Genomic DNA, 53,537 nt, shown 5'->3' with positions numbered 1-53,537 from the left:
TGACTTTTGTCCGAACAGGCCGATGAGATTGGTGACGAAGTCCGGCAGGCCGCGTGCATGGCCCGTGTCGACGTCGACCACGGCGCTCATGCCGCCGCGCAGCGGTGGTTTGCCGTCGATGTCAGCGATGGTGACGCGCATCGGGATGCGCTGCACGACCTTGACCCAGTTGCCGGTGGTGTTCTGCGCCGGCAGCAGCGAGAAGCTCGACGACGAGGCGGGACTGATCGAGGCAACTTTGCCGTGCCAGACGGCACCGGGATAGGTGTCGACGCTGATCGTCGCCGTCTGCCCGGGACGCACATAGGTCAGCTCGGTTTCCTTCGGTTCCGCCGCGATCCACAGATCGGTCGACGAGACCAGGCTGAACGCCGGCTGCGAAGCCGGCAGGTACTTGCCGACCTGCAGCGCGTCGACATTGGTGACGATGCCGTCGAACGGTGCCTTGACAACGGAATCGGCGAGGTTGCGCTGCGCGTCGTCGACGCCCGACTGGGCCTGGAGGTAGAAGGGGTTCTTCTCCACCGGCTGGTTGGCGTCGCCGCCAAGCTGGGCGAGCGTGGCCTGCGCCTGCGCCTTGGCGACGGACACTTTCTGGCGCGCGGCGACGAGATCGTGCTGGGCGCTGTCGAAAGACGCCTTCGAGGCGGTGGAGGTCTTGAGCAGATCCTGCTGCCGCTGAAAGGCGGCTTCGTAATAGGGAATGTCGGCCTGCGCCTGCTCGATCTGCGACAGCGACTGCTGGTAGCTCGCCTCCAGGGTCAGCACCTGGTTGCGGACGGTTCCGAGCTGGGCCTGGGCGGCGGCGAGAGCGGTCTCGAAGGAGGCCGGCCGCAGGCGAAACAGCACGTCGCCCTTCTTGACCGCCTGGTTCTCATGCACGTCGATCTCCTGCACCGTGCCGGAGACGTCGGTGGAGACGCCGAGCGACTGAGCCTGGATATAGGCATTGTCGGTCGTCATCAGCTGACCGCCGGTGACATAATAATAGCCGCCGAAGACAAGCGCGACGGGAAGCAGGGCAAAAAGGACGGGCCGCGCCAGGCTGCGCTTCGGTTTGACCGGAACAGGAGGGGCGACGGCGGCAGGGGCCTGCCGTGGCGGCGGCTCCTTGGCCGGAGCCTCCAGCGCCGCCGGCTCCAGGGCGACGGGCGCTTCCAGTTCGTCATTTTCGATGACGGCGCTGGCCCGCCGCTGTTCGCGCTCACTGTCGAGCTGGATAATCTGGTCGGTCCGACCCGCCGGTGTTTCGTCTCCGGCAGGCTTCTTGGGGGATGTCGATTCAGCCATGTACTTTCTCCCGGTCGACGGCTGGCTGGGTGCAAGCCGCGAGCAGATTGGATTTGATCAAGCTTAGCGTTTGCAGCAGATGCTGCTGTGTTTCGGACGAAAGGCCAGCGAAGGCCTCGTCTCGTGTTTTCTGGCCGTTGCCGCGCATGATCTCGAGCAGCGGACGGGCCCGCGGTGTCAGGTAAAGCAGCCATGCCCTGCGGTCGACGGGATCGGGCCGGCGCTCGATGAAGCCGCGCGCCTCCATCTTGTCGAGCAGCCGGGCGAGCGTGATCGGCACGATCTCGATGAGGTCGGCGAGCTTGTTCTGGTGGATGCCTTCATGCAGCGAAAGGAAGGCCAGCACCTGCCATTGGGCGCGGGTCAGCCCCGATGCGCGTGACCGCTGCTCGAACCGCTTGCGAAGCAGGCGCGCGACGTCGTGCAGCACGAAGCTGATATTGCGGGAAGAGGGCATGGGAGGAGGTCGGGGTCGGGTGGCAACTTTTCGTGAGCATGCTTATTATCATCATGCACATAATCCTGCTGGACGCCCCGCGCAAGACCGATTAAGCCCCGGGGAAGAAAAAACGCATGGGCCACGGCATGCAAAAGCCGCGTGGCGATGTGGATTTGCCGGCAAGGATTTTGGCGATGGATTGGATCAGGATCGCGGCTCTCACGGCTCTCGTTGGGTGCCCCGGCGCCGCTGCCGCGAAGGATGCGGTCAGCTGCGGCGGCGCCGCCATGCTGGGCGGCGCGCAGCTCAACTGCAGCCATGTCGAACCCAAGGCACCGCCACAGTTCTGCACGTTTAGTTGGGATCTTCACACGATGGCGGGAGATCAGAAGGTCGTCGAAGGCAGCTTCATGCTGCCGCCCGGAGCGTCGAACGTTCAGGTCTATCAGGGCAGTGGTTTCGACAGCGCGCTGTCCAACCCGATCGTGATCTGCCGCGGCAACAAATGAGCGTGGCAGGCAAGGAAGGCTCGCTCGTCAGCCGATTGGTGCTATAGGGCGGATCACGTTATTTTGACCAGGCGCGCGGATTGCGGATCCGCGTGGCTATCACTTCCTGGACGGACTTCGACATGGACGGACCCAACCCCGGCATCAAGCACCCGATCCCGATGCACACGCGCGTCGGCTTCCTGAAGCCTCTGGTGACAGAGCCGAACATCGAGATCGGCGACTTCACCTATTATGACGACCCGGACGGGCCGGACAAATTCGCCGAAAAATGCGTGCTGCATCACTATCCCTTCATCGGCGACAAGCTCATCATCGGCAAGTTCTGCGCTATCGCCGAGGGCGCGCGCTTCATCATGAACGGCGCCAATCACGCCATGTCCGGCTTCTCGACCTATCCGTTCAACATTTTCGGCCATGGCTGGGAAAAGGGTTTCGACCCCCAGACATGGTCGAAGGAACTGCGCGGCGACACGATGGTCGGCAACGATGTCTGGATCGGCATGGAGGCCGTGATCCTGCCCGGCGTGGAAATCGGCCATGGCGCCATCATCGCCGCCAAATCGGTGGTGACGCACGATGTGCCGCCCTATGCGATCGTTGCCGGCAACGCCGCGAAAGTGGTGAAGATGCGTTTCGACGACAGGACGATCCGACGGCTGCTGGCGGTGGCATGGTGGGACTGGCCGGTGGACAAGATCGGCCGCAATCTCGACGCCATCAGGAGCGCCGATATCTCTCTACTGGAGGCAGCAGCTTGAACGTTCCCAACAGCACCGCGATCCAAACCGACCTGTTCACGCGCGGATGGATCTTCATCCGCGGCGTGCCGGCCATGAAGTTCCTGCCGCCGGAAGGGCCGCCGGAGATAGCCTTTGCCGGCCGCTCCAATGTCGGCAAGTCGTCGCTGATCAACGCCCTGGTCAACCAGAAGGGGCTGGCGCGCACCTCCAACACGCCGGGGCGCACGCAGGAACTCAACTATTTCGTGCCGGACGGATTTTCAGGCGAGGGCACCGACCTGCCGCCGATGGCGCTGGTCGACATGCCGGGCTACGGCTACGCCACCGCGCCCAAGGAGAAAGTCGACGAGTGGACCAAGCTGGTCTTCGACTATCTCAAGGGCCGCGTCACGCTGAAGCGGGTCTATGTGCTGATCGATGCCCGCCACGGCATCAAGGCCAAGGACGACGAGGTGCTGTCGCTGCTCGACAAGGCGGCGGTATCCTACCAGATCGTGCTGACCAAGACCGACAAGATCAAGGCCGCCGGCGTGCCGCGGCTGATCGAGGAGACGCTGCAAAAGATCAAGAAGCGTCCGGCGGCGTTCCCGTTCGTGCTGGCGACATCATCGGAAAAGGGCGAAGGCCTGGAGGAATTGCAGGCCGCCATCGTGCTCGCGGCGAATGGCGGCTAGTCGTCGTGCGCGCATACGTTGACCGCGCCCTGGCAATCCGTCAACATCGCAGTGCCGTTCGAGGGCAACCGGATGCGTATCGTTTTTCGTTGTGATCCCGCGCTTGCCGAAATGCTCCCCCGGCCGGTTCCCGCGCGTGGCGTGCTGCCTGACTGGCTCCGCAAGATGCCTCCGAAAGCCTATTCGGAAATCCATGGGCGAGAGATCAGGACAGTAAAACAGTGTCCGCCCTTCGTTGATGCGATGACACATGGCTTCATGATCCTGCTGCCATGCGATGTGACAGTTGAGAACGGGGCCTTTGAATGGCGGTGGGACATCGCCGAGCCGTCAACGAAGGGCCACCCGCGTTCGCCGCTCAGCTTCCATGTCGCCGAACAGCTCTCCGGCGCACCGTTGTCGAATGGGCTGGCGGCGATAAAATTCAACAGTTTCTGGACGATCGAGTTGGAGGAAGGCTGGTCCCTCTTCGCCACCCATCCGGTCAACCGCGATGATCTTCCTTTCCGCCTGGTGACTGGTGTCGTCGATTCGGATCACTTCCAGGACGCCGGCATCAATTTCCCGGCGATTTGGACCGACCAGGGTTTCTCCGGCGTGCTGGCGAAGGGCACGCCGGTCGCGCAATGCTTTCCCGTGCCGCGCGCCGCGCCCGAACTCGTTTTCGAAAGCTTCGATGTCACACGCAAAGCCTCCTATGAAAAAACCGTCGCCGATGTTCTTGCCGAACCCGGCGTCTACCGTAAGCAGTTTCGCGTGAAACGCGCCCGCTAGAGCTCCGATCCGAGTGCCGCCGCTCCAAATGCGACCCGACCTAATTTTTGTTTTTACCAAGCAAGCCCTTCAACGTTTCGCGATCGATCCAAAGCTTGCCGTGCGGCGCTGACGTCAGGGCCATCGCGATGGTGCCAAAGGTTGTGGCGCGCTGCCCGTAGGCCGTTCGATAGGCCTCGATCGCGGCGTCCATATCGCCCGCTTCCTGAAGTGCTACCCCCAGATTGACCGCCGCCTCGGCGTCGTCGGGGCGTATCTCCAGCGCTTTGCGATAGGCGGCCGCTGCCCCCACATGATCATGCAGATCCTGCCTGACAAGGGCGAGGTCGAACCATGCCGATGCGGGCGCGCTTCCCTTTACGGCCCGCTCCAGCAAGGGTGCCGCATCGGCGGGCATTCCGTCCTCGAACAGCATGCGGCCCAGGCGTGCTGCCGCCTCCGCCGAAAAGGGATCGGCAAGTGTCAGCTGTCGCCATACCTCGAGCGCATGGGCCCGGTCGCCTGCCTCGTCGAGCGTGCGCCCCTGCTCGATGAGCACAGCGGCGCCAGGCGCCAATTCCGCCGCGCGCGCGAGATGGAACAGTGCTTGGTCAAAATCCCGTACCGCCCGCGCCAAGCGGCCGGCGAGCAATTGGGCGGATGCGTTGTCAGCCCGGATCGCCAGACTTGCCTGGATATGGGCGCGGGCTTCCGATATCTCTCCCTTGGCGAAAAGAACGGCAGCCATAAGGTGGTTGAGGGCAGGGTCGTCAGCCGCCTCGCGAAGAGCCTCCCCGCAAAGCAGCCGTGCCTGCTCGTGGCGACCGGCGTTGAAGTCCGCCACGATGCGTCGCATCTGATTCTGGAGCTTCGGAACGCCCATCCCGATCTGCCTTCACGCTCGCGAACGAGAACCATTCCGCCGAATGATCGGTTCTACCCAGATCCAGACGTTGACGCTCCGCGCCTTGAGGTCAAGCCGCCCTCCGCAAAAAATCGGCCACTGGACGGCCGTTTCGGAGATTCCTGTCAGGGCGAGTGTGAGCTGTTTTCTTCCTCTGCCAGCCTTTCGGTGCCGTAGGCCTTGAGGAACATGCCGACGCCCGACCGGACAATGTGATCGATCTCGTCCTGGGTCGGTGCCTTGGTGCGGTAGGCGAAGATGCACTGCCGGAAAAGACCGGCCAGGCACAGTTCGGTGAACTGATAGGCGGCGAGGTCGACATCGTCGATCTCGAGCAGGCCGCGCTCGACGGCGGCGTTGAGGAAGACCACCACCTTGTCATGGCCGCGCTTGGGCCCGCGTTCGTAAAAACGCGCGCCCATGTCGGGTATCCTGTCGGAGGCGCCGATGACCGTGCGCTGCGCCTGGATGACCCTGGCCGAGGTGATCTTCATCGACAGGACCTTGCCGAACTTGACCAGCGTCTGGCGCAAATCGTCGGCGCGGTCGAGCATGTCGTACATGTTCTTGAAGATGGTGCCGCGCTCTTCCTCGATCAGCGCCTCGAACAACTCTTCCTTGTTGGCGAAGTAGACATAGATGGTGCCCTTGGAGACACCGGCCTCGCGCGTGATGTCGTTCATCGAGGCGGCCTCGAAGCCCTTTTCGATGAAGACGCGGCGGGCACCGTCGATGATCTGGCTGCGCTTGACCGGATCCTGTCCGGCTGCCGGGCGGCCACGGCGCAGACCATCGAGCAGATCCTCGCACTGGTCGGCTTCGGCGTTGCGCACAGTCTCAACCATAAAAATCACACCCCGAAAATAATTCGAACCAACCGGTTCGATTGCCCCTTGATATGGTCCTCTTTACGCGCTATGTCAACGCCCAGATCGAACCGAACGGTTCAGTATTATAACTTTAGAGAGATGTCATGTCCTCGAATACGTCCGTCACCGCCGAAGTCCGCCCTTTCCCCAACGCCAAGGTTGCCCCGGCGACGGAAGCGCCCGATGTGCATGTCCAGCCAGTCGTCGCACCGCCGCCGGATACTGAAGCTCCGGCCAAGAAGAAGCGCTCGGTGCGCTCTTTCCTGCTGCCGATCATCGGCCTTGCCCTTTTGAGCGGCGGCGCCTGGTACGGCTATGATTACTGGACCACGGGCCGCTTCATGATCTCCACGGACGATGCTTATGTCCAGGCCGACATGGCGTTCGTCTCGCCAAAAATTTCCGGCTATGTCGATCAGCTCCTGGTCAGCGAGAACCAGCAGGTCAAGGCCGGCGATCCGCTGCTGACGATCGATGCCGGCGACTACAAGATCGCCGTTGCCCAGGCCGAGGCGCAGATCGCCACGCTGGCCAAGACGCTCGACCGCATCGACGCGCAGACCAAGGCCGCGCAGGCCTCCCTGCAGCAGGCGCAGGCGCAGAAGGTCGCCGACCAGGCCGCCGCCGACAATGCCGGCCGCGCCCAGCAGCGCGCCGCGCAACTGGTCAAGACGCATGTCGGCACGCAGGCACAGCTGGACGACGCCCAGACCGCGCTCGACCAGGCCAAGGCCGCTCTCGTCGGCGCCGACGCGCAGATCGCCGCTGCGCAGGCCAATATCGGCGTGCTCGAGGCACAGCGTGCCGAATCGGCGAGCACGCTTGCCTCCTTGCAGCTCGGCCGCGACAAGGCCGCGCGCGATCTCTCTTTCACCGTGCTCAAGGCGCCGTATGACGGCGTCGTCGGCAACCGCTCCGTCGAACAGGGCGATCTGGTCAGCCCCGGCCAGAAGCTCGCCGTGGTCGTGCCGATGGACAAGCTCTACATCGTCGCCAACTTCAAGGAGACGCAGCTTGCCCGGCTGGTTCCCGGCGAAAAGGTCAACATCTCGGTGGACGCCATCGACGGCCACCCCATCCAGGGAACCGTCTCCTCGCTGGCGCCGGCGTCGGGCGCGGTGTTCTCGCTGCTGCCGCCGGAAAACGCCACCGGCAACTTCACCAAGGTGGTGCAGCGCGTGCCGGTCCGCATCGACGTGCCGGCCGATGCGCTGAAAACCGGCAAGCTGCGCGCGGGCTTGAGCGTCGTCGTCGCCGTCGACAGCCGCACGGCGCCTGCCGCGACCAGTAACTAATCGCTTTTCGGAGGGCGGCTTGGTGGCTGATTGAAGCACCTGGCCGCCCGGCCTGCCTCAAGGAGGCTTAGGACATGGCAACCGCAACCATCACCGCAGGATCGCCACCGGCCATGCCGGCGGTTCCCGACACGATTTCGACGCGACGCGTCATTGCCTTCCTGGCGATGGTGTTCGGCATGTTCATGGCGATCCTGGACATCCAGATCGTCTCGGCCTCGCTGGCCGAAATCCAGGCCGGCCTCAGCGCCAGTTCCGACGAGATCCCGTGGGTGCAGACAGCCTATCTGATCGCCGAGGTGGTCATGATCCCGCTGTCGGGCTTCCTCAGCCGGATGCTGTCGACGCGCGTGCTGTTCACCGTCGCGGCCGCGGGCTTCACCGCGGCCAGCGCGCTGGCCGCGACCGCCACCAACATCGACCAGATGATCGTCTACCGCGCCGTGCAGGGCTTCATCGGCGGCGGCATGATCCCGAGCGTCTTCGCTGCCGCCTTCACCATCTTCCCGCCGTCGCGCCGCGCCATCGTCTCGCCGATGATCGGCTTGGTGGCGACGCTGGCGCCGACCATCGGCCCGACCGTCGGCGGCTATATCAGCCACGCCTTTTCATGGCACTGGCTGTTCCTGGTCAATGTCGTGCCCGGCATTCTGGTGGCGACCGTGGCCTGGTCGCTGATCGATTTCGACAAGCCCAATCTCAAGTTGTTCTCGAAGTTCGACTGGTGGGGCCTCGCCGGCATGGCCGCCTTCCTCGGCTGCATGGAGTACGTGCTGGAAGAGGGTCCGAACAACGACTGGCTGCAAGACCAGGCCGTGTTCATCTGCGCCATCATCATGACCATCGGCGCGGTGATCTTCTTCTGGCGTGTCTTCACCGCCGAGGAACCGATCGTCGACCTCAAGGCGTTCAGCAACATCAATTTCGCCTTCGGCTCGCTGTTTTCCTTCGTCATCGGCATCGGCCTCTATGGCCTGACCTATCTCTATCCGGTCTTCCTGGGGCGCATCCGCGGCTACGATTCGATGATGATCGGCGAAGCGCTGTTCGTCAGCGGCCTGGCCATGTTCTTCACCGCGCCCATCTCCGGCATCCTGTCGAGCAAGATGGATTTGCGGCTGATGATGATGATCGGCTTCTTCGGCTTCGCTACCGGCACATGGTGGATGACCCACCTGACCGCCGACTGGGATTTTTATGAGTTGCTCATCCCGCAGATCCTGCGCGGCTGTTCGATGATGCTGTGCATGGTGCCGATCAACAACATCGCGCTCGGCACCTTGCCGCCGGACCGGTTGAAGAATGCATCCGGCCTGTTCAACCTCACCCGCAATCTCGGTGGTGCGGTCGGCCTTGCCCTCATCAACACCGTGCTGATCGACCGCAATGCCTTCCACTACGCAAGGCTCGGCGAGCACGTGCAGTGGGGCAGCGCGGCGGCCCAGCAGAAGCTGCAGAACATGACGCTCAACTTCGAGCAGACATCAGGCCTGGACGCCACCAGTGCGGCGATCTCCAAATTGTCGGGCATGGTCCATCAACAGGCGGCGCTGCTGTCTTTCATGGACGTGTTCTACATGCTCACGGTGCTGTTCGCGACGCTTGGCCTGTTCACCATGCTGATCAGGAAGCCGGCCGCGCCCGGTGGTGGCGGAGGCGGCGGGCACTGAAACAAAAGAACCATACGCGGCAGCGGTTTCAGGAAGCTCCTCCAGTCCACGCCTGAAACGCTGACAGCGCAAAAAACTCCGGGCCGCAAAGCCCGGAGTTTTTTATTGCCCTTGCTAGAGCAATTCCAGGAAAAGTGTGTAGCGGTTTTCCGTCCGGAATTGCGTAAAAACAAATAGTTAGAGCAGTTCAGCGATTCTACCAATCGCTGAACTGCTCTAGCGTCAGGCGGTGGCGGGCTTGAAGGTCAGCGCGACGCCGTTGATGCAGTGGCGCAGGCCGGTCGGCGCCGGGCCATCGTCGAAGACGTGGCCGAGATGGCCGCCGCAGCGGCGGCAATGCACTTCGGTGCGGGTCATGCCCAGCGACCGGTCCTCGGTCTTGCCGATGCCATTCGCGATCTCTTGCCAGAAGCTCGGCCAGCCGGTGCCGGAATCGAATTTCGTCTCCGAGGGATAGACCGGCAGGTCGCAGCCGGCGCAGGCGAAGATGCCCTTGCGGTGTTCGTTGAGCAGCGGGCTGGTGCCTGGATACTCGGTGCCCTCCTTGCGCAGCACGTCGAAGGCGGCCGGCGACAGGATGGCCTTCCATTCGTCGTCGGTCTTGGTGATCTCGAATTTCTCGGCGGCCTGGGCGGCCTGCGGGCTGCCCATGCGAAGCACCGTCGCCGCGGCACCGACAACGCCGATCGCGGCGGCACCGCTCAAAAGAAAGTCGCGACGGTTCATGACCAGTTCCTCCTGTCGTCCGTTTTGCCAAACTATACCCGCCACGCAAAAGTCAAAAGCCGGTGACGGTTGCCCTCAAACGACACTCCGCGCCGTTCACGGCTGACCGTGGAACGGCGCGGAGCAGGCGTGCCGATTGCGGATCACGGGAGCGAGACGACGCGATCGACAGAGAGCTCTTGCCTGCTGTTTCGTCCGCGGCAAGCGCCTTGTTACATTTTCGGTCCCATCACATTTTCGGGAGCAGAACCTTGTCGATGACATGAATGACGCCGTTGGATTGTTCGACATCGGCGATCGTCACATTAGCGACATTGCCGTTCTCGTCGGTGACGGTGACCTTGCCGCCATCGGCCTTGAGCGACAGCTCGCAGCCGCCGACCGTCTTGACCTTATGCGTCCCGCCGTCGGCCTTGGCCATCGCGGCCACATCCGCCCCCATCGCCTTGGCGCCGATGACGTGGCAGGCCAGGATCTTGGTCAGCTTGTCCTTGTTCTCGGGCTTGAGCAGCGTGTCGACCGTGCCGGCCGGCAGTGCCGCGAAGGCTTCGTTGGTCGGCGCGAAGACGGTGAACGGGCCGACTCCCTGCAGCGTCTCGACCAGGCCGGCGGCCTTGACGGCGGCGACCAGCGTCGTGTGATCCTTGGAATTGACGGCGTTGTCGACGATGGTCTTGTTGGCAAACATGGCGGCGCCGCCGACCATCGGGTTTTCAGCATAAGCAGCCGTGGCAAGCGCGGAGACAGCGATCGTACCGGCGAGCAAAAGGGTGGCGAATCTACGCATGATATCTGGACTCCTCGGGTTTCTCTTCCCATTTTTGGGGACGCGAGGAGATACGGAACACAGATGCGTGAGTTTCAGACTATTTCCTGGTTTTAGATTTATTTGCATTGCGGAAAAATTTTCGAGCACGACGGTTTGCCGGCTTACGGGCCTATTAGACATATGTGATGGAAGATAGACTGGGTAATTTCTATCTTGTCACCATCCGGAGGGTCGATCAGATGCCCTTCAGATCGCCCGCGGCAACAACGGGGCCGGTCGGCTGGCCGGTCGGCGAGCCTCCGGCAGGCTCGAGGCTGACGGCCAGCACGGCGCCCTGCGCGAGTTTCTGCTGCGTGGCGGGCGAGACCCCAATGTGCGCCGTCGCACCGGCCGGGATGACGCCCATCGAGACCGGCGCGTTCTTGCCCTCGATCATCCACAGTTCGAAGTCCTTGCCGGAGGCGAGCGCGCCGGAAACATGCGAAAGGCTGACTTCATGCCGTTCGGAATCATAGACGGCGAGATATTTGACGTCGCTGCCGTCGGCGGCCAGCGAGGCGACTAGTCGCGCCTGCGGCTGTTCGGCCGGCCGATTGACATAGGGAACGGCGACATAGAGCGCCAGCGCGGCAACAGCCGCCACGGCGAGACCACGCCAGAAGGCGAGGCTGGACCACAGGCCGGCGCGCGGTTCGGCGGGCGCGGCGGCGGTGGATGAAAACAGCCGGCGGTCGATCGCCGGCTTCACCGAAGCCGGCGGTTCGATCTCCGGATAGCCCGCGCCCAACGGCGAGAGGTGAACTTCCCAACCATCGACGAGCCGCGCGAACTCTGTCTCGCTGTCGATGCGCCTGGATGCGATCTGCCGCTCTTCCGCCGGCAGAACACCAAGAACGTATTCGGCGGCGAACAGGTCGTCGCCTCCACGTTCCGGTCCATTGTCCTCTGCCAGCGTCATCTTTCCAGGCATTCCCTGAGTTTCATCAGGCTGCGGCGCAGCCAGGTACGCATCGTGTTCAACGGCACGCCGTGACGTTCCGCCAGTTCGGCATAGCTTTCGCCCTTGAGATAAGCGCCGCGGACGGCCGCCGCCCGGTCCTTTTCCAGTTCATCGAGACAGTGGTGGATGCGTTCGGTCTCATCGCCCGCCACCGCCATCGCTTCTGGTCCCGGCGCCGGATCGGCCACGTCGAGCGCGGTATCGATATCGACTGCAGGCTTGCGCCGCGCTCGGATGCGATCGATCGCATGGTTGCGCGCGATCGCCACCAGCCAGGAGATCGGGCTCAGATCGGAGACGGCAAAACGATCCGCCTTCGTCCATATCTTGACGAAGACTTCCTGCAACGCCTCTTCCGCGTCTCCCCGGTCGTTCAATACACGAAGGCACACGCCGAAAAGTTTCGCACTGGTCTGCCGGTACAGCAGGTCGAACGCAGCCCGATCCTTCATCGAAGTCCGAACGATCAGCTTGGTGATGTCCTGCGGCGTCATGCGGGTCCAAATTAGGCAATTGCGATGTATTTGCAACGCGGAAATATTCCGCGCGCCTAAAGTTCCGGCGTCCGCACACCTGCCTCGAGGCTGTGTCCCAGTTTGAATTCAAAGATTGGCAATCGCATTTGAGGCGATGACCCCGACATGCTACACTTTAGCGGAAAGCAAGGGAGATTTGGCATGAGATTGGTAGTCGCCAAACCTGAGGATGTCGCGACTGCCTTTGCCGATGCTTGGAATAGACATGACATGGACGACTTCGCGGCGCTGTTCGCCGACGACGCTAATTTTGTCAATGTCGTGGGCATGTGGTGGAAGAACCACACCGAGATCGAAAGGGCGCACCGCGCAACTCATGAAACCATGTTTCGCGACAGCCGGTTAGAAGGTGCCGTCTCGTCAGTTGTTGAATTATCTTCCGGCATTGCATCGGTGCATTATACATGGATCCTGACTGGTGCATCCGCTCCGGACGGCTCATCCGCTGGAACGCGAAAAGGCATTCTGCTTCTGGTTGTTGTGAAGGAAGAACCGTCGGGCTGGCGGATAAAGGTTGCCCAGAATACCGACATTGTTCCGGGGGCGGTTGCTCCCCCTCCAACTCCATGAGATAGGCGTCTTACAAAAACTCGCCGCTCAAATTCCAAACTGAGACATTATTGGCCTGGATTGCCAACGGAATCGCTGCTGACTAGCTTGGCGGCAACGGGGGAGCGCGCATGTCGGTCGAACGAATCCTTTGGGAAGAAGACGCGACCGGCCTCGCCGCTCTGGTGCGCAAGGGCGACGTGTCGGCGATCGAATTGACCGAAGCGGCAATCGCCCGCGCCGAGGCCACTCGCCCCGAAATCAATGCCACGGCCGAAACGCTCTATGACGCCGCGCGGGCGCGGGCGAAGAGCATCGACCGCTCCTTGCCGCTGGCCGGCGTCCCCTTTGCCATCAAGGATCTCGGCATCGCCGCCAAGGGCGTGCCCTCGCATGGCGGCAGCCGCATTCCCGCATGGGTGCCCGATTTCAATTCGGTGATGACCGACCGCTATCTCGCCGCCGGGCTGATCCCGATCGTCACCTCGACCTCGCCCGAGCACGGGCTGCGGCTGATGACGGAATCCAAAGCCTTCGGCATCACCCGCAATCCCTGGAATACCGGCCACACCACCGGCGGCTCATCGGGCGGTTCGGCAGCCCTGGTCGCCGCCGGCGTCGTGCCGGCGGCGCATGCGTCGGATGGCGGCGGCTCGATCCGCGTGCCTTCGGCCTGCAGCGGCCTTGTCGGTCTCAAGACCTCGCGCGGCCGTGTCCCGCTGTCGCCGCTGGTAAGTGAAAGCTGGTACGGCATGGTCGTCGATCACGCCGTCACCCGCTCGGTGCGCGACTGCGCGCTGCTGCTCGACCTCACCCATGGTCCAGATGCGCTGGCGCCTTATGCCGCGCGGCCGCCAAAGGGTCCGTTCGCGGCCGCTGCCGCGCGCGATCCCGGCAAGCTCAAGCTGGCCGTCTACCGCAAGTCGCCGCTCGGCCTGCCGATTTCGGCCGAGACGCTCAAGGCGCTCGACATTGCCGTGGCGCTCGCCCGTGAGGGCGGCAATACCGTCGAGGACATCGAGCTGCCCTTCATCGGCCGCGATTTCTTCGCCGATTTCTGCACGACGGTCGCCTCCGCCGTTGCCGGCTCGTTGCGGGGTGATGCGCTGCGCGTCGGCCGCTCCGTGACGGGCGACATCGAGCGCGCCACGCGGGTGCTCGGCCGGTTGGGCGAAATGGTCTCGGCCGGCGAGGTCTATGCCGGCCTGCAGCGGCTGCATGCCGCCTCGCGCCGCCTGATCGAGGACACTGCGCGCTATGATGCGGTGCTGATGCCCGTCATCGCGCACCCGCCGCTTGCCTGCGGCGCCATGGATCCCAAAGGCGCCGACGAGTTGATCGAAACCCTGGTCGACAAGCTGCATCTCACGGCGCTGCTCAGGATCAAACCACTGTTCGGCCAGTTGATGGACAAGAGCCTCTGGTTCACGCACTGGCCCGCAATCCACAATGTCAGCGGCCAGCCGTCGATTGCGCTACCGGTCCATGTCACGGACGCCGGCCTGCCGCTCGGCATCCAGGCCGCCGGCCGCCCGGGCGACGAGGAAACGCTTTTGTCGCTCGCCGCGCAGATGGAGAAGATCTCGGGCTGGCTGAAGCGGCGGGCGCCGCTGATGGTGCCGTCACAATGACGACACCGTGAACGGCTCGAATATGACAGCAATGCCATTTGCGGCTCGCGTCAATTCCCGCTAAGACGCCGCCGTCCTTACCTGATGCATGTCGCCCAAAAGTGCCCAGCGGTTTGGGGACAACGGCATGCATAAAACCAAAAGCCAGGGAACCACGCCGATGACGGACGTCGCCGCCACCGCCGAAATGCAGGCCGCACTCTTGTCGCGCGCGCTGCCCTATATGCAGCGCTACGAGCACAAGACGGTCGTGGTGAAATATGGCGGCCATGCCATGGGCGACATCGAGCTCGGCAAGGCCTTCGCCCGCGACATCGCGCTGTTGAAGCAGTCCGGCGTCAATCCGATCGTCGTCCATGGCGGCGGCCCGCAGATCGGCGCCATGCTGAACAAGATGGGGATCGAATCCAAGTTCGAGGGCGGCCTGCGCGTCACCGACCAGAAGACGGTCGAGATCGTCGAGATGGTGCTGGCCGGGTCGATCAACAAGGAGATCGTCGCACTGATCAACGCCGAGGGCGAATGGGCGATCGGCCTGTGCGGCAAGGACGGCAACATGGTGTTCGCCGAAAAGGCGCGCAAGACCATGATCGACCCCGATTCCAACATCGAGCGCGTGCTCGATCTCGGTTTCGTCGGCGAGCCGGTCGAGGTCGACCGCACGCTGCTCGACCTGCTGGCCCGCTCCGAAATGATCCCTGTTCTGGCGCCGGTGGCGCCCGGCCGCGACGGTCACACCTACAACATCAACGCCGACACTTTCGCCGGCGCCATCGCCGGCGCCTGCAAGGCCTCGCGCCTGCTGTTCCTCACCGACGTGCCGGGCGTGCTCGACAAGAACAAGAAGCTGATCGACGAGCTGACGGTCACCGAGGCGAAGGCGCTGATCAAGGACGGCACGGTCTCGGGCGGCATGATCCCCAAGGTCGAGACCTGCATCGAGGCGATCGAGCGCGGCGTCGAGGGCGTCGTCATCCTCAATGGCAAGACGCCGCATTCGGTGCTGCTCGAACTCTTCACCGAACACGGCGCCGGTACACTGATCGTGCCTTGACATTTTGCGCTTCGGAGCCCGGCATCCTCAGTCCGGCAGAGCGGCGACGGCCACGATCTCGATGACGAGATCGGATTGCGCGAGCGCGGCGACCCCGATCACTTCCGAGGGCGGCGGATTGTTGTAGCTGCAGTGCTTCGGGCAGTGCTCGGCGAAGAATTCGTCCATCACGTCCAGCCGGAAATTTGGGGAGCTCAGTGCGCCTCCGTCGGGAAACGGCCCTTTGACGTACTGGGTGATCTTGACGAGATATTCGAGCGAGCTGCCGAGCTCCTCCAGATCCGATTTGATGTTCGTCAGAATGGAACGCCATTGCGTCGCCGCGTCGCCGACGGCGCCCCCCTTGCCGCTCGACGGGTCATAATTCTCGGCCGTGCCTGTATTGCCGGCAAGGAAGACATACCCCTTGGCTCCGGTCACGACGGTGCCTTTCCCCCAAGGCATAGGCCGGCCACCTTTCATCTTCTTATGCGTGACAAGTTTCATCGCTTCCTCCTGCTGGTCACCATCGTCCGATCGCCAGAAATTAGCGCGAGGTCCGCTGGCGGCCAGGGCGAGACGGGTCAGGCCGGCGGCGGTGAGACGCCAAAGGCATGCTGCTCGGCGGCAGGCGCCGTTACTGGTCTCTTCGCCGGGCGCTGAAAGGTCATCGACTCTTCCTCCGCATCCTGCGGCGCGCCCCAGAATTCGGCGAGCGTCGGGCCGCCTTTCACCCGGTTGTCGGTCACCAGGAAACCCCACACCTCGCGGAACCAGACGCGGCGGCCCATTTTGGTGTACCAGCGCATCGAATGCCGCTGCTCGGGATCCGGGTGGAACAGGATGCGCGCCAGCGCCTTCGGCCGCGACTGCACGGCGAGTTCGATCAGCTTGACCGAGAAGAACAGCATCCATGGCTTGAGCCGCGTCATCTGCAGCACCTGGTGCTTGTAGTCCCACAGGCGGGCGTCCTTCTGGATGACCCTGCGATCCCGCGCGATGCGGAAGAACGGCGTCCACCGATGCGGCGTCACATAGAGCGCCTGGATCTGGTCCGGGTCATAGGCGATGAGCTGGCGGAAACCACGCCAGAGATCACGAAAACCTTCATCCTCGAAACCGGCCACCCAGGTCGCCATCGACAGGATGCCGTGCTTTCGCAGCAGCCGTATCGCCTCGCGGTCGGACGAGGTGCTGCCGCCCTTGCGGATCAGTCGCAGCGTCTGCTCGTCGGTGTTTTCCATGCCGAGCAGCCAGCGGATAACACCGGCCTTGCGGTAGAGGTGCAGCATGTCGGCGTCGCGCACGATATCGTCGGCGCGTGTCGAGCCGACGATCAGCACCGGCACGTTCTCGGCGATCATCGCATCCAGGAAAGCGCGCCAGGCCTTCTTCGAGACGGTCGGGTTCTCGTCGGCGAGGTTGATCAGCTCGACGCCGTGCTCGCGGTGCAGCCAGGCGATCTCCTGCGCGAATTTCTTGGGATCGCGATGCCGCCAACGGGTCCAGAAGCCGCGCTGGCCGCAATAATTGCACAGATGCGGGCAGCCGCGCGAAAACTGCATGACCACCGCGCGCTTGCCGCCCCAGTAACTGTATCTGCTGACGTCAATCAGTTCCCAGCCGACGCGGTAGGCGTCGAGGTCGGCGATGGTCATCGCCGCCTGGGTGGCGAAGGGCCGGCGCAGATCGTCGCGATAGGCGATGCCGGCGACGCTTGCCGGCGGCTGGCGCATTTCCACCGCCTCGACCAGCGCCACCACGGTCGCCTCGCCCTCGCCGCGCACGATGAAGTCGAAGACGTCGGTCTCAGTCAGGATGTCGCGCCAGTGATAGGTCGGGAAGACGCCACCATAGATGACGATCGTCGCAGGTTCGCGCGCCTTGATCATCGCGGCGATCAACAAGGCGGCCGGATGCGCCGAAGTGGACCCGGAATGACCGATCAGGACGAAGCCGGGACAGTCCTTCAGGGCTTCCGCAACGACCGAGGCGAGCGGCATCGGCCCGAACTCGGCATCGACGAGCCGCACGTCGTGGCCGGCGTCGACCAGCGGGCCGCCGATGGCCAGCAGGCCGAGTGGCGGCAGGTGATCGTCGGGCACGCGGCTGCCGATGGCGGTGTGCGGCGGATTGATCAGGACGATTTTCATAGCGGACCTCCAGGACGTTGGTCCGCATGCTGGCCGGCGATCGTGCCGCCCGGTTGGCCCGTTTCAGCAGTTTGCTCGCAGCTTTTCCGCAGAAAAGAGTGAGCGCTGTCAGCGCCTGAGATGCGCGAGCGGCACGTGGCCGGGTCCCTTGATGTTCTGCAGCACCAGCTGGGTGTGGACGTCGCGCACGCCCTCGAGCCGCATCAGCCGATGCATGACGAAGGCGTTGAGCTCGTCGACCGACGGCACCATGACATGCAGCAGAAAATCGTGGTCGCCGGTCATCGTCCAGCACGACGACACCTCGTCCATGCGCTGCACGGCGGCAATGAAGCTTTCGGGAGAGCCGTCGCTGTGGCTGACGAGGCGCACCTGGATGAACACCTCGACCATCAGGCCGACCGCGCGGCGGCTGATCACGGCGGCAAATCCCTTGATGATGCCGGCTTCCTGCAGCGCTTCGAAGCGCCGCGCGCAGGGCGTGGTGGAGAGGCCGATCTCCTGCGCCAGCTCCGAGACAGGTTTGCGCCCGTCGCGTTGCAGGACATCGAGCATCCTGATCTCGAAATCATCGAACTGAGGCATTTTCACTCTCCTTGTGTCGATTTTGAGTGAATGTTATCTCGAATATGCCGCTCGATCTACGATCAAAACCAATTTGCCTCGGTAAGTCGGGCTACACTTTCGGCACCGCAGCCATCGATGCTTTGCGAGGGAGAAGACATATGACGACGATGAGCGTTGCCGAATATGCCCGCGACTGCGCGGCGCAAGGATTGCGCGGCGACTATTCAGTCTGCCGCGCCGATTTCACCGTGGCACAGGGCTATGACTACAGCGCCGAGGAGCAGGCGGTGTGGCGCACGCTGTGCGACCGCCAGACCAGGCTGACGCGCAAGCTCGCCCACCATTCCTATCTCGACGGCGTGGAGAAGCTCGGCCTGCTCGACGCCATTCCCGATTTCGCCGACGTCAGCGCCAGGCTGCGCAAGCTGACCGGCTGGGAGATCGTCGCCGTGCCCGGCCTCATTCCGGCGGCCCCGTTCTTCGATCACCTCGCCAATCGCCGCTTCCCGGTCACCAACTGGCTGCGCACCAGGCAGGAACTCGATTACATCGTCGAGCCGGACATGTTCCATGACTTCTTCGGCCATGTGCCGGTGCTGTCGCAGCCGGTGTTCGCCGATTTCATGCAGATGTATGGCAGGAAGGCCGGCGACATCATCGCGCTCGGCGGCGACGAGATGATCACCCGGCTCTACTGGTACACGGCCGAGTATGGCCTGATGCGGGAAGCCGGCCAGCCGCTGAAAGCCTTCGGCGCCGGGCTGATGTCGTCGTTCACCGAATTGCAATTCGCGGTGGAGGGCAAGGACGCCCATCATGTGCCGTTCGACCTGGAAACGGTGATGCGCACCGGCTACGAGATCGACAAGTTCCAGCGCGCCTATTTCGTGCTGCCGTCCTTCGACGCCTTGCGCGACGCCTTCCAGAGCGCGGATTTCGAGGCGATCGTCGCACGCCGCAAGAGCCAGCCGGCGCTCGACCCGGCGACGGTCTAGTCCGTTTCGGTTTTGGGAATACGACATAAAAACAAAGACCTAAAGCGCGTCGCATGACTCCGTTTCGACGCGACGCGCTTCAGACGCTTTGATCCCGGCAGGCTATTGCAGGGCGGCGGGGTTCATCCACATGAACTCCCAGACGTTGCCGTCGGGGTCTTCGATGTGGCGGTTGAACATGAAGCCGAGATCCTGCGCTGGATTGGGATCAGCGCGTCCGCCTGCCGCCACGCCCTTCTCGATCATGGCGTTGACGTCGTCCTTGCTGTCGGCGGTGAGCGCGATCAGCATCTGGCTTTCACGCCTGGGGTCGCCGATCTGCCGCGCGGTGAACTGGCTGTAGTACTGAAGCGAAAGCAACATGACGCCAATGGAGTCCGAGAACATGATCGAGCTGGCCTGGTCGCTCGAGAACTGCGGATTGAGCGTGCCCCCGATCGCGAGATAAAAATTGGTGGCTGCCTGCAGATCGCGCACCGGCAGATTTATGAAGATCATCTTGGTCATCGGTCTAAAGCCTCGCCTTCGTTGACAGGTACTAGTCAGTCCAGTACCGTTTGACGACTATCACGAGAGAACGGTACCGTCTAGTACTGGTCAAAGGGGCGCCATGGAAATCAAGGGGGAGACCAGATCGGCACGCAAGGATCGTGAAATCATCCAGGCGGCCACGGCGGCGTTCATCGCCAAGGGCTATGATGGAACCAGCATGGAGGAAATCGCCACCAGGGCGGGAGCTTCCAAGCAGACCGTGTACAAGCATTTCACCGACAAGGAGACGCTTTTCGGTGAAGTCGTTCTGTCAACCGCTGGCCAGGTCAACGACATCATCGAGTCCGTGACGACACTGCTTTCCGAGGCGAAATTCATGGAGGGCGGCCTGCAGCAGCTTGCTCGGCGCTTGATAACGATGCTCATGGACGACGAGTTGTTGAAGCTGCGCCGCCTGATCATCGCCAACGCGGATCGAATGCCGCAGCTTGGCCGCGGCTGGTACGAAAAAGGCTTTGAGCGCATGCTTGCCTCGACGGCGTCCTGCTTTCAAAAGCTCACCGATCGGGGGCTGATGCAAACCAGTGATCCCCGTCTGGCGGCCAGCCATCTTTTTGGGATGATCCTTTGGATCCCCATGAATGAAGCCATGTTCACGGGGAGCAACCCGCGTTCCAAAGCCGAACTTGAACGGCACGCGGATGCCTCGGTCGAGGCGTTTCTTGTCGCCTATGGGGTCCAACCGAAATAGTCTCATTTGTTCACGGTCGGGAGCAACGATGCCCACCATGTGCCTTTCGACCTCGAGACGGTGATGCCCGCCGCCGGACATCCCGCCATCTCCTACAAGGCGTAGATGGTCCGGTTGAACTTCGTCTCCATCACCACATGGGAAGCGGTTTTGACGACGCCGCTGATTTCATTCACGGCATTCACCTCCCGGTTCAGCTTCTCGAGCGTCTCGGCGGCAAGGTGGATGATCAGGTCCCACTCGCCGGTGATGGCGTAGACCGCCTGGATCGAAGGCATCGCCTTGATCTTTCTGGAGACGTCCGGATAGCTCTTGTTGTTCAGGGCGGCGAGCGTGAAACAGTGGACGGCGTTCTGGGCCACCTCCTTGGTCAGCCGCACGCTATAGCCTTCGATAATGCCGCCGGCCTCCAGCTTCTGGATCCGCTCCTGCAGCGCTGTCCGCGATACGCCGAGCTGACGTGCCAGTGACGCGACCGGCTCACGCGCATTCTTCTGCATCAGCGCGAGCAGCTGACGATCCTTCTCGGTCAATTCCACAAACAAATCCTCTCGCTCGATCCGCGCTGTAACCGCCGCGATCCTATCGGCTGAACCGCCCCCGCGACAATCCGCAAGACCGGCCTTAGCGACCGGAACAAGGCGAACATATCCGGCACTTTGCCGTCTCAAGGCACGCAATGACTGCGCGATCGCCATTATCCCGCATTTCGCCGGGTGGAACCCTTCTTTTTGCGACCTGACTGTCTGGGGTCACAAACGCCGGTCCATCAGGGGGAACGAGCTTCAGCTGTGGTGGGCACAAACCGATCCGCGTTGAACCTGTGGCCGAAAGCGCTGAGGTCCGACGTTACGCATCCTATCAGTTTCAACCACAAGGGAGGGATAACTTTGAAAAAGCTGCTCGATTTAGCCGTTCTTGCCGCCGCGACATTCGCGATCACAACGGCGGCCATGGCCGGGGAAACCCTGGACCGCGTCACGTCGAAAAAGGCGATGGTCATCGCCACCAACGCGGCCTGGCCACCGCAGAGCTTTCTCAACGACAGCAACGAACTCGCCGGCTTCGACATCGATGTCTCGCGCGAGATCGGCAAGCGGCTCGGTGTCGAGGTCTCGTTCGAAACGCCCGACTGGGCGACGCTGACCGGCGGACGCTGGCAGGGACGCTACGACCTCGGCGTCGGATCGGTCACGCCGACCAAAGCCCGTTCCAAGGTGATCGACTTTGTCGGCATCTATTATTACAGCCCCTATGTCTACGTCCTGCACAAGGACAGCGGCGCGAAGTCGGTCGCCGATCTCAACGGCAAGATCATCGGCGTCGAGACGGCCACCACCTCGGAGGATTTCATCCGCCGCAAGCTCGAAATCGACGCACCCGGCCTGGCTCCCATCCAATACAAGCTGGAACCGGGCGAGGTCCGCACCTACGCGGATTCCATGCTTCCCTTCGATGACCTGCGGCTTGGCGACGGCGTGCGCCTGAATGCCGTGATCGCACCGGAGCAGACGGCGCAGAACGCCATCAAGAACGGCTATCCCGTGAAGATCCTCGAAGGCGAGTACGCCTTCCGCGAGCCGCTCGTCGTCATCGCCGAGAAGAAGGATCCGGAGTGGACCGCGAAGGTCGCGGGCATCATCACCGGGATGAAGACGGACGGCACGCTCGCCGCGCTGACCACGAAGTGGTACGGCAAGGACTACAGCGCCAAGTAAAGTCATTCCGCCGGCTGCCCCTCGGCAGCCGGCGGCATCACCCACCAAATACATGCCCCTCACCGCAAAGTCGTCGATGGCCTATCCGGATACCTACTACGCCCGCACCCTGACCGACCGGAAGACGAGGCCTCCGCTGCAAGGCGAGGCGCAATGTGACGTGGCCGTCGTCGGCGCCGGATTGGCCGGGCTGACGACGGCGCTGCAGCTGGCGCGCGCCGGACTGCATGTCGCCGTGCTGGAAGCCCAGCTCGTCGGTTTCGGCGCTTCGGGCCGCAATGGCGGTTTCGTCACGCCCGGCTTCGCCACCGGCGGCGACAATATCGCCGCACGTGTCGGCGGGGAGGCCGCGCGCGACCTGCACCGGCTGTCGATCGAAGGCGTCGAATTCGTGCGCGACACCATCGAGACGCTCGCAATATCGGCCGCCCAGCCGCGTGCCGGCCTGCTCAGCGTCTTGCGCTACGACGACGGCGATGCGCTGAAGGCCTATGCCGAACAGATGGCCCGCGACCACGGCTATGAACTTCAGTATCTCGAGAGAGAAGACGTCCGATCGGTGCTGAAGTCCGCTCGCTACCACCAGGGCCTGCGTGACCCGAACGCCTTTCACATCCATCCGCTCAACTATCTGCGTTGCCTTGCCGACGAGATCGAGCGGCTTGGCGGCGAGATTCATGAAAGCTCCGAAGTCGTGCAGTGCGACCTCTCGGGGCCGCAAAAGATGCTTCGCACCAGACAGGGCACGCTTCGGGCGCCCCGGATCGTGCTCGCGACCGGCGGCTATACCGGCCCGGTATTCGGCCAGCTCTACCGGGCGTTCCTGCCCATCGCGACCTATGTCATGGTTTCCGAGGCGGCCCCCCGCCTCATCGCGCAAGCGGTCGCCACGACGGACGCCGTCGGCGACAACAGGCGGGCCGGCGATTATTATCGCCTGGTCGAGAATGGCCGCCGCCTCCTGTGGGGCGGGCGCATCACCACGCGCGCCGCTTCCGCCGACGCGTTGGCGCGCGAATTGCGCCGCGAGATGGTCGGCACCTACCCGCAGCTTGCCGGCCTCAAGACCGAACTGGCGTGGTCGGGGCTGATGTCCTATGCCCGGCATCTGATGCCCCAGATCGGCGAGCTGCAGCCAGGCGTCTGGTACTGCACCGCTTTCGGCGGCCATGGGCTCAACACCACGGCGATTGCCGGAAAAATTGTCGCCGAGGGCATTCTGGGCGCCTCGGACCGGTACCGGCAGTTCGCGCCCTTCGGACTGAGCTGGGCCGGCGGCGCCGCCGGCCTGGCCGCCGCGCAGCTTACCTATTGGAAACTGCAAGCGCAGGACTGGTGGCGGGAACGCAACGCCATCGCCAAGGACAAGGTGACGGCATGATCGGCAGGCTGATGCTCTCCCATCCAGGGCTCGCCCGCCGCGCCGCGGCCGCGCTTTTTCCGGCGCTGCTGGCCGCAGCCCTCTACGCCATGGGCATCAAGTCGAGCTGGATCGGCTCATTGATGCCGCTTGCGTCCGACTGGCTGCAGGCCAACCCAGCCTTGTCGCGAGCCCTCTCGGCCGTGTTGATCGCGCTGCTGGTGCTGGTGAATTGCAAGCTGCTTCTGCTCCTGCCCCGACGCCAGCAGATCGTCGGCGTCTGGATCGAGCTGTTCGTGCTGCTGATGCTGTTCTTCTATTCCTTCGACCTCTCCCTCGCCTTCATCGCCAGGAAAGTCGGCTTCCTGATCACCCAGGGCGTCACCACGACGCTTTACATTTCGGCGATCTCGATCCTGATCGCGACCTTGATCGCACTGGTCGGCGCCATCGCCAAGTTGACCGGGAACGGCATCGTTTACGGGCTGGCCACCTTCTACACATCGTTGTTTCGCGGCCTGCCGTTGCTGATGCAGATCTACATCATCTATCTCGGGCTGCCGCAGATCGGTTACGTGATCGGCGCGGTGCCGGCGGGTATCGTCGCGCTGTCGCTGTGTTACGGCGCCTACATGACCGAGATCTTCCGCGCCGGCATCGAAAGCATCCCGCGCGGTCAAAGCGAAGGCGCCACGGCGCTCGGCCTAAGCCCCGGCCAAACCATGGCGCTCGTCATCCTGCCGCAGGCCATGCGCGTCATCATCCCGCCGACCGGCAACCAGTTCATCGCCATGCTGAAGGATTCCTCGCTGGTCTCCGTCGTCGGCGTCTGGGAGATCATGTATCTCGCCCGCACGATGGGCCAGACGGAGTTCCGCCATATCGAGATGCTGATTACCGCCTCGATGATTTACTGGATTCTGTCGATCGCGCTGGAATTCGGCCAAGCCTATCTCGAACGGCGCTTCGGCCGATCAGGACGCTAGGTGGTCTGACCCTCTAGATCAGCGCGGCTGCGGCGCCTCGGCCTTCAGCCGCATGAGCTGGTCGCGCTGCAGGTCGAGCGCGGCGGTGACGAAGCGCCGAATGGTGGCAAGCTCCGCGTCACTGAACGTGGCAATGAGCTTCTCCCCTTCCCGCGCGATGGCGCCGTAATAGCGTGCCGACAGCTCCCGTGTTGACTCCGTTGCCTCGATGACCACCTTGCGCCTGTCCTCGAGGCTGCGCGTGCGCGTCAAGAGGCCGCGCGCCTCCAGCCGGTCGATCAGCGCGGTCACCGCGGCCGGCGTCAACCCGGTCGCGGTCGCGATCGCGCCGGCCGATTGCGGGCCGCCGTGGAGCAGTCCGATACAATGGCGCTCGGCCATGTTGAGGCCGAGTCTCATCCCCACCGCCTCGTCATAGGCCTGCGTCGCGTCCTGCCACTGCATGATGGCAAGACCGATGGCTGTCGTCAGTTCGGCTCGATTCCCGCTTGACGAATTTACTTCGATCATCTAACTATCAATCCGTCTAACATTTAGACCATTATAGCAATATGCGGCTACGCCCCCGACAAGGCAAGAGCCGCTCCCGGGCAAGGATATGAAAAATGAGTTTGATTCAACAGCGTACGCCTCTCTCACACGAGGAAGAATTCAAATACGCCAAGCTGGCCATGGAATGGTATGGCTGGGGCTCTCCGATCGGTCTCGGTATCCTGCTGGTGTCGCTGGCCGCCGCCGCCGTGCTGGTCCGGATCGCCGTCTACGGCTTTTGAGCCTCTGCCGGCGCCATCCTTGGTGCCGGCCCTGCCGGTCGTGGCTTGGCAGGACGACGGCTTCGTGGAGGTCGTTCAGGCCATGACGACCTTGCTCAGATGGTCGCCCAGCCGGCAGGCGAGCGCGGTGATCGTCGTCGTCGGGTTGGCTTGGCCCGACGTGCAGAACACGGAAGAGCCGCCAACATAGAGATTGTCCATGCCATGCACCTTGCAATTGGCGTCCACCACGCTCCTGGTGACATCCGTGCCCATGCGCGTGCCCCCCATATGATGATGGCCCGCCGTCTCTTCGTTGGTCGGATAATCCTCGCCGTTCGAGATCCAGTCGGCAATGCGCACCCGGCCCAGGTTTTTCTGGGCAAGCGTCGTGCCGAACAGCCTCAGGCCTTCGAGAAGGGTGCGTTGTTCCAGTTTCGATTTCTTCCAGTGCAGTTCGATGCGCGGCACGCCGGCATGGTCGACCTCGGTCTTCGACAACTCGATCTGGTTCGAAGCCAGCGGCGCCTGTTCCCAGGCGACATAAAGCTGAGCGGCGCAGCGCAGGTTCTGGCTGAGCTTGGAAGACATCCATTCGGCCATGTTTGGCGCCGTGCAAGCGAGATCGGCGATGAGGTTCTTGACGCCAGGATATGGCTTCTCGATCAGCCTGATGCCGAAATTCATGATCCGCAGCCGCTCCATGGCGGCAAGCGACGGCGAAAAGAATGCCTCGTTGACCGCATCGACCTCGAACGCGCCGTAATTGGCCAGGACGGCATTGCCGCCCTCGAAGGTCGGATGCTCCATCCAGTAACGGCCGAGCGCCGTGGCGTTCGGCACCACGCCGCCATTGGAGCGCCGGTTCGACCACAGAAGCAGCCGCGAATTCTCCAGCCCGCCGGTGCAGACGATGAAATAGTCCGCACTGAACGAGCCGGCGTCCTGTCCGTTGGACCACAGCCTGGCGCCCGTCACCCGCTTGCCGTCGCCGGCAAGCTCGGTGGCATAGGTGTTGAGCACGACAGCGATGTCCTTGCTCTTGTCGAGTTCGTCGGCGAATTTTTCGGCAAACCGCACCGCCGGGCTCTTGATCAGCTGCACCCAGCGGATGTCGTCCGAGATCGGCACATCGGGCCGGAAATCGGGAAGCTCGAGGATGTCGCGCACCTCCGGCAGGTAGGGCTCGATATCGGCGCGGCGGATCGGCCAGCCTGTGTCGGGCGCCCAGGCCTTCGGCTCGAAATCCTGTTTGTCGAGCACGCGGCACCAGCCGGCCCAGTGATTGGAGCTGCCGCCCATGAGCCGCAGCCGGGTGATGTCGAGATCGAAATAAAAATCGCCGACCGTGGTACCGCGGTAGAAGTCCTGCGACTCGTCGCTGAAGTCACGCGAGCCGGCTTCCATCACCACGACCGGGATACCGGCCGCGCCAAGTTTTCTGGCGATCGTGGTGCCGGCCGGACCGGAACCGAGGATGCAGACCTTCGGCGCGAAATTGGCGGCGCGATACGCCTCGTAGCTGTCGAAGATCATGCCAGGTCGCTCCGCTTCAGGATCCAGCCATTGACCTCGACGATTTCGTTCGGGTCGGGGCGGGACGAACCGGCATGGCCGGCATCGGCATCAGGCAGGTTGCGGAACAAGGACAGGGCAGGCAGGGCGATCAGCGCCTGCACGAGTGCGCGGCGCGACATTTTTTTGATGAGGAAACTCATGACAGCTCTCTCGGACAGGGGCTTCGATGCGCGCATGCCGTTCCCCGACCGGCACACGCACCGTCACGCATGCCAGTATCGTGCCAAGCATGGCCTCGACGCGGTGAAAAGGCGGCCAAGCGGCACAACCGGATGCAAACAGGGTTAGAAAATTCTTAACGGGCCGGGTGTACTGGCCCGGCCTGCTCATGCGGCCTCGGAAATGTCGGTATCGAGGATCGTCAGGTTGCGGCCCGCATGCTTGGCCTGGTAGAGGCGCCGGTCGGCGGCGCGCATCAATTCGGAAACGTTGGCTTCCACGTCGCAGACGGTGCCGCCGATGCTGACGGTCAGCGGAATGGTCCGCTCATCGACGGGCCGGAAGCGGATCAGCTCGACCTCGCGGCGAATGCGCTCGGCAACGCGCTTGGCCTCCTTTTCGGTCGCGCCGACCAGGAAGGCGCCGAACTCCTCGCCGCCGATGCGGCCGAGCACGTCGCCGCCGCGCACGCCGCGCTCGATGGCGCCGGCGATCAGCAGCAGCGCATCGTCGCCGGTCAGGTGGCCGAAATTGTCGTTGATCGTCTTGAAATGGTCGGCGTCGATGATCAGCAGCGCGCCACGGTCGGACTTGCGCCTGGAGCCATCCAGCGCGGCAAAGAAGCTTTCCCGGTTGAGCATGCCGGTCATGTCGTCGCGGCTCGCCTTCTCCGACAGGCGGCGGTGCGCGGCGGCGAGCTGGGCATGCGCACGGGCGAGTTCGCGATGCGCGTTCTTCAGCCTGTCGCTCTGCCAGAACGTGCTGGCGCATGCCGCCCAGGCAAGGACCAGTGGACAGAGCGTCGAGGTCAGCCAGATCGTTCGCGTGATCGGGAACCCCATGGCGGGAACGACGATCAGGGTCAGCAGGAGAGAGGCGGCGACGGAGGCGAAAGCGATGGCGGCGGATTTGAGAATAATACTGTTCATCGCGGGCTCCCCAGGACTGCCTCTGTGCCAGCAAGCCCTGAAGGCCACCTTTCCCGGATGGCTAAAATTTGAATCATGAGGCCATTTCCGCCACCCGCGACGCGCGGAAGTTGTGGATAAAGTCCCTTTCAGAATCCCTGTTTCATGCCATAAGGAGCCATGACCACGCTTCCCGATCCCGCCCGCTTCGCCCATGTCACCGACTGGGTATTCGACCTCGACAACACGCTCTATCCGCACCACTCGAATCTGTTCTCGCAGATCGACGTCAAGATGACCGCCTATGTCGGGGAACTGCTGGCGCTGCCGCGCGAGGAGGCGCGCAAGCTGCAGAAGGAGCTCTATCTCGAATACGGCACGACGCTGAACGGGCTGATGACGCGCCACGGCATCGATCCGGACGACTTCCTCGAGAAGGTCCACGACATCGACTATTCGTGGCTGGTGCCCGATCCTGTCCTCGGCACCGCCATCCGCCAGCTTCCCGGCCGCAAGTTCATCTTCACCAATGGCGACCGCAGGCATGCCGAGCGCACCGCGCGCCAACTCGGCATCCTCGACCATTTCGACGACATCTTCGATATCGTCGCCGCCGACCTCAATCCCAAGCCGGCGCGCCAGACCTATGAGAAGTTCGCCGAACTGCACGCCGTCACCGGCCACAATGCGGTGATGTTCGAGGATCTCGCCCGCAACCTGGCCGTGCCGAAGTCGCTGGGCATGACCACGGTTCTCGTGGTGCCGCGCAATTTCGAGCCGACCTTTTCCGAGATCTGGGAACGCGACCCCGCGCAGGAGGACGACGTCGACTACGTCACCGACGACCTGGCGACGTTCCTGACGGGAATAGTTGCGGGGGTAGAGGAATTGAGGAACTGAGGAGAACAGAGGAACGATCCGGATCCCCTTGTTCCTCAATTCGTCGGTTCTTCAATTCCTCAGTTCCTCAGTTCCCTGTCCTATTCCCCTAATTTGTAAAACCTGCTGATAATCCCCCAGGCCTCGTCCGCCGTGTCGACGAAATCGATGATGTCCTGATCACCGGGGCTGATGGTGCCTTGCTCGGCGAGGAAGTCGAGATCGATCGCCCGCTTCCAGAACGACTTGCCGAACAGGATCACCGGCACGCGCTCCATGCGCCCGGTCTGGATCAGCGTCAGCGTCTCGAAGAACTCATCCATCGTGCCGAAGCCGCCGGGAAACACCGCCACCGCCTTGGCGCGCATGACGAAGTGCATCTTGCGGATGGCGAAATAGTGGAAGTTGAAGCACAGTTCCGGCGTCACATAGGCGTTCGGCGCCTGCTCGTGCGGCAGCACGATGTTGAGCCCGATCGACGGCGCGCCGACATCGTCGGCGCCGCGGTTTCCCGCTTCCATCACGCCGGGTCCGCCGCCGGTCACCACGACATATTCGCGATAGTATGACGTGGCTGACTGCCGCGAGCAGAGGCGGGCGAATTTGCGCGCCTCCTCGTAATATTTGCTGTTTTCCTCGAGGTTCTTCTTCTGCGTCTCGTTCTTGGCCGCCCAGGCTTCGCCACCGGGCTCCGGCAGGCGCGCGCCGCCGAACAGGATCACCGTCGAACGGATGCCGCGCTCGGCCAGGATCATTTCCGGCTTCAGCAGTTCCAGTTGCAGCCTGACCGCGCGCAGTTCGCGCCGGGTCATGAAGTCGGGATCGTTCCAGGCCAGGCGGTAGGTTTCGGCCCGCGTCTGCGGCGTGTCCGGCACGCTTTTCGACCGCTCCAGATCCTCATCCGAATGCGGCAGCGGCGTCCATCCCGCCTTTTCCATGGGAGTCATCGAATCCACCCGTCCATTCCTTTACTTGCGTCGTCCCGTGACGCAGTCGCGATTGACCCCCATTGAGCCTTAACATAGGGTCCGCGCGACTTTTAAACAGGTTAAGGCGCAGCCCCTTAACAGCTTGGTAATGGAGCAAATTCATGTCGAAGCCCGATCTGGCGAGCCTCGAAAAGACCATCGACAAGGCCTTCGAGGAACGCGACGCCATTTCGACCGCGACCCGCGGCGAGGTGCGCGACGCCATCCAGTCGGCGCTCGACCTGCTCGACCGCGGCACCGCCCGCGTCGCCGAGCGGCAGACCGACGGCAAATGGCACGTCAACCAGTGGCTGAAGAAGGCCGTGCTGCTCTCCTTCCGGCTCAATCCGATGGAGATCATCAAGGGTGGCCCCGGCGAGGCCGTGTGGTGGGACAAGGTGGCGTCCAAGTTCGACGGCTGGAGCGCCGTCGATTTCGAAAAGGCGGGCTTCCGCGCCGTGCCGTCGTCGATCGTGCGCCGTTCGGCCTATGTGGCGCCAGGCGCCGTCTTGATGCCGTCCTTCGTCAATGTCGGCGCCTATGTCGATAGCGGCACAATGGTCGATACCTGGGCTTCTGTCGGCTCCTGCGCCCAGATCGGCAAGAATGTCCACCTTTCGGGCGGCGTCGGCATCGGCGGCGTGCTGGAGCCGATGCAGGCCGGTCCCACCATCATTGAGGACAATTGCTTCATCGGGGCGCGTTCCGAAGTGGTCGAGGGCTGCATCGTGCGCGAGGGCTCGGTGCTCGGCATGGGCGTCTTCATCGGCCAGTCGACCAAGATCGTCGACCGCGCCACCGGCGAGGTCTTCTATGGCGAGGTGCCGCCGAATTCCGTCGTCGTCGCTGGATCGATGCCGGGCAAGCCGTTTCCAAACAACGAACCGGGCCCAGGTCTCTATTGCGCCGTCATCGTCAAGCGGGTCGACGCCAAGACCCGGTCCAAGACCTCGATCAACGAATTGCTGCGCGATTGATCTTTGCCCCGGTCAGGCGCACCTTCCGCCGGCGCGACGATCGGTCGCGCTGGTTCAACATGGAGGGGGTGACATGGACTGGAAGTATCTGCTCACAAGCTTTGATGGCCGCATCAACCGAGCCAAGTTCTGGGCCGGCATCGGCGTATTCATCGTGATCGGCATTATCGCTTTCATTCTCGATGCGATCCTCGGCACGCGTTTCACCACCGCCAGCGGTGCCCAGATCGGCATCATCGGCATCCTCTTCGCGCTGGCATCGATCTATTTCGCGATTGCCCTCTATGCCAAACGCTGGCACGACCGCAACAAGTCGGGCTGGTGGACGCTGATCGGCCTCGTACCCATCATCGGCGGCATCTGGCTGCTGGTCGAACTCGGCATCCTCGAAGGCACCAAGGGTGCCAACCAATATGGATCGGACCCGCTTGCCTGAAAGATCGGATCTCAACTGGCTTTTCTTCAAGACATCGGGCCGCGTCAGCCGCGCGGCCTATTTTCTCGGCGGATTGCTCGTCGCCATCATCCAGGCGTTCCCGCTGTACCGCTTCACGCTGGTGCCGGAGGGCTCGGCCGAGAGCAATATGTGGTCGTTCATCTTCTTCATCGCCTTCATCGCCTCGCTGTGGTCGAACATCGCGCTGGCGGTGAAGCGTCTGCACGACTTCGACAAGCCGGGCATTGCCGCGCTGATCCTGTTCGTGCCGGTCGTCTCGATCGTCGCCTTCCTTGTGTTGTGCCTGTTTCCAGGGCAGCCTGGGCCCAACCGCTATGGCCGGCGCACCAACGAGCCGGCTGAATCGAAGAGATAGAGAGGCATGATGTCGTCCGAAAGCCGCTCCGCACTTTTCGGCATCATGTTCTAGGGGCCGATCGGATATCTCGCCATGCGCTACCGCACGCTTGATCCGAAACTGATCATCGAAACCGCCGAGCGGCTTGAAGGCCGCGTCGCCGACCGTTTCCCGGACGCCGGGCTGCGCGGCGTCGCCGCCGAACTGGTGTCGCTGTCGCGCGATCTGGCCAAGGCCGCCAAGGCACTGGAAGCGCCGATCTGGTGGCTGCGCGGCATCATCGTCGCCGCCGTGATCGCGGGCGCGCTGATCTTCCTGTTCGTCGGCACCATCTTGCCGCTCATTCACATCTCCCAGGCCGACGACGCGGTGCAGTCGGTGCAAGGCATCGAAGCCACGATCAACATGATCATCCTCGCCGTACTCGGTTTCCTTGCCCTGATCCGCACAGAGGAGCGCATCAAGCGCAAGCAGGTGTTTCGCCAGCTGCACGGCCTGCGTTCGCTGATCCACGTCATCGACATGCACCAGTTGACCAAGGATCCGGCGGCGCTGTCGGCCAGTTTCAAGCCGACCTCGCATTCGCCGGCCCGCATCACCAATGCCGCCGATCTCGCGCGCTATCTCGATTATTGCTCCGAAATGCTGTCGATCACCGGCAAGATCGCGGCGCTGTTCGCCCAGTCCGTCAATGACGCCGTCGTCATCGACGGCGTCAACGACATCGAGAACCTGGCGTCCAACCTGTCGCGCAAGATCTGGCAGAAGATCACGTTGATCGACGGCCGGCCGGCGGCGCCAGAACCTTCTCCGGCACCAGGCCCGGCGAGCCAAGCCGCTCGGCTTCCGCCGCGCGCACCAAGGCGCTGACCCGCTGGACCGTCGGCGCCTGCGTGCCGGCTTTTTCGGCGAGCCGCAAGACAGCACCCTGCAGGTCGTCGATCTCGGTCGGCCGGCCGCGCCGCAGATCATCCCACATCGACGAACGCGCCTCGGGGTCGATCGCCAGCATGCGCCGCGCCAGGAGCTTGAACAGCCAGTCGGGCAGCCTGAGCACCTTCGGCAGCAGCGCAGGGCGCAGGCCGGCGATGCGCGCCGGCTCGATGCCCGAGGCCTTCATCGCCCGGAGAGCCTCATCGATCTGGCCGGCGAGGATCAGCCGCCAGCGCCTGTCGGCGAGTTCGGTCGCCAGCGGCAGGCCCGACAGCGCCACCAGCGCATTGTTCAGGTTCATCATAAGCTTGCCCCACAGCACGGCCTTCATGTCGCCATGCGCTTCGACGGCGAGGCCTTCGACGTCGAGAAGGCGGGCAAGGCCGGCGTCCCCATCTTCAACCATTACCTTGCCGTCGCTGGCACGGTGGACGCGCAGCGGCAGTTCGCCGTCCGGCGATTGCACGACATTGAACGGCACCATGCCGGCCAGCACCGTTTGCCGGCCAAGCGCCGCGCGCAGCTTGTCGGCATTGTCGACGCCGTTCTGCAGGCTCACCACCACGGCATCGGGACGGGCATGGGCCTTGATTAGGGCCGCCATATCCTGCGTCGCGCCGCTCTTGACTGTAACCAGGATCACATCGGCCACCGGCAAGGCGACAGCGGGATCCACGGTGACGGCGAGTGCTTCCGGCTTGATCAGTCGATCGCGGCCCTTGAGGTCGCTGACGCGCAATCCGCCCTGCCGCAGCGCTGCCTCGATGCGCGGTCGGGCGAGCAGGACAAGCTGCCGCCCGGCGAGTGCCAGGCAGCCGCCGGCATAACAGCCAATGCTGCCGGCGCCGGCAATGACGATCCTCTTTTCCCCGTTTTCCATCTCTTGCTCCGCATCAGTCGACTATACGACATGAAAACCATAATGTCGGCGGTATCGTCGGCCATGGGGCTGGCCCCTACGTCTGGCCGTGACAGGCCTTTCGCTTTCGACTATCGCTTTTGCCATGACGCTGCCGACTGATCCCGCCGCAAACCTCGCCTCTCTCATCCGCTGTGCCTCGGTGACACCAGCCGAAGGCGGCGCGCTGAGCGCGCTGGAGGCGATGCTGGAACCGCTCGGCTTCCTGGTCGACCGGCCAGTGTTCTCGGAGGAGGGCACGCCGGATATCGAGAACCTCTATGCACGGCGCTCCGGCAACGGCCCGCACCTGATGTTCGCGGGCCATACCGACGTGGTGCCTGTCGGCGACGAAGCCGCCTGGACGCACCCGCCTTTCGCCGCCGAGATCGCCAATGGCGAGATGTATGGCCGCGGCGCTGTCGACATGAAGGGCGGCATTGCCTGCTTCATCGCCGCGGTGGCGCGCCATGTCGAGGCAAATGGCGGACCGAAGGGCTCGGTGTCGCTGCTGATCACCGGCGACGAGGAAGGGCCTGCCATCAACGGCACGGTCAAGCTGCTCGAATGGGCCGCATCCAAAGGCGAGAAATGGGACGCCTCGATCGTCGGCGAGCCGACCAATCCGGACACGCTTGGCGATATGATCAAGATCGGCCGGCGCGGCTCGATGTCGGGCAGCATCACCGTCAATGGCCGCCAGGGCCATGCCGCCTATCCGCAGCTTGCCGACAATCCGGTGCGCGGCCTGATGAGCCTGGTGGATGCCTTGCTGCACCCGGTCTTCGACAAGGGCACGAAGGATTTCCAGCCGACCAATCTGGAGGTGACCTCCATCGATGTCGGCAACCCGGCCACCAACGTCATTCCGGCCAAGGCGACCGCCACCTTCAACATCCGCTTCAACGACAGCTGGACGGCCGAGACGGTCCAGGCCGAAATCCACAACCGCCTCGATCAGGCGGCGGGGCGCAAGAAGTATCGGCCAGGCAAGAAGACGCCGGTGGACTATGACCTCGTCTGGCGCGACCGGCCGAGCCATGTCTTCCTGACCCGCGACGACAGGCTGGTCGAGACGCTGAGCGGCTCCGTCGGTGCGGTGGTCGGCAAAAAGCCGGCGCTGTCCACCTCCGGCGGCACATCGGATGCGCGCTTCATCAAGGATTATTGCCCGGTGGTCGAATTCGGCCTGGTCGGCAAGACCATGCACATGGTCGACGAGCGCGTCGCCATTGCCGATCTGGAAACGCTGACGCGAATCTACCAGCGCTTCATCGACGACTGGTTCGGACAGGGCTGACCGGCATGCTTTCGGCGGACGAAACCCAAGCTTCGCTGACCGGCGCCTGGCGGCTGATGCTCGGCAAGGCCGATGGGCTGCGCCTGCTCGACCTGTCGGCCGACGGCTTCTGGAATTCGTTCTTCGCCATCATCATCGCGGCTCCGGCGCTGATCGTCGGCTGGGTCGGCATCGCCAACCAGATCGGCGATCCCGATGCCTTCGCCGGCCGCTTCTCCATGCTGGTGCGGCTGGCGACGGTCGATATCGGCTCCTGGGTGCTGCCGCTGGTAGCGCTCGCCTTGGTGGCGCCGCGCGCCGGCATTGGCGGGCGCTTCGTCCACTATGTCGTCGCCAGCAACTGGGCCTCGGCCATCACCGCCTGGCTGATGCTGCCCTCGGCGCTGATCAGGCTTTTCCTGTCATCGACAAGCCAGGTCTCGAGCCTTGTGTCGCTGCTCCTATTTTCCCTGTCGATGGTGCTGACCTGGCGCATGACCAATGCCACGATCGGCAAGGGCGCGGCCGTCGGCACCGCCGTTTTCGTCGGCATGTTCATCGCTTCGCTGCTGGTGCTGTTCGGGTTGCAGATGCTGCTTGGCATCGCCGTGCCGGACGATATCGGGGCTCAGAGCCTCTCGGGACTCTATCCGGGGTAGAGCCCAGTTCTAGCCAGGGCAGAGTTGGTGTCTATCCGGGGTAATCGACGCCTATCAGGAAAAGCCCATCGGGCGGCGCCACCTGGCCGCAGGCGGCGCGGTCTCGCGCCTCGAGCGCGGCCTTGAGGTCGCCTGATGTCCAGCCGCCGTCGCCGACCCGCTTCAGCGAGCCGACCATGGAGCGCACCTGGTTGTGCAGGAAAGACCGCGCCGAGGCTCTCACCTCGATCACGTCACCCGTTCGGCTGACATCGAGCCGCTCCAACGTCCTGACCGGGCTGTTGGCCTGGCACTGGGTGGAGCGGAAAGTGGTGAAGTCGTGCCGGCCGAGCAGGAGCTTCGCCGCCTCGTGCATGGCGGCGGCATCGAGCCGCTTCGGCACCCACCACACCTTGCCCTGTTCCAGTGCCGAAGGCGCGCGCCGATTGAGGACACGGTAGAGATAGTGCCGGCCGGTGGCCGAGAAACGGGCATCGAAGTCGTCGGAAACGACTGCAGCTTTCAGGATGGCAATGCGCGCGCCCGCCGCCTGCAGGTGCGCATTGATGGCATCGCGCACCTTGTCGTCGGGCCACGCCTTGGCAAGGTCGACATGCGCCACCTGCGCGGTGGCGTGCACGCCGGCATCGGTGCGGCCGGCGGCGCGCAGCCGGACCGCCTCGCCGCAGAATTTCTCGATCGCCTGTTCGATCGCCTGCTGCACCGAAGGCTGATCGGCCTGGTGCTGCCAGCCGGCAAACAGGCTGCCGTCATATTCGATGTCGAGGCGAAAACGCGGCATGCCGGTCGGCTGTACGCTCTCGCCTAGGCGGCGAGAGCGGTGAAGGCGGAGGCGTAGACCAGCCTGCCGGCTTCGGGTGCGTCACCCCAGGCCAGCGCCTGCAGCGCCTCGCCTTGGTATTCGCTGTCGAACTTTTCAGCCCGGGCGTGGCTATAGCCGAAACGGCCGTAATAGGCCGGATCTCCAAGCACAACGGCCAGCGTCTCGCCAGCATCCTTGAGCCGGATATGGGCCTCGCGGATCAGCGCGCCACCGATGCCGGAGCCGTGAAAAGACGGCTCCACCGCCAGCGGGGCAAGCGCCACGGCGGCAAAACTCTTGCCGCCGTTCTGCACGAACAGGCGCGAAAACAGGATGTGGCCAACGGCCTGCCCGTCTTCTTCCGCCACCAGTTCGACGACGGCATCACCGCCGGTCACCAGCGCGTCGACCAGTCCGGCCTCCGCCTGCTGGCCGAAAGCGTGTTCCTCGACGAGGCGGATGGCCTCGCGGTCCCGCGGCGTCGCCGCGCGTATCGACATCATGCTCATGAGAATTTCAGTCCTTTTTCGATCTTGGCTCCGCGCAGGAATTCCGACGCGGCGGCGGGCTTTCCGCCCGCACGTTGAACTTCGACCAGCCTGATCGCGCCTTTTCCGCAGGAGACCGTCAGCCGGTCATCGAGAATTCCTCCCGACTCGCCCAAATCTTCCGAAGGCGACAGGCCTTCGGACAGCGTCGAGCGAAGCAGTTTCAGCCGTTCCATGCGGCCGCCAAATTCAATTTCGGACCAGGCGCCGGGAAAGGGCGACAGGCCACGAATGTGATTGTGGACATCGGCCGCGGGCCGCGTCCAGTCCACGCGCGTCTCGGATTTATCGATTTTCCTGGCGTAAGTCACCCCTTCGGCCGCTTGCGCGGTAAATGTCAGGGCATTCCGTTCCAGCCGTGCCAGCGCTTCCACCATCAGGGCAGCGCCAACGCTCATCAATCGATCATGCAGATCGCCGGCTGTCATATCGGGGTCGATGGCGCATTTTTCAAGCAATGCCACCGGTCCGGTGTCCAGGCCCTCCTCCATGCGCATCACCATCATGCCGCTTTCCAGGTCTCCTGCCATGATGGCCCGCTGGATGGGGGCGGCGCCGCGCCAGCGCGGCAAAAGCGATGCATGGCCGTTGATGCAGCCGAGCCGGGGTGCCTCCAGAACCGCCCTGGGCAGAAGCAAACCATAGGCGACGACCACGGCGGTATCGGCGCCAAGCGCTGTAAAGGCGGCCTGTTCGGTCTCGCCTTTCAACGATGCCGGCGTGCGCACCTCGATACCCAACCGCTCGGCCTCGCGCTGCACCGGCGACGGCGTCAGCTCGAGCCCGCGCCGGCCCGCGGCGCGCGGCGGCTGCGTGTAGACGGCGGCGACATCATGTCCCACTTCGGCAATGGCGCGCAGCGTCGGCACCGAAAACTCCGGCGTACCCATGAAGACGACACGAAGGGGCATTTCCCCTATCCCACCAGTTTGCCTGGCGCCTTGTCCTTGGCGAGCTTCCTGAACTTCTTCACCACCATGTCGCGCTTCAACTTGGAGATATGGTCGATGAACAGCACGCCGTTGAGGTGGTCGATCTCGTGCTGCAGGCAGGTCGCCATCAGGCCCTCGGCCTCCATCTCCTGCAGCGTGCCGTCGCGGTCGAGATATTTGACCCGCACGGAAGCCGGGCGCTCGACCTCGGCATAGTAATCCGGGATCGACAGGCAGCCTTCCTCGTAGACCGACCGCGCGTCGGCGCTTTCGAGAATCTCCGGGTTGATGAAGACGTGCGGCGCCGGCGTTTCGTCTTCCTTGGCAAGGTCGATCACCAGCATGCGCAGCGGTTCGCCGATCTGGATTGCCGCCAGCCCGATGCCGGGCGCGTCATACATGGTCGCCAGCATGTCGTCGGCCAGTTTGCGCAAGGGCGCGTCGACGCGCTCCACCGGCTTGGAAACCTGGCGCAGGATGGGGTCGGGAAGGATGATGAGCGGCTTGATCGGCATGGCGTTTCACCTAAGACCTCCAAGGAAAGGCGTCAACCGGTGCGCCTGAGCCTCGTTCACGTTTTGATCTGTGCCAGCCCGCCGAATCGGCTATGCTGTCCACATGAATGATCTCAGCACCATCTTTTCGGAGCCTGTCGTACGGCTCGGCGCCTCGACAATCACGCTGGGTCACGCGCTGGCCTTCGGCGCCTTGCTGTTTCTCGGCTTGTTCGTGGCGCTCGTCGTTGCGCTGTGGCGGTCGGCCAAGGCGCGCGCGGTCGCCGCCGCGGAGGCCGCCGACCATGCCCGCGACGCCGAGACACGCATGGCTGGTATTTTGCAGTCGCAGGCTGAGATGCAGGGCCGCATGGGGGCCATCGCCGAAGTGTTCGGCGCCCGGCAGGCCGAATTGACGCAATCGATCGGCCAGCGCCTCGACGCCATGACCGGCCGCATCGGCCAGACCATGACCGAGCAGACCAAATCCACGCATGAGAGCCTGGCGAAACTGCAGGAGCGGCTGGCGGTCATCGACACCGCGCAAGGCAACATCCAGTCGCTGGCCGGCCAGGTCGTGCAGCTGCAGGCGATCCTCTCCAACAAGCAGACCCGCGGCGCCTTCGGCCAGTCGCGCATGGAGGCGATCGTCGCCGACGGCCTGCCGCATGGGGCCTATGAATTCCAGGCGACGCTGTCGAACGGCAGCCGGCCGGACTGCCTGGTGAAAATGCCGAACGGCGCGCCGTCACTTGCCATCGACGCCAAATTTCCGCTGGAAGCATGGAATGCCATCCGCGCCGCCGACGGCGCCGACCTGCAGAAGGTCGCGGCCCAGGCCTTTCGCCGCGACATCGAGGTCCATGTTCGCGACATTTCGGAAAAATACCTGCTCCAGGGCGAGACGCAGGACACGGCCTTCATGTTCGTGCCGTCGGAATCGGTGTTCGCCGAAATCCATGAGAATTTCGAGGCGGTCGTGCAGAAGGCGCACCGCGCCCGCGTCATCATCGTCTCGCCTTCGCTGCTGATGCTGTCGATCCAGGTCATCCAGGCGATCCTGAGGGATGCCCGCATGCGCGAGCAGGCGCATCTGATCCAGGGTGAAGTCATCAGGCTGATGGAAGATGTCCAGCGTGTCGACGAGCGGGTGCGCAAATTGCAGGGCCATTTCGGCCAGTCGGCCAAGGATATCGAAGACATCCTCGTCTCGACCTCGAAAGTGACCAAGCGCGGCCAGAAGATCGAGGCGCTGGAGTTCGGAGAAGGCGAGGCCGACGTCCCACACGGCGGCGCCGCCAAGGTGGAAGCCGCACCGCGCGTGGCTGATTCCAAGACGGGGCAGTTGAGGCTGAGGGTCGTCGAAGATGGAGAGTAGTCGCTCGACGCCAGAGATTAGCGAAGCGTCTATCCCATCGTCATTCTAGGGCGGAGCAAGGAGCGGAGCGACGCGCGCAGACCCTAGAATTCATGCCGCGACCGCGGCGCGCCGCAACAGTGCAGAATTCCGTTCCACGGCATCCTTCGGCAAGGTCACGGCATGGATCCTCGGGTCAAGCCCGAGGATGACGAAGCGATGGGAGGCTTCGCTAATCGCAGAGGTCTTGTGGGAGCCTACTAACCCTACTGCTCCTCCACCGTCGTCATGCCCTCGAAGTCCGGAAGCCAGTGCAGCGCCGACCGGTGCCATTTCTGGTGTCTCGGGACCAGGTCCTGACGCTGCCGCGAGGTCCCGACCCTGATCCCATAGACCTTCGGACCGTCGCCGACCGATGTCGCATAAAGGTGCGAGCCGCAGTCGGCACAAAAAGCCTGGGCGCGCTTGGCGCCGCTCGCCACGGTCTTGATATAGATTTTCGGCGCGCCCCTGGTGATCCGGTAGTGATCCTGCGGCGCGGGAACGGTGACGCGAAAGGCCGTACCGGTCAGCTGTTGGCAATCGGTACAGTGGCAGATCGAGGTCTTTTCCGGGTCGACCTCCGCCTCGTAGGTGATGGCACCACAATGACAGCCGCCGTCTATCTTCATCGTCATTCCTCCAAAATCGATCGGCTGATCTTAGCGACGCGGGGATGCGAGGCAACGGCGCGGCGCTGGTCCAGAGGCCAGGGCATGGATCACGAAGAGGGTTTTCGGGATCATGCTCAACTTTCATCGGACGCGGATTCGATCACCTTACGCCGCTTTTCCCAGGTGCCCGTGGTCTGCGGCTTGACGAACAGCCGCGCGATCTCAGGCATTTCCTTCTTCAGCCGCGCCTCGATGCGTTCGACACAGGCCTCGATCTCCGGCGCCGCCAGATGGTCCTCGAATTCGATGCTCAGGGCGGCAACGATCTCTTCCGGTCCCATATGCACCGTCAGCACACCGTTCGCCCGCTGCACCGCCGGATCCTGCTGGACGATTGCCAGCACCTTCCTCTGCACCTCGGGTGAGGCCGGCTCGCCGATGAGCAGGCCCTTGCTTTCACGCGCCAGGAAGATTGCCGTCGCGCCGAGGATGAGCCCGATGCCGATCGAGGCGGCGCCGTCAAGTTCGGGCATCTCGAAAATCTCCGCCGCCAGGATGCCGGCAAAGGCGACGGTCAGGCCGAGCAGGGCGGCACTGTCTTCAAACAGCACCGTATAGACGCTTGGGTCCTTGCTCGATTGCACGGCCCGCAGCCAGCCTTGCCTTCCCTTCTGCTTGCGGAATTCCTTCAGTGCCACCAGCCAGGAGCTGCCTTCGAACAGGAAGGACAGGCCCAGAACGATATAGTTCACCTTGACGTTGGCGACCGGCTCCGGCGCCAAGATGTGGACGACGCCCTCGTAGAACGACACGCCGGCGCCCAGCGCGAAGACCAACAGGGCGACGATGAAGCTCCAGAAATAGAGCTCCCGGCCATGCCCGAGCGGATGCGTACTGTCCGCGGGGCGCGCGGCGCGGTGCATGCCGTAAAGCAGCAGGCCGCCATTGCCGGTGTCGACCAGCGAGTGCACGCCTTCCGACAGCATGGCCGAACTGCCGGTGAAAAAGGCGGCGGCGAACTTGGTCAGCGCTATGGCGAGATTGCCGGCAAGCGCCGCATAGATGACCGTTCTGGAGCCGCCGTGCCCTGCCATCTTCCTCGCCGCCTCCGATACTCGCGAGCTTGTGCCGGGGAGCTTAGCCACCCGCGCTGAAGCTCCATATCCATCCTGAACGCATAACCCGTCGATCCGTTCAGGCCTCGGCGTTGCCCGCCCGAGGCCATTGGGGGCCGGAAAAGCGGTTGATACGGGCACTGGCAGTGGTGGCGGGACGGAAACAGCCCCTTGCCTAGAGACGCTTGTCTTGTTTCACTCCGTTTCCCGCAACTGGAGGAACGAATCATGGCTAAAGGTGCGATGAAGGCAGGCAAGGAAGCCCGCAAACCGAAGAAAGACGCCAAGAAGCCTGTAGCCGCTCCGGCCCTGAAGGCGCCGCCGGTCAAGGCAATGAGGCTCAAGGAAAAGTAAGTCCCGGCAACCCGGCGCGGCGGGATTTCACCGGCGGCATTCGACAATGCCGCCGGCACGTGTTGATCGGGCATTCGGACAGCCCTATATCGACGGCGCGGGGACGACCTCGCACTTTCCGAAAATTCGGCCGGGACGACCCGCCATTGTCGACTGAGCAGCCAAGGCCGGAAGCCTGGATGCTCCGATGGAGCGTTGCGATGTCCTGGACTTTTCTGTTTTTCGCCGGCCTGTTCGAAATCGGCTGGGCAATCGGCCTCAAATACACCGACGGGTTCACCAGGCTGGTTCCAACCGTGCTCACGGTCACGTCGATGATCGTCAGCCTCACCTTGCTCGGCCTGGCGCTGAAGGCGCTGCCTGTCGGCACCGCCTATGCGGTATGGACCGGTATCGGCACCGTCGGCACGGCGCTGCTCGGCATCTGGCTGCTGGGCGAGCCCGCCACGGCCATCAGGCTCGGCTGCATCGCGTTGATCGTCTGCGGCATCATGGGGCTGAAATTCGCGGCCTGAACGGCCTTGTCCGCCGGCGGGCGACATCGACCGAGCCGATATCCCCGGATGTCCAAGCCGACATCCCGGATGCAGGGGCTTCCGGTCGGCGACATGGACAAGCGAAAAAAGGGCCGCGCCTTGGCGCGTCCCTTGTTGGTCATCCGTCGAGGCGAGTGCGCTCTTAGCGACCCGTAAAGCCGGGAGGAGTCCTGCCGGTGCGCTGCTTGCGTGCTGCGTAGCGCGCGTCGCGCTTTGCCTTGCGCTCGGCTTCATCGGCAAGCAAGCGAGCAATGCGCTCGTTCTCTTCAGCCTCCCGAAGCTTTGCTTCCGCCTCCGCTGCCTCTTCGGCGGCAATGCGCGCCGCTTCAGCTGCTGCCTCACGCTCGGCCTTCTCGATCGCCTCGCGCGCCAGCTTTTCCTGCTTCAGCTTGGCCTTTTCGGCCTCGCGGATCTCACGTGCCGCAAGAATTGCCTTGCGTTCGGCCTGTCGTGCCAGCACCGCGGGATCGTCTGCTGCCGGCTTTGACTTGAAGCGCTCCAGAAGCGCCTTCTTTGCCTCGGTCGCGGCATTGCGCCGCTCGAAAATGTCTTTTTCCCTGTAGATAGCCAAGTCCACTTCCTTGAAGTCTATTCGCGAGGCTTACATACGCGTGAAAACCGGGAGTTCAAGCGCCAAAACGGTATGGCAGCCATGAAATTCCGGGATGTTGCACCGGGGAGACGCATTTCCGGCCGAAATCGACATGCACTGTTCACCAGCCACCCTCTGGCGGCGCGACGGACGCGTCGCTACCTCTAGGGCGACAATCAACACACTGGGATGACATTCAAATGGAACTCGGCCTCTACACTTTTGCCGATGTGAGCCCTGTGCCGGGTCCCGGCGCCATCGGCCCGCATGAGCGGCTGCGCAACCTGATCGAGGAGGTCGAACTGGCCGACCAGGTTGGCCTCGACGTCTTTGGCCTCGGCGAACACCATCGGCCCGACTATGCCGCCTCGGCGCCGGTCGTGGCTTTGGCCGCGGCGGCGGAGCGTTCGAAGCGCATCAGACTGACCAGCGCTGTCACCGTGCTCTCTTCCGACGATCCGGTACGCGTCTTCCAGCAATTCGCCACGCTCGACCTTCTGTCAGGCGGCCGCGCCGAGATCATGGCCGGGCGCGGATCGTTCATCGAATCCTTCCCGCTGTTCGGCTACAACCTCGAAGACTATGACGAGCTATTCGCCGAAAAGCTCGACCTTTTGCTTGCCATCCGCGATCAGGTGAAGGTGACCTGGTCGGGCAGTCTGCGCGCGCCGATCAACGATCGCGGCGTCTATCCCAGACCCTTCCAGGACAGGCTGCCGGTCTGGATCGCGATTGGCGGAACGCCGCAATCGGCAGCCCGCGCGGGCGCGCTCGGCCTGCCGCTGGCGCTTGCCATCATCGGCGGCGAACCGGCGCGTTTCGCGCCGCTGTTCGACCTCTACCGTGATGCAGCCAAGCGCGCCGGCAGCGATCCGGCAGGCTTGGCCACCAGCATCAACGTGCATGGCTTCATCGCCGACACGACCGAGCAGGCGGCGGACGATTTCTACGGCCCGCAAGCCGAGGTGATGAACCGCATCGGCCGTGAGCGCGGCTGGGGTCCGACATCGCGCGCGCATTTCGACCAGTCGCGTGGTCCCGATGGTGCGCTGTTCGTCGGCAATCCGGAGCAGGTGGCGGAAAAGATCGTCGCCCAGCACAGGATTTTCGGCAACGACCGCTTCCTGCTGCAAATGGCGATCGGCACCATGCCGCACGCCAAGATCATGAAGGCGATCGAGCTTTATGGCACCAAGGTGGCGCCGATCGTGCGCAAGGAAACGGCGAAATCCGTGCCGGCCGTAGCGGCGCCTGCGGGCTTGGATTTCTCCGGCGCCGACTCGATTGTCTGAAGGGTAAATCTTTGCATCGCATGAAATATGGCGCACTCGCAGCCGAGTCTCCGGTTGCGCAATTGGCGGCACGATCCCTCGACGGCGGCCCGTGCGGCAGTGCCGGCTAACGGAACCTTGAAGCCGTGCCGGCGTTTTCGTCTGCGGATTGCATCAGTTGTGGTGCGCCGCCGAGGGGGCCACGATGAAAGCCGAACCCGCCGCTTTGGGCGCAGGCGTTGCCGAGGCCGAGGAGTCACGTTTGGCAAAGCGCGCCGACAGACGCCTGATGCGCTCGCTGCTCATCGGCATCTTCCTGTTCATGAGCATCTATGCGCTCTATTTCGCGCGCGCCTTCTTCATGCCGGTCATCCTGGCCTTTCTGCTGACGCTGACACTGACGCCGATCGTGCGGCTGCTGCGCAAGCGCGGCATTCCCGAAGTGGTCTCTGCGACGCTTCTGGTGCTTGTGTCCCTCTTCGTCTTCGCGAGCGCCGGCTATGTGCTCAGCGGCCCCGTCATCGATCTCATCAACAACACGTCGTCCATCGGCCAGCAACTGACCGAACGGCTGGCGCAGTTGCGGCGGCCGGTCGAGAGGATCATGGAGATCGCGCACCAGATCGAAGGGCTGACCGAAACATCGCAGGAACCGGGCGTGCAGAAGGTCGCGGTAGCGCAGTCCGGCTTCCTCTCATCGGCGGCGAGCAACATCCTGTCGGCCGGAACAAGCCTGACCATCATCTTCGTTTTGTCGCTGTTCCTGCTCGCCTCGGGCACGATGTTCTACGAGAAGATCATCCAGTCCTTCGCCAGCCTCACCGAAAAGAAGCGGGCGCTGCGCGTCGTCTACGACGTCGAGCGGGAAATCTCGCACTATCTGCTCACCGTCACAATCATCAACACCGGCCTCGGCACGGTCATCGGCCTCGGCCTGTGGGCGCTTGGCATGCCCAATCCGCTGGTCTGGGGCGCCGCGGCCGCTCTGCTCAATTTCCTGCCTTATGTCGGGGCCATGATCACGCTCGTCCTGGTCACGGTCATCGCGCTGATCAGCTTCGACACGATCGCCTACGCGTTGTTGGCGCCTGCCTTCCTGGTGTTGTGCGACATCGTCGAAGGCCAGTTCGTGACGCCGATGGTGGTCGGGCGGCGGCTCGAGATCAACGCCGTGGCGATCTTCATCGCCATCGCATTCTGGTCATGGCTGTGGGGCTTCGTCGGCGCGCTGATGGCTGTGCCGCTGCTGGTCGTCGTCAAGGTGTTCTGCGACCATTTCGAGAGCCTTAGCCATGTCGGCAATTTTCTCGCCGCCCAAGATACGGCGGTCGTGGAGGAGGACGCCGACGAACAGGACGGCACGACCGCCGCATAACAGGCGCACCGTTTGCGGCGGCGGGATCGAATCCCTATATCCGCCCGATCAGTGCCCGGTGCCCTTCCCGATGAACGACGCTCCCTTCGACCTCGACGCCTATTTCGCCCGGATCGGCCATGCCGGTTCCAGTGATGCTTCGCTCGACACGCTGAAGACGCTTCATTTCCTGCATCCGCAGGCGATCCCCTTCGAGAACATGGATCCGTTTCTGGGGCGCCCGGTCCGATTGGACGCCGCATCGCTGCAGGACAAGATGGTCCTCGACGGGCGTGGCGGCTATTGCTTCGAGCACAATCTCATTTTCATGCACGCGCTGAAGGCGCTTGGCTTCGAGGTCGGCGGCCTCGCCGCGCGTGTGCTGTGGGGTCAGAGCGAGGACGCGATCACGGCGCGTAGCCACATGCTTTTGCGCGCCGAGCTCGATGGCCGGACCTATATAGCCGATGTCGGCTTCGGCGGCCTGACGCTGACCGCCCCGCTGCTGCTCGAGCCGGACCTCGAACAAACGACCCCGCACGAAACGTTCCGCATCGTTGAAACCGGCGATCACTTCCGCCTGCAGGCCGCCATCGGCGGCGGCTGGCGCTCGCTGTATCGCTTCGATCTGCAGCCTCAATACGAGGTCGATTATTCCGTCACCAATTATTTCATGTCGACCAACCCGGCATCGCATTTCCTGACCTCGGTTCTGGCGGCGCGCGCCGCGCCCGACCGGCGCTACGCGCTGCGCGGCGATCGCCTGTCGATCCATCACATTGATGGCCGCACCGAACAGAAGCAGATCGCCACAGCCACTGAACTCGCCGACACGCTGGAAGGCCAGCTCGGCATCACCATTCCCGACCGCACGGCCTTCGAGGCTCGGGTGCGCGAGAAGAAGATCGTGGAGACCAGTACATGACCGAACTTTCCGTCCTCGACCTGTCGCCGATCGTCGAAGGCAGCGATGCCTCGCAATCGCTCGCCAATTCGCTCGACCTCGCCCGCCACGCCGAGCGGCTCGGCTACAAGCGCTACTGGCTGGCCGAGCACCACAACATGCCAGGCATTGCCAGTGCGGCCACATCGGTTGTCATCGCCCATGTTGCCGGCGGCACCAAAACCATTCGCGTCGGCGCCGGCGGCATCATGCTGCCCAACCATGCCCCGCTGGTGATCGCCGAGCAGTTCGGCACGCTGGCGGCCTTGTTTCCAGGCCGCATCGACCTTGGCCTCGGCCGCGCTCCCGGCACCGACATGAACACGGCGCGGGCGCTACGCCGCAATCTCGAGGCCGGCGTCGACAATTTCCCGCAGGATGTCGTCGAGCTGATGGGTTATTTCCTGCCGGCCGAGGAAGGCCAGCGCCTGCGCGCCGTGCCTGGCGAAGGCCAGACGGTGCCGATCTGGATTCTCGGGTCGAGCCTCTACGGCGCGCAACTCGCCGCCATGCTCGGCCTGCCCTATGCCTTCGCTTCGCATTTCGCCCCGGCGGAACTCGACCACGCGCTGGACGTCTACCGCTCGCGCTTCCAGCCGTCCGAGCAGCTCGACAAGCCACATGTCATGCTCGGCCTCAATGTCTTTGCAGCGCCCACCGACGCCGAGGCACGTCTGCTGTTCACCTCGCTGCAGCAGGCCTTCGTCAATTTGCGCACCGGCAGGCCCGGAAGATTGCCGCCGCCGGTCGAGAGCTATGACCGGGATCTCGACCCGATGGCCAAGACCATGCTCGGCCAGGCGCTGTCCTGCGCCGTCGTCGGCTCGCCGGAAACGGTCCGCCAAGGCATCGATGCGTTCGTACGCCGCACCGGCGCCGATGAGCTGATGGTCACCGCGCAGATATTCGATCACGCCGCCCGCGTGCGTTCCTTCGAAATCCTGGCCGAGGCACACAAATCGCTGTCGCAAGCGGCCTGACGTCTTGTACTTCGCCGGGTGCTTTTGCCGGTCACAATGCTCTGCTAAGTGCAAGGCATCCATCGGCAGCAAGTGAGCTTTCCCGTGACAAATGATCTCGAAGCACGCATGCGGTTCGCCATCGATCTGGCGCGGCGCGCCGGCGAACTCGGCCTGAGATATTTCCGCGATCTCGACAGCCTGACCATCGAGAGCAAGGGCCATCAGGACCTGGTCTCGCAAGCCGACCGCGAGGTCGAGCTGTTCATCCGCGCGGCGATCGCCGCCGACTATCCGCGGGACGGCATCGTCGGCGAGGAGCATGCCTCGGTCGCCGGCTCTACCGGCCATGTCTGGGTGATCGACCCCATCGACGGCACCGCCAATTTCGTGCGCGGCATTCCGGCTTGGTGCGTGGTGATCGCTTGCGCCCGGGATGGGGAGACGATCGTCGGCGTCATCCACGAGCCATCGACCGGCGAGACCTTCCACGGAAGGCTGGGCGGCGGCGCCTTCGTCAACGGCAGACCGATGAAGGCGAGTACGGCGACCGGCCTGGAAGAGGGCTCGGTGGGCACCGGCTTCTCAAACCGGGCCGAGGCCGAAAACATCGCCGTGCTGATCAAGAAGATCCTCGCCGAAGGCGGCGTCTTCTTCCGCAACGCGTCAGGCGCCCTGATGCTCGCCTATGTCGCCTCGGGCCGGCTGCTCGGCTATGTCGAAGAACACATGAACGCCTGGGACTGCGTGGCCGGCATGCTGTTGATCGAGGAGGCTGGCGGCACCGTTCTGAAGGCGGACCCGAAGACGGTGCTGCAGAGCGGCACGCAGGTCATCACGGGCGGCAAGGGCGTGTTTTCGAAGCTGCAGGCGCTGTGTTCCGGTGTCTTTACGCCCTGATCAGGCTCCAAATCTCGGGAAGCAGGATGGCGTCCGAAAACCGCTTCACATTTTTCGGCATCATGCTTTAGGCACTGACGCTCTGAACCGCCCCCAGCGGCCGGCATGAATTGCGGATCATCAGGCGGCCCTTGAGCACGAGCTTGCGCGGCGGCGCGTCCCGGTTGCCGGCGAGGCGGTCGAGCAGCAGATTGGCCGCTTGCTCGCCGATGGCCTGCACCGGCTGCGCCACCGTGGTCAGCTGCGGCTGGAACACGTCGGACCAAGGAAAATCGTCGAAGCAAGCGACCGAAATGTCCTCCGGACAGGCCAAGCCGATGTCGCGGATCGCCTTCATGGTTCCGATCACCATCGGGTTGTTGGCCGAGAAGATCGCGCTTGGCCGGTCATGCAGCGACAGCAGCTGCATGGTTGCGTTGTAGCCGTCGATCTCGTGGAAATTGCCGGAGCGAACCAGTTCCTCGGCCACCGGCAAGCCGGCGGCCTGGAGCGCCTCGCAATATCCGGTCATGCGGTCATGCATGGGTGAAATATCCGAGGTGCCGGTGATGTACCCGATGCGGCGGTGGCCGAGGTCGATCAGATAGCTGATGGCGTCGAACACCGCGCGCTGGTTGTCGAGAACCACGGCGTCGGTGTCGACCCCCTCGCACAGGCGATCCATCAGCACCACCGGCACGTTGGCATCGGCGACGATCCGCTCGAGGATCGCGCCGTCACCGACGCGCGCCACGATCAGCCCGTCGACCATGCGGTCGAGCAGCAGCCTGATCTGGTCGTCCTGGGTGTTCAAATCCTCGTCCGTACAGCACAGCATGACGGCATAGCCGGCGCGATCGAAGGCCTGCTGGATGACCGAGACGACGGCGGTGAAGAACGGGTTGGTGATGTGGGGAACGGTCAAGCCGATGGTGCGCGTCGTACCCATCTTCAGGCTGCGGGCGATGGCGTTGCGCTTGTAGCCGATATCGCGGATCGCCTGCTCGATGCGAGCGCTGAGCTCCGGACTCACGGTTGCGGTGCCGTTGATCAGCGCCGACACGGTGGCGACCGAGACACGCGCCGCTTCGGCCACGTGCAACATGGTGGGCGCGGTGGATTTGCGTTGTTTTTTTGGCCCTGACGCTGTCATTTTCGAAACGTTTCGTCACCCCTTGCCAGCAATACCTACGGAATCCCGCCATTTTAGGCAAGAATTGAAATGCATCAAAGTTTCGTCACCCTATATCGGCTTGACAGGATCGAAACGTTTAGATTAGCGTTCGAGAAGCTGACGAAGACGGAAGGGAGGCCGCCATTGTCATGGAACAGAGCAATTCCCTTTCCTCGGCGCGCAATGCGACATCGGATCGCTCGGACACCGTTCTGAGCGCCGAGCATATTTCGAAGAGCTTTGGCGGCATCGCCGCGCTCGTCGATGTCGGCTTCGAATTGCGGCGCGGCGAAGTGCATGCCTTGATGGGTGAGAACGGCGCCGGCAAGTCGACGCTGATGAAGATCCTCTCCGGCGTCTATACCGGCTACGAAGGCACGGTCAGCATCGACGGAAGGCCGGTCAGCTTCGCCGGCGTGCGCGACGCCGAGGACGCGGGCATCGCCATCATCCACCAGGAGCTCAACCTGGTGCCGGAACTGAGCGTCGCCGACAACATCTTTCTCGGGCGCGAGAAGCTGATCGCGGGTCTGATCGTCGACCGCAAGGCGAGCAGCCGCGCGGCAAGCGCCCTCCTGCAGCGGCTCGGCATCGAACTCGATCCGGACGCACGCGTCGGCGCGCTGCGTGTCGGCGAACAGCAGCTGGTCGAGATCGCCAAGGCGCTGTCGATGTCGGCGCGTATGCTGATCATGGACGAGCCGACCTCGGCACTGTCGCCGGCCGAATGCCAACGGCTGTTTCGCATCATCGGCCAGCTTGCCGACAGCGGTGTCGCCATCGTCTACATCTCGCACCGCATCGACGAGGTCATGCATCTGGCCGGCCGCGTCACCGTGTTCCGCGACGGGCGCCATGTGCTGACGCGGCCGATGGCCGAGCTTGACGAAAATGCCATCATTTCGGCGATGGTCGGACGGGACCTGCTAGCATCCTCCCAGGACGAGCGGGATCCCGGCGGCAGGACCGTACTTTCGGTCAGCGATCTGTCGCTGTCGAAGCCAGACCGCCAGGGCTGGCGGCAGGTGATCGGCGGCATCAGCTTCGATCTGGCCGCCGGAGAAATCCTCGGCATTGGCGGGTTGCTGGGCTCCGGCCGCACCGAGATCATGGAAGCGATCTTCGGCTCGAGCGATGGCCGTGCCGGCGGCGAGATCCGGCTCGACGGCCAGCCGGTGGACATCCGCTCACCGCGCGATGCGCGGCGGCTGGGCATCGCTCTGGTCACCGAGGACCGCAAGACGCAAGGCCTGCATCTGCAGGCCTCGATATCGGACAATGTGGCGCTGCCGCTGGTCGGCGCGCTGGCCCGCTTCGGCATCCGTTCGCTAGCCGGCGAACAGGGCTTGGCGCGGCAAGCGGTCAAGGCGCTCGGCATCCGCTGCCGGGATATCGACCAGCCCGCCGGCACGCTGTCGGGCGGCAACCAGCAGAAGGTCGTCATCGGCAAGTGGCTGGCGACCAGGCCGAGGGTGCTGTTGCTCGACGAGCCGACGCGCGGCATCGATGTCGGCGCCAAGCGCGAGATCTACGACCTCATCTTCCGGCTGGCGGGCGATGGCCTGGCCATCGCCGTCATCAGTTCCGAGCTGCCGGAATTGCTGCATCTTTCCGACCGCATCCTGGTGATGGCCGACGGCCGCCAGACAGGCATCCTTTCCCGCGAAGCGGCGAGCGAGGAGGCCATCATGCGCCTCGCGGCACCGCGCCGGACCCTATCGAGACCCGCCGCATGACCGCACTGAAACTCCTGTCCCGCACCAAGCTCTACTGGGGCCTGATCGCCATCTTCCTGATCGGCGTGCTGGGCTCGCCAGTGAGTTCCAAGGGCAACAACATCTTTCTGTCCTACGGCAATCTCCTTGACGTGCTGCGCCAGGTGTCGACCACCGGGCTGATCGCCACCGGCATGACGGCGGTGATCATCACCGGCGGCATCGACCTTTCCGTCGGCTCGCTGATGGCCATCTGCTCGGTGGTGTGCGCCATGCTGCTGACGGTTCCGGGCGTGACGCCGGGCGTCGTGCTGGGCGTGCCGACGGTTGCCCTGGTTGCGCTGTGTCTCGGCTTCGTGGTCACGCGCTTCATCTTCCTCAACGTGGAAAAGTCCCGCGCCGGCGTTGATGCCGTGGCCCGCGACGTGAGGCTGGACACCGTTCGTGGGCTGGTCACGCCGGCAATCGTCGGCATCGTCCTGTGCTGCCTTTCGCTCTGGTACCTGCTGCCGCAGATCGAGCCCAAATTCGGCGTTCTCGGCGTGCTTCTGGTGGCGCCTTGCGTTGGTCTGCTGTTCGGCGCCATCAACGGTTTCATCATCGTCGGCGGACGGCTGCAGCCTTTCATCGTCACGCTGGCGATGATGGTGACGGCGCTCGGAATCGCCCGGCTCACCGCCGGCCAGAACAATGCCGTGTTGCCGGTCTATACCGGCTCCAACGCCACCGCCGATTTCGAGCTGCTGCGCTCGCTGGTATTCGGCGTCATCCCGATGCCCGGCCTGTTCTTCCTCGGCGCCATCGTCATCTACGGCGCGGTGCTGCGCTTCACGCCGTTCGGCCGCTATGTCTATGCCATCGGCGGCAATGAGGAGGCGGCAAGGCTTTCCGGCATCGCCGCCGGCCGCGTCAAGATCGCCACTTATGCCATATCAGGACTGCTCGCCGGCATCGCCGCCGTGCTCTACGTAGCGCAGTACCGGCAAGGCAAGCCGGATGCCGGCGCCGGGCTGGAGCTCGACGCCATCGCCGCCGTGGTCATCGGCGGCACCAGCCTGATGGGCGGGCGCGGCAGCCTGACAGGCACCTTCTGCGGCGTGCTGATCTTCGGGCTGCTGTCCAACATCTTGCAGCTCCACAACATCAATTCGAACCTTCAGCTGGTGCTGAAGGGGATGATCATCATCGGCACCGTGCTCGTGCAGGAGCGCAATGCCGGCGATCTCATGGCCTATCTGCGCCTGCCCGGAGCGGCGCACAAGGAAACGGCCGCCGCGAAACGGCCGTCGCAAGAGACACCGTCTCTCAATCTCGGAGGAAACAAGAAATGAAACGACGTGACATGCTGAAGCTTGCCGCATTCGGTGCGGCCCTGCTGACCACCACGGCAATGCTCTCCACCGGACATGCCTTCGCCCAGGACAAGAAGTGGAAGATCGGCTTCTCGCAGGTGACCACCATCGAGCCCTGGCGCGCCCAGTTCAACAAGGACATCATTGCCGAGGCCGCCAAGCATCCCGATGTCGAGCTGATCATCACCGACGGCGAGGACAAGACCGAGAAGCAGGTCGCCGACGTCGAGAACCTGATCCGCCAGGAAGTCGACGCGCTCCTGGTGTCGCCGAAGGAATCGGCCGGCCTGACCGGCGTCGTGCAGCAGGCGATCGACGCCAAGATTCCGGTCTTCGTGCTCGACCGCAACGTCGACACCAAGGACTTCACCCAGTTCGTCGGCGGCGACAACAAGCTGATCGGCCGCGCGGCCGGCGAATATGCCGTCGAACTGCTCGGCGGCAAAGGCAAGGCGGCAGGCAATGTCGTCGAGATCTGGGGCGGCATGGGTACCCAGCCGGCGCATGACCGCCATGACGGTTTCCATGAATTCACCGACAAGGAACCGGGCATCAAATATCTGCTCGACCAGCAGTCGGGCGACTGGAAACAGGATCAGGCCTACAATTTGATGGCCAACGCGCTGAAGACCAACGAGAAGATCGATCTCGTCTACGGCCATAACGACCCGATGGCCTACGGCGCCTATCTCGCGGCCAAGGATGTTGGCCGCGAGAAGGACATCAAGTTCATCGGCATCGACGGCCTGCCCAACGAAGGCGTGCAGATGGTGAACAAGGGCGAGCTGACGGCGACCTTCACCTATGTCACCCCAGGTGCGGAAGGCCTGCGCCAGGCGATCAAGTTCCTGAACGGCGAGAAGGTCGAGAAGACCATCACCTTGCCGACGCAGAAGATCACCAAGGAAAACGCCGCCCAGGTGCTGAAAGACAACGGCCTGTGAGATAGTGGAGCTTGAGGGGCCTCGGTTGGCGCAGCCCCTCATCCGCCTGCCGGCACCTTCTCCCCGTATAGTGACGGGGAGAAGGGAGCTGTGGTGAAGCCGGCGCCCTTCTGCAACGCCGGCGACTAGAGCGTTTCATGTTTTGACGGAAGCGTATCCGGCGTTTTCGAAGTAGTTCTTGCATTCGGCTGCCTCGATGGTTTCGACGAGGTGGCCGATGTGGCGCCAAGTTTCCTCGATGGTGCGTTTCTGAGCCTGGCGCATCCAGTGTTTGATCTTGGCGAAGGCCTGCTCAATCGGATTGAGGTCCGGAGAGTAGGGCGGCAGGTACCAAAGCCTGGCGCCGGCAGCCTTGATCATCTGCCTG

Annotated in this window: 62 protein-coding genes (2 of these 62 only partly in view); 33 read left to right on the top strand and 29 right to left on the bottom strand. The window is 63.6% G+C overall.

All coding sequences use genetic code 11. The features are described 5' to 3' along the window. On the bottom strand, position 1 holds a 1-nt sliver of the coding sequence (locus EN845_RS30030) for a DHA2 family efflux MFS transporter permease subunit (protein ID WP_127278553.1). Its footprint begins 1,547 nt before the window's first position; a 1-nt sliver of its 1,548-nt coding sequence is all that appears in the window; its start codon straddles the left edge of the window (only 1 of its three bases is visible, at position 1); its stop codon lies beyond the left edge, outside the window. Then, positions 1-1,290 carry the 5' portion of an HlyD family secretion protein gene (locus EN845_RS30025; protein WP_127278554.1) on the bottom strand. Its footprint begins 3 nt before the window's first position, so the window shows 1,290 of its 1,293 coding nt (coding positions 1-1,290); it begins with the start codon at positions 1,288-1,290; its stop codon lies beyond the left edge, outside the window. The genes EN845_RS30030 and EN845_RS30025 overlap by 4 nt, the downstream gene beginning before the upstream one ends. Continuing rightward, positions 1,283-1,747, bottom strand: coding sequence for a MarR family transcriptional regulator (locus tag EN845_RS30020; protein WP_127278555.1), 465 nt, complete (start codon positions 1,745-1,747; stop codon positions 1,283-1,285). The genes EN845_RS30025 and EN845_RS30020 overlap by 8 nt, the downstream gene beginning before the upstream one ends. 116 nt (positions 1,748-1,863) lie before the next feature. Here EN845_RS30020 and EN845_RS30015 point away from each other — a divergent pair, with 116 nt between their 5' ends. The 4 genes from EN845_RS30015 to EN845_RS30000 all read left to right on the top strand — a co-directional run bounded on the left by EN845_RS30015 (position 1,864) and on the right by EN845_RS30000 (position 4,429). Then, positions 1,864-2,238 (top strand): hypothetical protein, encoded by a 375-nt coding sequence (locus EN845_RS30015; RefSeq protein ID WP_245464381.1) that lies wholly within the window; start codon positions 1,864-1,866, stop codon positions 2,236-2,238. Between the two features lie 122 nt (positions 2,239-2,360). Next, entirely contained in the window at positions 2,361-2,999 is a 639-nt protein-coding gene (locus EN845_RS30010) for a CatB-related O-acetyltransferase (protein ID WP_167531531.1), read from the top strand. Then, positions 2,996-3,655, top strand: a complete 660-nt coding sequence (gene yihA, locus EN845_RS30005) for a ribosome biogenesis GTP-binding protein YihA/YsxC (protein WP_127278556.1) — start codon at positions 2,996-2,998, stop codon at positions 3,653-3,655. The genes EN845_RS30010 and yihA overlap by 4 nt, the downstream gene beginning before the upstream one ends. Positions 3,656-3,727: 72 nt before the next feature. Next, a complete protein-coding gene (locus tag EN845_RS30000) occupies positions 3,728-4,429 on the top strand; it encodes a hypothetical protein (RefSeq protein WP_127873306.1) in 702 nt (233 codons plus the stop codon). A gap of 40 nt (positions 4,430-4,469) precedes the next feature. Here EN845_RS30000 and EN845_RS29995 read toward each other — a convergent pair whose 3' ends face one another. Then, positions 4,470-5,291 (bottom strand): tetratricopeptide repeat protein, encoded by an 822-nt coding sequence (locus EN845_RS29995; RefSeq protein ID WP_245464505.1) that lies wholly within the window; start codon positions 5,289-5,291, stop codon positions 4,470-4,472. A gap of 146 nt (positions 5,292-5,437) precedes the next feature. Beyond that, positions 5,438-6,157 (bottom strand): TetR/AcrR family transcriptional regulator, encoded by a 720-nt coding sequence (locus EN845_RS29990; RefSeq protein ID WP_127280513.1) that lies wholly within the window; start codon positions 6,155-6,157, stop codon positions 5,438-5,440. A 128-nt stretch (positions 6,158-6,285) separates the two neighbouring features. On the opposite strand from EN845_RS29990, the gene EN845_RS29985 reads away from it, so the two are divergent. Both EN845_RS29985 and EN845_RS29980 read left to right on the top strand, forming a co-directional pair. Beyond that, positions 6,286-7,476, top strand: coding sequence for an HlyD family secretion protein (locus EN845_RS29985; protein WP_127280514.1), 1,191 nt, complete (start codon positions 6,286-6,288; stop codon positions 7,474-7,476). Between the two features lie 113 nt (positions 7,477-7,589). Then, complete coding sequence (locus EN845_RS29980) at positions 7,590-9,146, top strand: DHA2 family efflux MFS transporter permease subunit (protein WP_245511842.1); 1,557 nt, start codon at positions 7,590-7,592, stop codon at positions 9,144-9,146. Between the two features lie 222 nt (positions 9,147-9,368). Here the strand turns inward: EN845_RS29980 and msrB are convergent, their stop codons facing one another. The 4 genes from msrB to EN845_RS29960 all read right to left on the bottom strand — a co-directional run bounded on the left by msrB (position 9,369) and on the right by EN845_RS29960 (position 12,135). Continuing rightward, entirely contained in the window at positions 9,369-9,872 is a 504-nt protein-coding gene (gene msrB / locus EN845_RS29975) for a peptide-methionine (R)-S-oxide reductase MsrB (RefSeq protein WP_127280231.1), read from the bottom strand. 229 nt (positions 9,873-10,101) lie between these two features. Then, positions 10,102-10,659, bottom strand: a complete 558-nt coding sequence (locus EN845_RS29970; protein ID WP_127280230.1) for a fasciclin domain-containing protein — start codon at positions 10,657-10,659, stop codon at positions 10,102-10,104. Positions 10,660-10,876: 217 nt separating this feature from the next. Continuing rightward, a complete protein-coding gene (locus EN845_RS29965; RefSeq protein ID WP_127280229.1) occupies positions 10,877-11,599 on the bottom strand; it encodes an anti-sigma factor in 723 nt (240 codons plus the stop codon). Further along, positions 11,596-12,135: a sigma-70 family RNA polymerase sigma factor gene (locus tag EN845_RS29960; protein ID WP_127280228.1), complete on the bottom strand. Its 540-nt coding sequence runs from the start codon at positions 12,133-12,135 to the stop codon at positions 11,596-11,598. The genes EN845_RS29965 and EN845_RS29960 overlap by 4 nt, the downstream gene beginning before the upstream one ends. A 183-nt stretch (positions 12,136-12,318) precedes the next feature. Here EN845_RS29960 and EN845_RS29955 point away from each other — a divergent pair, with 183 nt between their 5' ends. From EN845_RS29955 to argB, 3 genes are all read left to right on the top strand, one after another. Then, a complete protein-coding gene (locus EN845_RS29955) occupies positions 12,319-12,747 on the top strand; it encodes an SgcJ/EcaC family oxidoreductase (protein WP_127280227.1) in 429 nt (142 codons plus the stop codon). 110 nt (positions 12,748-12,857) lie between these two features. Then, on the top strand, positions 12,858-14,357 hold the full coding sequence (locus EN845_RS29950) for an amidase (protein WP_127873304.1): 1,500 nt from the start codon (positions 12,858-12,860) through the stop codon (positions 14,355-14,357). 160 nt (positions 14,358-14,517) lie between these two features. Continuing rightward, on the top strand, positions 14,518-15,411 hold the full coding sequence (argB, locus tag EN845_RS29945) for an acetylglutamate kinase (RefSeq protein WP_127276050.1): 894 nt from the start codon (positions 14,518-14,520) through the stop codon (positions 15,409-15,411). 27 nt (positions 15,412-15,438) lie between these two features. On the opposite strand, the gene EN845_RS29940 is transcribed toward argB, so the two are convergent. The 3 genes from EN845_RS29940 to EN845_RS29930 all read right to left on the bottom strand — a co-directional run bounded on the left by EN845_RS29940 (position 15,439) and on the right by EN845_RS29930 (position 18,128). After that, positions 15,439-15,897, bottom strand: coding sequence for a RidA family protein (locus EN845_RS29940; protein ID WP_127276034.1), 459 nt, complete (start codon positions 15,895-15,897; stop codon positions 15,439-15,441). A 77-nt stretch (positions 15,898-15,974) separates the two neighbouring features. Further along, a complete protein-coding gene (gene bchE / locus EN845_RS29935) occupies positions 15,975-17,543 on the bottom strand; it encodes a magnesium-protoporphyrin IX monomethyl ester anaerobic oxidative cyclase (protein WP_127873303.1) in 1,569 nt (522 codons plus the stop codon). 108 nt (positions 17,544-17,651) lie between these two features. Further along, on the bottom strand, positions 17,652-18,128 hold the full coding sequence (locus EN845_RS29930) for an Lrp/AsnC family transcriptional regulator (RefSeq protein ID WP_127276036.1): 477 nt from the start codon (positions 18,126-18,128) through the stop codon (positions 17,652-17,654). A 140-nt stretch (positions 18,129-18,268) separates the two neighbouring features. On the opposite strand from EN845_RS29930, the gene phhA reads away from it, so the two are divergent. Next, entirely contained in the window at positions 18,269-19,105 is an 837-nt protein-coding gene (phhA, locus tag EN845_RS29925) for a phenylalanine 4-monooxygenase (RefSeq protein WP_127276037.1), read from the top strand. A gap of 102 nt (positions 19,106-19,207) precedes the next feature. Here phhA and EN845_RS29920 read toward each other — a convergent pair whose 3' ends face one another. After that, positions 19,208-19,612 (bottom strand): VOC family protein, encoded by a 405-nt coding sequence (locus EN845_RS29920; protein WP_127873302.1) that lies wholly within the window; start codon positions 19,610-19,612, stop codon positions 19,208-19,210. 103 nt (positions 19,613-19,715) lie between these two features. Between EN845_RS29920 and EN845_RS29915 the strand changes: the two genes are divergently transcribed. Further along, entirely contained in the window at positions 19,716-20,348 is a 633-nt protein-coding gene (locus tag EN845_RS29915) for a TetR/AcrR family transcriptional regulator (protein WP_127276039.1), read from the top strand. Between the two features lie 92 nt (positions 20,349-20,440). On the opposite strand, the gene EN845_RS29910 is transcribed toward EN845_RS29915, so the two are convergent. Beyond that, positions 20,441-21,046, bottom strand: a complete 606-nt coding sequence (locus tag EN845_RS29910) for an Lrp/AsnC family transcriptional regulator (RefSeq protein WP_245464266.1) — start codon at positions 21,044-21,046, stop codon at positions 20,441-20,443. A gap of 255 nt (positions 21,047-21,301) precedes the next feature. Here EN845_RS29910 and EN845_RS29905 point away from each other — a divergent pair, with 255 nt between their 5' ends. The 3 genes from EN845_RS29905 (at position 21,302) to EN845_RS29895 (ending at position 24,412) form a co-directional block, all read left to right on the top strand. Continuing rightward, complete coding sequence (locus EN845_RS29905; RefSeq protein ID WP_245464268.1) at positions 21,302-22,066, top strand: transporter substrate-binding domain-containing protein; 765 nt, start codon at positions 21,302-21,304, stop codon at positions 22,064-22,066. A gap of 76 nt (positions 22,067-22,142) precedes the next feature. Continuing rightward, entirely contained in the window at positions 22,143-23,447 is a 1,305-nt protein-coding gene (locus tag EN845_RS29900) for an FAD-binding oxidoreductase (protein ID WP_127276052.1), read from the top strand. Continuing rightward, positions 23,444-24,412, top strand: a complete 969-nt coding sequence (locus EN845_RS29895) for an amino acid ABC transporter permease (RefSeq protein ID WP_127276041.1) — start codon at positions 23,444-23,446, stop codon at positions 24,410-24,412. The genes EN845_RS29900 and EN845_RS29895 overlap by 4 nt, the downstream gene beginning before the upstream one ends. Before the next feature lie 18 nt (positions 24,413-24,430). Here the strand turns inward: EN845_RS29895 and EN845_RS29890 are convergent, their stop codons facing one another. Next, complete coding sequence (locus EN845_RS29890; RefSeq protein ID WP_127873301.1) at positions 24,431-24,922, bottom strand: MarR family transcriptional regulator; 492 nt, start codon at positions 24,920-24,922, stop codon at positions 24,431-24,433. Between the two features lie 95 nt (positions 24,923-25,017). On the opposite strand from EN845_RS29890, the gene EN845_RS35600 reads away from it, so the two are divergent. Then, entirely contained in the window at positions 25,018-25,185 is a 168-nt protein-coding gene (locus EN845_RS35600; protein WP_167531521.1) for a hypothetical protein, read from the top strand. A gap of 75 nt (positions 25,186-25,260) precedes the next feature. On the opposite strand, the gene EN845_RS29885 is transcribed toward EN845_RS35600, so the two are convergent. From EN845_RS29885 to EN845_RS29875, 3 genes are all read right to left on the bottom strand, one after another. Beyond that, positions 25,261-26,700 carry a GMC family oxidoreductase gene (locus tag EN845_RS29885; RefSeq protein WP_127873300.1) on the bottom strand — a complete coding sequence of 480 codons (1,440 nt, stop codon included), beginning with the start codon at positions 26,698-26,700 and terminating at the stop codon, positions 25,261-25,263. Further along, entirely contained in the window at positions 26,697-26,882 is a 186-nt protein-coding gene (locus EN845_RS29880) for a hypothetical protein (RefSeq protein ID WP_127873299.1), read from the bottom strand. Before EN845_RS29880 ends, EN845_RS29885 begins: the two co-directional genes overlap by 4 nt. Before the next feature lie 186 nt (positions 26,883-27,068). Beyond that, on the bottom strand, positions 27,069-27,830 hold the full coding sequence (locus EN845_RS29875; protein WP_127873298.1) for a GGDEF domain-containing protein: 762 nt from the start codon (positions 27,828-27,830) through the stop codon (positions 27,069-27,071). A 159-nt stretch (positions 27,831-27,989) separates the two neighbouring features. On the opposite strand from EN845_RS29875, the gene EN845_RS29870 reads away from it, so the two are divergent. Continuing rightward, positions 27,990-28,709, top strand: coding sequence for a pyrimidine 5'-nucleotidase (locus EN845_RS29870; RefSeq protein WP_127873297.1), 720 nt, complete (start codon positions 27,990-27,992; stop codon positions 28,707-28,709). Positions 28,710-28,789: 80 nt separating this feature from the next. Here the strand turns inward: EN845_RS29870 and EN845_RS29865 are convergent, their stop codons facing one another. Then, complete coding sequence (locus EN845_RS29865) at positions 28,790-29,635, bottom strand: LOG family protein (protein WP_127873296.1); 846 nt, start codon at positions 29,633-29,635, stop codon at positions 28,790-28,792. 143 nt (positions 29,636-29,778) lie between these two features. Here EN845_RS29865 and dapD point away from each other — a divergent pair, with 143 nt between their 5' ends. From dapD to EN845_RS29845, 4 genes are all read left to right on the top strand, one after another. Continuing rightward, positions 29,779-30,633 carry a 2,3,4,5-tetrahydropyridine-2,6-dicarboxylate N-succinyltransferase gene (dapD, locus tag EN845_RS29860; RefSeq protein WP_127276047.1) on the top strand — a complete coding sequence of 285 codons (855 nt, stop codon included), beginning with the start codon at positions 29,779-29,781 and terminating at the stop codon, positions 30,631-30,633. A 73-nt stretch (positions 30,634-30,706) separates the two neighbouring features. Then, positions 30,707-31,069, top strand: a complete 363-nt coding sequence (locus EN845_RS29855; protein ID WP_127873295.1) for a DUF805 domain-containing protein — start codon at positions 30,707-30,709, stop codon at positions 31,067-31,069. Next, the gene (locus EN845_RS29850; RefSeq protein ID WP_167531520.1) at positions 31,062-31,445 is read left to right on the top strand and encodes a DUF805 domain-containing protein; all 384 of its coding nucleotides are present in this window, start codon (positions 31,062-31,064) and stop codon (positions 31,443-31,445) included. Before EN845_RS29855 ends, EN845_RS29850 begins: the two co-directional genes overlap by 8 nt. 75 nt (positions 31,446-31,520) lie before the next feature. Beyond that, the gene (locus EN845_RS29845) at positions 31,521-32,297 is read left to right on the top strand and encodes a hypothetical protein (protein WP_127873293.1); all 777 of its coding nucleotides are present in this window, start codon (positions 31,521-31,523) and stop codon (positions 32,295-32,297) included. Here the strand turns inward: EN845_RS29845 and EN845_RS29840 are convergent. After that, positions 32,197-33,240: a 2-dehydropantoate 2-reductase gene (locus EN845_RS29840; RefSeq protein ID WP_127873292.1), complete on the bottom strand. Its 1,044-nt coding sequence runs from the start codon at positions 33,238-33,240 to the stop codon at positions 32,197-32,199. The two genes, EN845_RS29845 and EN845_RS29840, sit on opposite strands and share 101 nt — an antisense overlap. 124 nt (positions 33,241-33,364) lie before the next feature. Between EN845_RS29840 and dapE the strand changes: the two genes are divergently transcribed. Beyond that, positions 33,365-34,558: a succinyl-diaminopimelate desuccinylase gene (dapE, locus tag EN845_RS29835; RefSeq protein ID WP_127873291.1), complete on the top strand. Its 1,194-nt coding sequence runs from the start codon at positions 33,365-33,367 to the stop codon at positions 34,556-34,558. Between the two features lie 5 nt (positions 34,559-34,563). Next, positions 34,564-35,196 carry a transporter gene (locus EN845_RS29830; RefSeq protein ID WP_127280839.1) on the top strand — a complete coding sequence of 211 codons (633 nt, stop codon included), beginning with the start codon at positions 34,564-34,566 and terminating at the stop codon, positions 35,194-35,196. A 31-nt stretch (positions 35,197-35,227) separates the two neighbouring features. Here the strand turns inward: EN845_RS29830 and truA are convergent, their stop codons facing one another. Genes truA through def form a run of 4 tightly spaced genes read right to left on the bottom strand, consistent with a single transcriptional unit; the run spans position 35,228 to position 37,993 of the window. Continuing rightward, positions 35,228-35,977 (bottom strand): tRNA pseudouridine(38-40) synthase TruA, encoded by a 750-nt coding sequence (gene truA, locus EN845_RS29825; protein ID WP_127873290.1) that lies wholly within the window; start codon positions 35,975-35,977, stop codon positions 35,228-35,230. A gap of 23 nt (positions 35,978-36,000) precedes the next feature. After that, on the bottom strand, positions 36,001-36,507 hold the full coding sequence (locus tag EN845_RS29820) for an N-acetyltransferase (RefSeq protein WP_127280837.1): 507 nt from the start codon (positions 36,505-36,507) through the stop codon (positions 36,001-36,003). Next, the gene (gene fmt, locus EN845_RS29815) at positions 36,504-37,457 is read right to left on the bottom strand and encodes a methionyl-tRNA formyltransferase (RefSeq protein WP_127873289.1); all 954 of its coding nucleotides are present in this window, start codon (positions 37,455-37,457) and stop codon (positions 36,504-36,506) included. Before fmt ends, EN845_RS29820 begins: the two co-directional genes overlap by 4 nt. Positions 37,458-37,462: 5 nt before the next feature. Further along, entirely contained in the window at positions 37,463-37,993 is a 531-nt protein-coding gene (def, locus tag EN845_RS29810; RefSeq protein ID WP_127278277.1) for a peptide deformylase, read from the bottom strand. A gap of 103 nt (positions 37,994-38,096) precedes the next feature. On the opposite strand from def, the gene EN845_RS29805 reads away from it, so the two are divergent. Beyond that, complete coding sequence (locus EN845_RS29805; protein ID WP_127873288.1) at positions 38,097-39,350, top strand: DNA recombination protein RmuC; 1,254 nt, start codon at positions 38,097-38,099, stop codon at positions 39,348-39,350. A 245-nt stretch (positions 39,351-39,595) separates the two neighbouring features. Here the strand turns inward: EN845_RS29805 and EN845_RS29800 are convergent, their stop codons facing one another. Next, positions 39,596-40,000: a GFA family protein gene (locus EN845_RS29800; protein ID WP_127278275.1), complete on the bottom strand. Its 405-nt coding sequence runs from the start codon at positions 39,998-40,000 to the stop codon at positions 39,596-39,598. Between the two features lie 116 nt (positions 40,001-40,116). After that, positions 40,117-41,076 carry a cation diffusion facilitator family transporter gene (locus tag EN845_RS29795; protein ID WP_127873287.1) on the bottom strand — a complete coding sequence of 320 codons (960 nt, stop codon included), beginning with the start codon at positions 41,074-41,076 and terminating at the stop codon, positions 40,117-40,119. A 249-nt stretch (positions 41,077-41,325) separates the two neighbouring features. Between EN845_RS29795 and EN845_RS36675 the strand changes: the two genes are divergently transcribed. Then, a complete protein-coding gene (locus tag EN845_RS36675) occupies positions 41,326-41,451 on the top strand; it encodes a hypothetical protein (RefSeq protein ID WP_127278273.1) in 126 nt (41 codons plus the stop codon). A gap of 200 nt (positions 41,452-41,651) precedes the next feature. Then, on the top strand, positions 41,652-41,966 hold the full coding sequence (gene sugE / locus EN845_RS29785; protein ID WP_127873286.1) for a quaternary ammonium compound efflux SMR transporter SugE: 315 nt from the start codon (positions 41,652-41,654) through the stop codon (positions 41,964-41,966). A 163-nt stretch (positions 41,967-42,129) separates the two neighbouring features. Here the strand turns inward: sugE and EN845_RS29780 are convergent, their stop codons facing one another. Then, complete coding sequence (locus EN845_RS29780; protein ID WP_127873285.1) at positions 42,130-42,558, bottom strand: DUF6481 family protein; 429 nt, start codon at positions 42,556-42,558, stop codon at positions 42,130-42,132. A gap of 221 nt (positions 42,559-42,779) precedes the next feature. On the opposite strand from EN845_RS29780, the gene EN845_RS29775 reads away from it, so the two are divergent. The 5 genes from EN845_RS29775 to EN845_RS29755 all read left to right on the top strand — a co-directional run bounded on the left by EN845_RS29775 (position 42,780) and on the right by EN845_RS29755 (position 48,006). After that, a complete protein-coding gene (locus EN845_RS29775) occupies positions 42,780-43,871 on the top strand; it encodes an LLM class flavin-dependent oxidoreductase (RefSeq protein WP_127278270.1) in 1,092 nt (363 codons plus the stop codon). 184 nt (positions 43,872-44,055) lie between these two features. Beyond that, on the top strand, positions 44,056-45,225 hold the full coding sequence (locus EN845_RS29770; protein ID WP_127873284.1) for an AI-2E family transporter: 1,170 nt from the start codon (positions 44,056-44,058) through the stop codon (positions 45,223-45,225). Between the two features lie 70 nt (positions 45,226-45,295). Continuing rightward, the gene (locus tag EN845_RS29765; RefSeq protein WP_127873283.1) at positions 45,296-46,129 is read left to right on the top strand and encodes an arylamine N-acetyltransferase; all 834 of its coding nucleotides are present in this window, start codon (positions 45,296-45,298) and stop codon (positions 46,127-46,129) included. Next, positions 46,126-47,127 carry an LLM class flavin-dependent oxidoreductase gene (locus EN845_RS29760; protein WP_127873282.1) on the top strand — a complete coding sequence of 334 codons (1,002 nt, stop codon included), beginning with the start codon at positions 46,126-46,128 and terminating at the stop codon, positions 47,125-47,127. Before EN845_RS29765 ends, EN845_RS29760 begins: the two co-directional genes overlap by 4 nt. 84 nt (positions 47,128-47,211) lie before the next feature. Further along, positions 47,212-48,006, top strand: a complete 795-nt coding sequence (locus tag EN845_RS29755; RefSeq protein ID WP_127873281.1) for an inositol monophosphatase family protein — start codon at positions 47,212-47,214, stop codon at positions 48,004-48,006. Positions 48,007-48,073: 67 nt separating this feature from the next. Here EN845_RS29755 and EN845_RS29750 read toward each other — a convergent pair whose 3' ends face one another. After that, a complete protein-coding gene (locus EN845_RS29750) occupies positions 48,074-49,090 on the bottom strand; it encodes a LacI family DNA-binding transcriptional regulator (protein ID WP_127873280.1) in 1,017 nt (338 codons plus the stop codon). Between the two features lie 218 nt (positions 49,091-49,308). Here EN845_RS29750 and EN845_RS29745 point away from each other — a divergent pair, with 218 nt between their 5' ends. Genes EN845_RS29745 through EN845_RS29735 form a run of 3 tightly spaced genes read left to right on the top strand, consistent with a single transcriptional unit; the run spans position 49,309 to position 53,170 of the window. Further along, positions 49,309-50,895 carry a sugar ABC transporter ATP-binding protein gene (locus tag EN845_RS29745; protein WP_127873279.1) on the top strand — a complete coding sequence of 529 codons (1,587 nt, stop codon included), beginning with the start codon at positions 49,309-49,311 and terminating at the stop codon, positions 50,893-50,895. Continuing rightward, positions 50,892-52,205, top strand: coding sequence for an ABC transporter permease (locus tag EN845_RS29740; RefSeq protein ID WP_127873278.1), 1,314 nt, complete (start codon positions 50,892-50,894; stop codon positions 52,203-52,205). Before EN845_RS29745 ends, EN845_RS29740 begins: the two co-directional genes overlap by 4 nt. Then, the gene (locus EN845_RS29735) at positions 52,202-53,170 is read left to right on the top strand and encodes a substrate-binding domain-containing protein (RefSeq protein WP_127873277.1); all 969 of its coding nucleotides are present in this window, start codon (positions 52,202-52,204) and stop codon (positions 53,168-53,170) included. Before EN845_RS29740 ends, EN845_RS29735 begins: the two co-directional genes overlap by 4 nt. A gap of 135 nt (positions 53,171-53,305) precedes the next feature. Here the strand turns inward: EN845_RS29735 and EN845_RS29730 are convergent. After that, positions 53,306-53,537, bottom strand: a 232-nt coding sequence (locus EN845_RS29730) for a transposase (protein WP_189587429.1), incomplete at its 5' end; no start/stop codon positions are given.

The sequence above is a fragment of the Mesorhizobium sp. M8A.F.Ca.ET.202.01.1.1 genome (genome assembly GCF_004791595.1).
Classification (GTDB): Bacteria; Pseudomonadota; Alphaproteobacteria; order Rhizobiales; family Rhizobiaceae; genus Mesorhizobium.
Note: the sequence above shows the minus strand (reverse complement) of the source record. Positions and strands in the feature narration are given on the sequence as shown.

Bases quoted from the DNA above. Each gene is read 5' to 3' on its own strand.
- EN845_RS30020 (WP_127278555.1), bottom strand. From the start codon at position 1,747: ATGCCCTCTTCCCGCAATATCAGCTTCGTGCTGCACGACGTCGCGCGC.
- EN845_RS30015 (WP_245464381.1), top strand. From the start codon at position 1,864: ATGGGCCACGGCATGCAAAAGCCGCGTGGCGATGTGGATTTGCCGGCA.
- EN845_RS30010 (WP_167531531.1), top strand. From the start codon at position 2,361: ATGGACGGACCCAACCCCGGCATCAAGCACCCGATCCCGATGCACACG.
- EN845_RS30000 (WP_127873306.1), top strand. From the start codon at position 3,728: ATGCGTATCGTTTTTCGTTGTGATCCCGCGCTTGCCGAAATGCTCCCC.
- EN845_RS29995 (WP_245464505.1), bottom strand. From the start codon at position 5,291: ATGGGCGTTCCGAAGCTCCAGAATCAGATGCGACGCATCGTGGCGGAC.
- EN845_RS29990 (WP_127280513.1), bottom strand. From the start codon at position 6,157: ATGGTTGAGACTGTGCGCAACGCCGAAGCCGACCAGTGCGAGGATCTG.
- EN845_RS29985 (WP_127280514.1), top strand. From the start codon at position 6,286: ATGTCCTCGAATACGTCCGTCACCGCCGAAGTCCGCCCTTTCCCCAAC.
- EN845_RS29980 (WP_245511842.1), top strand. From the start codon at position 7,590: ATGCCGGCGGTTCCCGACACGATTTCGACGCGACGCGTCATTGCCTTC.
- msrB (WP_127280231.1), bottom strand. From the start codon at position 9,872: ATGAACCGTCGCGACTTTCTTTTGAGCGGTGCCGCCGCGATCGGCGTT.
- EN845_RS29970 (WP_127280230.1), bottom strand. From the start codon at position 10,659: ATGCGTAGATTCGCCACCCTTTTGCTCGCCGGTACGATCGCTGTCTCC.
- EN845_RS29965 (WP_127280229.1), bottom strand. From the start codon at position 11,599: ATGACGCTGGCAGAGGACAATGGACCGGAACGTGGAGGCGACGACCTG.
- EN845_RS29960 (WP_127280228.1), bottom strand. From the start codon at position 12,135: ATGACGCCGCAGGACATCACCAAGCTGATCGTTCGGACTTCGATGAAG.
- EN845_RS29955 (WP_127280227.1), top strand. From the start codon at position 12,319: ATGAGATTGGTAGTCGCCAAACCTGAGGATGTCGCGACTGCCTTTGCC.
- EN845_RS29950 (WP_127873304.1), top strand. From the start codon at position 12,858: ATGTCGGTCGAACGAATCCTTTGGGAAGAAGACGCGACCGGCCTCGCC.
- argB (WP_127276050.1), top strand. From the start codon at position 14,518: ATGACGGACGTCGCCGCCACCGCCGAAATGCAGGCCGCACTCTTGTCG.
- EN845_RS29940 (WP_127276034.1), bottom strand. From the start codon at position 15,897: ATGAAACTTGTCACGCATAAGAAGATGAAAGGTGGCCGGCCTATGCCT.
- bchE (WP_127873303.1), bottom strand. From the start codon at position 17,543: ATGAAAATCGTCCTGATCAATCCGCCGCACACCGCCATCGGCAGCCGC.
- EN845_RS29930 (WP_127276036.1), bottom strand. From the start codon at position 18,128: ATGCCTCAGTTCGATGATTTCGAGATCAGGATGCTCGATGTCCTGCAA.
- phhA (WP_127276037.1), top strand. From the start codon at position 18,269: ATGACGACGATGAGCGTTGCCGAATATGCCCGCGACTGCGCGGCGCAA.
- EN845_RS29920 (WP_127873302.1), bottom strand. From the start codon at position 19,612: ATGACCAAGATGATCTTCATAAATCTGCCGGTGCGCGATCTGCAGGCA.
- EN845_RS29915 (WP_127276039.1), top strand. From the start codon at position 19,716: ATGGAAATCAAGGGGGAGACCAGATCGGCACGCAAGGATCGTGAAATC.
- EN845_RS29910 (WP_245464266.1), bottom strand. From the start codon at position 21,046: ATGGCGATCGCGCAGTCATTGCGTGCCTTGAGACGGCAAAGTGCCGGA.
- EN845_RS29905 (WP_245464268.1), top strand. From the start codon at position 21,302: ATGGCCGGGGAAACCCTGGACCGCGTCACGTCGAAAAAGGCGATGGTC.
- EN845_RS29900 (WP_127276052.1), top strand. From the start codon at position 22,143: ATGGCCTATCCGGATACCTACTACGCCCGCACCCTGACCGACCGGAAG.
- EN845_RS29895 (WP_127276041.1), top strand. From the start codon at position 23,444: ATGATCGGCAGGCTGATGCTCTCCCATCCAGGGCTCGCCCGCCGCGCC.
- EN845_RS29890 (WP_127873301.1), bottom strand. From the start codon at position 24,922: ATGATCGAAGTAAATTCGTCAAGCGGGAATCGAGCCGAACTGACGACA.
- EN845_RS35600 (WP_167531521.1), top strand. From the start codon at position 25,018: ATGAGTTTGATTCAACAGCGTACGCCTCTCTCACACGAGGAAGAATTC.
- EN845_RS29885 (WP_127873300.1), bottom strand. From the start codon at position 26,700: ATGATCTTCGACAGCTACGAGGCGTATCGCGCCGCCAATTTCGCGCCG.
- EN845_RS29880 (WP_127873299.1), bottom strand. From the start codon at position 26,882: ATGAGTTTCCTCATCAAAAAAATGTCGCGCCGCGCACTCGTGCAGGCG.
- EN845_RS29875 (WP_127873298.1), bottom strand. From the start codon at position 27,830: ATGAACAGTATTATTCTCAAATCCGCCGCCATCGCTTTCGCCTCCGTC.
- EN845_RS29870 (WP_127873297.1), top strand. From the start codon at position 27,990: ATGACCACGCTTCCCGATCCCGCCCGCTTCGCCCATGTCACCGACTGG.
- EN845_RS29865 (WP_127873296.1), bottom strand. From the start codon at position 29,635: ATGACTCCCATGGAAAAGGCGGGATGGACGCCGCTGCCGCATTCGGAT.
- dapD (WP_127276047.1), top strand. From the start codon at position 29,779: ATGTCGAAGCCCGATCTGGCGAGCCTCGAAAAGACCATCGACAAGGCC.
- EN845_RS29855 (WP_127873295.1), top strand. From the start codon at position 30,707: ATGGACTGGAAGTATCTGCTCACAAGCTTTGATGGCCGCATCAACCGA.
- EN845_RS29845 (WP_127873293.1), top strand. From the start codon at position 31,521: ATGCGCTACCGCACGCTTGATCCGAAACTGATCATCGAAACCGCCGAG.
- EN845_RS29840 (WP_127873292.1), bottom strand. From the start codon at position 33,240: ATGGAAAACGGGGAAAAGAGGATCGTCATTGCCGGCGCCGGCAGCATT.
- dapE (WP_127873291.1), top strand. From the start codon at position 33,365: ATGACGCTGCCGACTGATCCCGCCGCAAACCTCGCCTCTCTCATCCGC.
- EN845_RS29830 (WP_127280839.1), top strand. From the start codon at position 34,564: ATGCTTTCGGCGGACGAAACCCAAGCTTCGCTGACCGGCGCCTGGCGG.
- truA (WP_127873290.1), bottom strand. From the start codon at position 35,977: ATGCCGCGTTTTCGCCTCGACATCGAATATGACGGCAGCCTGTTTGCC.
- EN845_RS29820 (WP_127280837.1), bottom strand. From the start codon at position 36,507: ATGAGCATGATGTCGATACGCGCGGCGACGCCGCGGGACCGCGAGGCC.
- fmt (WP_127873289.1), bottom strand. From the start codon at position 37,457: ATGCCCCTTCGTGTCGTCTTCATGGGTACGCCGGAGTTTTCGGTGCCG.
- def (WP_127278277.1), bottom strand. From the start codon at position 37,993: ATGCCGATCAAGCCGCTCATCATCCTTCCCGACCCCATCCTGCGCCAG.
- EN845_RS29805 (WP_127873288.1), top strand. From the start codon at position 38,097: ATGAATGATCTCAGCACCATCTTTTCGGAGCCTGTCGTACGGCTCGGC.
- EN845_RS29800 (WP_127278275.1), bottom strand. From the start codon at position 40,000: ATGAAGATAGACGGCGGCTGTCATTGTGGTGCCATCACCTACGAGGCG.
- EN845_RS29795 (WP_127873287.1), bottom strand. From the start codon at position 41,076: ATGGCAGGGCACGGCGGCTCCAGAACGGTCATCTATGCGGCGCTTGCC.
- EN845_RS36675 (WP_127278273.1), top strand. From the start codon at position 41,326: ATGGCTAAAGGTGCGATGAAGGCAGGCAAGGAAGCCCGCAAACCGAAG.
- sugE (WP_127873286.1), top strand. From the start codon at position 41,652: ATGTCCTGGACTTTTCTGTTTTTCGCCGGCCTGTTCGAAATCGGCTGG.
- EN845_RS29775 (WP_127278270.1), top strand. From the start codon at position 42,780: ATGGAACTCGGCCTCTACACTTTTGCCGATGTGAGCCCTGTGCCGGGT.
- EN845_RS29770 (WP_127873284.1), top strand. From the start codon at position 44,056: ATGAAAGCCGAACCCGCCGCTTTGGGCGCAGGCGTTGCCGAGGCCGAG.
- EN845_RS29765 (WP_127873283.1), top strand. From the start codon at position 45,296: ATGAACGACGCTCCCTTCGACCTCGACGCCTATTTCGCCCGGATCGGC.
- EN845_RS29760 (WP_127873282.1), top strand. From the start codon at position 46,126: ATGACCGAACTTTCCGTCCTCGACCTGTCGCCGATCGTCGAAGGCAGC.
- EN845_RS29750 (WP_127873280.1), bottom strand. From the start codon at position 49,090: ATGTTGCACGTGGCCGAAGCGGCGCGTGTCTCGGTCGCCACCGTGTCG.
- EN845_RS29745 (WP_127873279.1), top strand. From the start codon at position 49,309: ATGGAACAGAGCAATTCCCTTTCCTCGGCGCGCAATGCGACATCGGAT.
- EN845_RS29740 (WP_127873278.1), top strand. From the start codon at position 50,892: ATGACCGCACTGAAACTCCTGTCCCGCACCAAGCTCTACTGGGGCCTG.
- EN845_RS29735 (WP_127873277.1), top strand. From the start codon at position 52,202: ATGAAACGACGTGACATGCTGAAGCTTGCCGCATTCGGTGCGGCCCTG.